At 65.0% G+C, this 57671-nt stretch carries 48 protein-coding genes (2 of these 48 running past the window's edge); 5 read left to right on the forward strand and 43 right to left on the reverse strand.

Annotation, left to right across the window (positions count from 1 at the left end; all coding sequences use genetic code 11):
• Positions 1–358: the end of a TRAP transporter large permease gene (locus tag V3328_RS11105; protein WP_340329725.1), read on the forward strand. It extends 965 nt beyond the left edge of the window; 358 of the gene's 1323 nt are visible here — the last part of the coding sequence; its start codon lies off the left edge, out of view; the stop codon is at positions 356–358.
• A gap of 28 nt (positions 359–386) precedes the next feature.
• Positions 387–938: an NADPH-dependent FMN reductase gene (locus V3328_RS11110; protein ID WP_340329726.1), complete on the forward strand. Its 552-nt coding sequence runs from the start codon at positions 387–389 to the stop codon at positions 936–938.
• 23 nt (positions 939–961) lie between these two features.
• On the opposite strand, the gene V3328_RS11115 is transcribed toward V3328_RS11110, so the two are convergent.
• The 4 genes from V3328_RS11115 to guaD form a co-directional block, all read right to left on the reverse strand.
• On the reverse strand, positions 962–1891 hold the full coding sequence (locus V3328_RS11115; protein WP_340329727.1) for a sugar kinase: 930 nt from the start codon (positions 1889–1891) through the stop codon (positions 962–964).
• Positions 1892–1904: 13 nt separating this feature from the next.
• Positions 1905–2546 carry a maleylacetoacetate isomerase gene (maiA, locus tag V3328_RS11120; RefSeq protein ID WP_340330051.1) on the reverse strand — a complete coding sequence of 214 codons (642 nt, stop codon included), beginning with the start codon at positions 2544–2546 and terminating at the stop codon, positions 1905–1907.
• Entirely contained in the window at positions 2546–3247 is a 702-nt protein-coding gene (locus tag V3328_RS11125; protein WP_340329728.1) for a fumarylacetoacetate hydrolase family protein, read from the reverse strand. Before V3328_RS11125 ends, maiA begins: the two co-directional genes overlap by 1 nt.
• 82 nt (positions 3248–3329) lie before the next feature.
• Positions 3330–4685 (reverse strand): guanine deaminase, encoded by a 1356-nt coding sequence (gene guaD / locus V3328_RS11130; protein WP_340329729.1) that lies wholly within the window; start codon positions 4683–4685, stop codon positions 3330–3332.
• 295 nt (positions 4686–4980) lie between these two features.
• On the opposite strand from guaD, the gene V3328_RS11135 reads away from it, so the two are divergent.
• Positions 4981–5544 carry an alpha/beta family hydrolase gene (locus V3328_RS11135; protein ID WP_340329730.1) on the forward strand — a complete coding sequence of 188 codons (564 nt, stop codon included), beginning with the start codon at positions 4981–4983 and terminating at the stop codon, positions 5542–5544.
• On the opposite strand, the gene V3328_RS11140 is transcribed toward V3328_RS11135, so the two are convergent.
• The 34 genes from V3328_RS11140 to V3328_RS11305 all read right to left on the reverse strand — a co-directional run bounded on the left by V3328_RS11140 (position 5529) and on the right by V3328_RS11305 (position 45952).
• Positions 5529–7031, reverse strand: coding sequence for an aldehyde dehydrogenase family protein (locus tag V3328_RS11140; RefSeq protein WP_378758953.1), 1503 nt, complete (start codon positions 7029–7031; stop codon positions 5529–5531). The genes V3328_RS11135 and V3328_RS11140 overlap by 16 nt on opposite strands.
• 463 nt (positions 7032–7494) lie before the next feature.
• A complete protein-coding gene (locus V3328_RS11145; protein WP_378758965.1) occupies positions 7495–7770 on the reverse strand; it encodes a cupin domain-containing protein in 276 nt (91 codons plus the stop codon).
• Between the two features lie 160 nt (positions 7771–7930).
• Entirely contained in the window at positions 7931–8299 is a 369-nt protein-coding gene (locus V3328_RS11150; protein WP_340329733.1) for a cupin domain-containing protein, read from the reverse strand.
• 13 nt (positions 8300–8312) lie between these two features.
• Positions 8313–9602 (reverse strand): nucleotide disphospho-sugar-binding domain-containing protein, encoded by a 1290-nt coding sequence (locus V3328_RS11155; RefSeq protein ID WP_340329734.1) that lies wholly within the window; start codon positions 9600–9602, stop codon positions 8313–8315.
• 12 nt (positions 9603–9614) lie between these two features.
• Positions 9615–10694 (reverse strand): ABC transporter ATP-binding protein, encoded by a 1080-nt coding sequence (locus tag V3328_RS11160; RefSeq protein WP_378758952.1) that lies wholly within the window; start codon positions 10692–10694, stop codon positions 9615–9617.
• Positions 10691–11482, reverse strand: coding sequence for an ABC transporter permease (locus V3328_RS11165; protein ID WP_340329736.1), 792 nt, complete (start codon positions 11480–11482; stop codon positions 10691–10693). The genes V3328_RS11160 and V3328_RS11165 overlap by 4 nt, the downstream gene beginning before the upstream one ends.
• Entirely contained in the window at positions 11482–12336 is an 855-nt protein-coding gene (locus V3328_RS11170; protein WP_340329737.1) for an ABC transporter permease, read from the reverse strand. Before V3328_RS11170 ends, V3328_RS11165 begins: the two co-directional genes overlap by 1 nt.
• 482 nt (positions 12337–12818) lie before the next feature.
• Positions 12819–13871: a polyamine ABC transporter substrate-binding protein gene (locus V3328_RS11175; RefSeq protein ID WP_340329738.1), complete on the reverse strand. Its 1053-nt coding sequence runs from the start codon at positions 13869–13871 to the stop codon at positions 12819–12821.
• A gap of 237 nt (positions 13872–14108) precedes the next feature.
• Positions 14109–15014 (reverse strand): FCD domain-containing protein, encoded by a 906-nt coding sequence (locus V3328_RS11180; RefSeq protein WP_340329739.1) that lies wholly within the window; start codon positions 15012–15014, stop codon positions 14109–14111.
• Between the two features lie 82 nt (positions 15015–15096).
• Complete coding sequence (locus V3328_RS11185) at positions 15097–15717, reverse strand: hypothetical protein (protein WP_340329740.1); 621 nt, start codon at positions 15715–15717, stop codon at positions 15097–15099.
• Between the two features lie 62 nt (positions 15718–15779).
• Positions 15780–16856, reverse strand: coding sequence for a cell division protein ZapB (locus V3328_RS11190; RefSeq protein WP_340329741.1), 1077 nt, complete (start codon positions 16854–16856; stop codon positions 15780–15782).
• 246 nt (positions 16857–17102) lie between these two features.
• Complete coding sequence (locus V3328_RS11195; protein WP_340329742.1) at positions 17103–17786, reverse strand: GntR family transcriptional regulator; 684 nt, start codon at positions 17784–17786, stop codon at positions 17103–17105.
• 54 nt (positions 17787–17840) lie between these two features.
• Positions 17841–18875: a TRAP transporter substrate-binding protein gene (locus V3328_RS11200; RefSeq protein ID WP_340329743.1), complete on the reverse strand. Its 1035-nt coding sequence runs from the start codon at positions 18873–18875 to the stop codon at positions 17841–17843.
• Between the two features lie 59 nt (positions 18876–18934).
• The gene (locus tag V3328_RS11205; protein ID WP_340329744.1) at positions 18935–20227 is read right to left on the reverse strand and encodes a TRAP transporter large permease; all 1293 of its coding nucleotides are present in this window, start codon (positions 20225–20227) and stop codon (positions 18935–18937) included.
• Positions 20224–20736 carry a TRAP transporter small permease gene (locus V3328_RS11210; RefSeq protein ID WP_340329745.1) on the reverse strand — a complete coding sequence of 171 codons (513 nt, stop codon included), beginning with the start codon at positions 20734–20736 and terminating at the stop codon, positions 20224–20226. Before V3328_RS11210 ends, V3328_RS11205 begins: the two co-directional genes overlap by 4 nt.
• Complete coding sequence (locus tag V3328_RS11215) at positions 20733–21611, reverse strand: NAD(P)-dependent oxidoreductase (RefSeq protein WP_340329746.1); 879 nt, start codon at positions 21609–21611, stop codon at positions 20733–20735. The genes V3328_RS11210 and V3328_RS11215 overlap by 4 nt, the downstream gene beginning before the upstream one ends.
• The gene (locus tag V3328_RS11220) at positions 21608–23338 is read right to left on the reverse strand and encodes a dihydroxy-acid dehydratase (RefSeq protein ID WP_340329747.1); all 1731 of its coding nucleotides are present in this window, start codon (positions 23336–23338) and stop codon (positions 21608–21610) included. Before V3328_RS11220 ends, V3328_RS11215 begins: the two co-directional genes overlap by 4 nt.
• A gap of 260 nt (positions 23339–23598) precedes the next feature.
• Positions 23599–24855, reverse strand: coding sequence for a glycosyltransferase (locus V3328_RS11225; RefSeq protein ID WP_340329748.1), 1257 nt, complete (start codon positions 24853–24855; stop codon positions 23599–23601).
• Positions 24856–24958: 103 nt separating this feature from the next.
• Complete coding sequence (locus V3328_RS11230) at positions 24959–25219, reverse strand: hypothetical protein (protein WP_340329749.1); 261 nt, start codon at positions 25217–25219, stop codon at positions 24959–24961.
• Between the two features lie 20 nt (positions 25220–25239).
• On the reverse strand, positions 25240–26604 hold the full coding sequence (locus tag V3328_RS11235) for an HlyD family type I secretion periplasmic adaptor subunit (protein ID WP_340329750.1): 1365 nt from the start codon (positions 26602–26604) through the stop codon (positions 25240–25242).
• On the reverse strand, positions 26594–28303 hold the full coding sequence (locus V3328_RS11240; protein ID WP_340329751.1) for a type I secretion system permease/ATPase: 1710 nt from the start codon (positions 28301–28303) through the stop codon (positions 26594–26596). Before V3328_RS11240 ends, V3328_RS11235 begins: the two co-directional genes overlap by 11 nt.
• Positions 28304–28847: 544 nt before the next feature.
• Positions 28848–29801 (reverse strand): calcium-binding protein, encoded by a 954-nt coding sequence (locus V3328_RS11245; protein WP_340329752.1) that lies wholly within the window; start codon positions 29799–29801, stop codon positions 28848–28850.
• Positions 29802–30017: 216 nt separating this feature from the next.
• On the reverse strand, positions 30018–31154 hold the full coding sequence (locus V3328_RS11250; RefSeq protein WP_340329753.1) for a helix-turn-helix transcriptional regulator: 1137 nt from the start codon (positions 31152–31154) through the stop codon (positions 30018–30020).
• 412 nt (positions 31155–31566) lie between these two features.
• Positions 31567–32523, reverse strand: a complete 957-nt coding sequence (locus tag V3328_RS11255) for a hypothetical protein (RefSeq protein ID WP_340329754.1) — start codon at positions 32521–32523, stop codon at positions 31567–31569.
• Positions 32498–33925, reverse strand: coding sequence for an MBOAT family O-acyltransferase (locus V3328_RS11260; RefSeq protein ID WP_340329755.1), 1428 nt, complete (start codon positions 33923–33925; stop codon positions 32498–32500). Before V3328_RS11260 ends, V3328_RS11255 begins: the two co-directional genes overlap by 26 nt.
• A gap of 215 nt (positions 33926–34140) precedes the next feature.
• Positions 34141–36882: a glycosyltransferase gene (locus tag V3328_RS11265; RefSeq protein ID WP_340329756.1), complete on the reverse strand. Its 2742-nt coding sequence runs from the start codon at positions 36880–36882 to the stop codon at positions 34141–34143.
• Positions 36883–36996: 114 nt separating this feature from the next.
• The gene (locus V3328_RS11270) at positions 36997–39261 is read right to left on the reverse strand and encodes a Stf0 family sulfotransferase (protein ID WP_340329757.1); all 2265 of its coding nucleotides are present in this window, start codon (positions 39259–39261) and stop codon (positions 36997–36999) included.
• A gap of 157 nt (positions 39262–39418) precedes the next feature.
• Positions 39419–39610, reverse strand: coding sequence for a hypothetical protein (locus V3328_RS11275; RefSeq protein ID WP_340329758.1), 192 nt, complete (start codon positions 39608–39610; stop codon positions 39419–39421).
• Between the two features lie 62 nt (positions 39611–39672).
• Positions 39673–40731 (reverse strand): dTDP-glucose 4,6-dehydratase, encoded by a 1059-nt coding sequence (gene rfbB, locus V3328_RS11280; protein ID WP_340329759.1) that lies wholly within the window; start codon positions 40729–40731, stop codon positions 39673–39675.
• 12 nt (positions 40732–40743) lie between these two features.
• Positions 40744–41301: a dTDP-4-dehydrorhamnose 3,5-epimerase gene (gene rfbC, locus V3328_RS11285; RefSeq protein WP_422732923.1), complete on the reverse strand. Its 558-nt coding sequence runs from the start codon at positions 41299–41301 to the stop codon at positions 40744–40746.
• A gap of 23 nt (positions 41302–41324) precedes the next feature.
• On the reverse strand, positions 41325–42752 hold the full coding sequence (locus tag V3328_RS11290) for a mannose-1-phosphate guanylyltransferase/mannose-6-phosphate isomerase (RefSeq protein WP_340329760.1): 1428 nt from the start codon (positions 42750–42752) through the stop codon (positions 41325–41327).
• 159 nt (positions 42753–42911) lie between these two features.
• A complete protein-coding gene (locus tag V3328_RS11295; RefSeq protein WP_340329761.1) occupies positions 42912–43601 on the reverse strand; it encodes a glycosyltransferase family 32 protein in 690 nt (229 codons plus the stop codon).
• Positions 43602–43640: 39 nt separating this feature from the next.
• Positions 43641–45032, reverse strand: a complete 1392-nt coding sequence (locus V3328_RS11300) for a hypothetical protein (RefSeq protein ID WP_340329762.1) — start codon at positions 45030–45032, stop codon at positions 43641–43643.
• Positions 45029–45952 (reverse strand): sulfotransferase family protein, encoded by a 924-nt coding sequence (locus V3328_RS11305; RefSeq protein WP_340329763.1) that lies wholly within the window; start codon positions 45950–45952, stop codon positions 45029–45031. Before V3328_RS11305 ends, V3328_RS11300 begins: the two co-directional genes overlap by 4 nt.
• Before the next feature lie 576 nt (positions 45953–46528).
• Between V3328_RS11305 and V3328_RS11310 the strand changes: the two genes are divergently transcribed.
• The gene (locus tag V3328_RS11310; protein ID WP_340329764.1) at positions 46529–47335 is read left to right on the forward strand and encodes an FkbM family methyltransferase; all 807 of its coding nucleotides are present in this window, start codon (positions 46529–46531) and stop codon (positions 47333–47335) included.
• A gap of 132 nt (positions 47336–47467) precedes the next feature.
• Here V3328_RS11310 and V3328_RS11315 read toward each other — a convergent pair whose 3' ends face one another.
• The 4 genes from V3328_RS11315 to V3328_RS11330 all read right to left on the reverse strand — a co-directional run bounded on the left by V3328_RS11315 (position 47468) and on the right by V3328_RS11330 (position 54985).
• A complete protein-coding gene (locus V3328_RS11315; RefSeq protein WP_340329765.1) occupies positions 47468–48229 on the reverse strand; it encodes a class I SAM-dependent methyltransferase in 762 nt (253 codons plus the stop codon).
• Between the two features lie 4 nt (positions 48230–48233).
• A complete protein-coding gene (locus V3328_RS11320; protein ID WP_340329766.1) occupies positions 48234–49889 on the reverse strand; it encodes a sulfotransferase family 2 domain-containing protein in 1656 nt (551 codons plus the stop codon).
• A gap of 109 nt (positions 49890–49998) precedes the next feature.
• Positions 49999–53268 carry a glycosyltransferase gene (locus tag V3328_RS11325; RefSeq protein WP_340329767.1) on the reverse strand — a complete coding sequence of 1090 codons (3270 nt, stop codon included), beginning with the start codon at positions 53266–53268 and terminating at the stop codon, positions 49999–50001.
• 217 nt (positions 53269–53485) lie between these two features.
• Positions 53486–54985: a phosphomannomutase/phosphoglucomutase gene (locus V3328_RS11330; RefSeq protein WP_340329768.1), complete on the reverse strand. Its 1500-nt coding sequence runs from the start codon at positions 54983–54985 to the stop codon at positions 53486–53488.
• Positions 54986–55294: 309 nt separating this feature from the next.
• Between V3328_RS11330 and V3328_RS11335 the strand changes: the two genes are divergently transcribed.
• Positions 55295–56632, forward strand: coding sequence for an MmgE/PrpD family protein (locus V3328_RS11335; protein WP_340329769.1), 1338 nt, complete (start codon positions 55295–55297; stop codon positions 56630–56632).
• Between the two features lie 115 nt (positions 56633–56747).
• Here the strand turns inward: V3328_RS11335 and V3328_RS11340 are convergent, their stop codons facing one another.
• On the reverse strand, positions 56748–57671 hold the 3' portion of the coding sequence (locus V3328_RS11340; protein WP_340329770.1) for a tripartite tricarboxylate transporter substrate binding protein. The gene runs 72 nt beyond the window's last position; the window shows 924 of its 996 coding nt (coding positions 73–996); the start codon falls outside the window, past its right edge — the gene reads right to left on this strand; the stop codon is at positions 56748–56750.

The following is a 57671-nucleotide window of genomic DNA, read 5'->3' on the forward strand; positions in this document are numbered from 1 at the left end:
CGGGCTCGGGCCGTACGGCTTCCTGATCATCTACATCGCGCTGCTGGTCGCCATGGGCTGCCTGATCGATTCCATCTCGATCATGCTGATCCTGCTGCCGATCGCCATCCCGGTCGCCGAGGCCGCGGGCTTCGACATGATCTGGTTCGGCGTCATCACGGTGGTCGGCGTCGAGATCGGCCTGCTGACACCGCCATTCGGCCTGTCGGTCTACACGATCAAGGCCGCGCTCGACGACCCCGACCTGTCGATCAAGGACATTTTCCTCGGCGCCGGCCCCTTCGTCCTCGCAATGCTTGTCGTGCTCGCTATCCTGGTCGCCTTTCCGGCGCTATCGACCTATCTAGCGTATCTCTGACCCCCAATTCCCCAGCAGGAGTGAAAACGTGCCCGAATCCGGTTCCCAGCCGAAGCTGCTCTGTATTTCCGGAAGCCTCCGCAGCGAGTCCTTCAACACCGCGGTGCTGGAGACGATCGTCGACAAGCTCGACGGCCGCGCCACCTGCGAACGCTTCGATATCGGCACCGTGCCGCACTACAATGCCGATCTCGACACGGATCCGGCGCTGCCGGAGGTGAAGGCGCTGAAGGACGCGATCGCGGCTGCGGACGGCGTCGTCATCGTGACGCCGGAATATAACTACTCGATACCCGGCGTCCTGAAGAACGCCCTCGACTGGGCCTCGCGGCCGGGCTACCAGTCCGTGCTCAAGGACAAGCCGGTGTTCATCGCCACCGTCTCCGGCGGAGGCACCGGCGGCGTCCGCTGTCAGGCCCATCTGAAGAACGTGCTGGCCGCCGTGCTCGCCCAGACGTTCGTCTGCCCAGAGGTCGCCGTGCCGACGGCCGGCCAGAAGATCGAGAACGGCCGTCTGACCGATGAGACCTCCATCAAGCTGGTGATGACCGCCGTCGACAGCTTCCTGCAGACGCTTTGACCGGTGCGCCGGGCGCGCTGCTCTCAAGCGCCCCGGCTCTCCCGCTCAGCCAGCAGCGCTTCCACCTCGTCGCGCCGCGGCATCGGCGCGACCGCCCCGTAGCCCTGCGTCGACAGGGCGGCGGCGGCGTTGGCGTAGCGGGCCGCGGCAAACGGGTCGCTGCCGCGCACGATCTCGGCGAGGAACGCCCCGTCGAACGTATCGCCGGCGGCCGTGGCGTCGACCGGCGTCACCCGCGGCGCCGGCACCTTGCGGCGCTCGCTGGGGGTCGCAACCAGCGTGCCGTCGGCACCGAGCGTCAGTGCCACGATGCCGGCGCCCAGACCGAGGTAGAAGTCGGCGATCGCGTCAGGATCCTCGAGGCCGGTGAGGTGGACGGCGTCGTCGCGGCCCGGCAGGGCGATGTCGCAGTCGCGCATCGCCGCATGGATCACCGCCCGCGCTCGCGCCAGCGGCCACAGCTTGAGGCGCAGGTTGGTGTCGTAGGAGACCTTCACCCCCGCGGCACGCGCCACCGCGATCGCCCGGAACACGGCATCTGCTGCCGTGTTGCTGATCCCCTGGCTGATTCCGGAGACATGCAGGACCCTGGCGCCGGAGATGTAGTCTGCGGGAACGTCGTCGGGCGTCATCCGGCTCGCCGCAGAGCCTTCGCGGAAATAGCTGAAGGCGTGGCCCTCGGCATCGTGGGTGACGAAATAGATGCCGGTATGCGCGTCCGCCAGCCGTCCCACCCGTGAGCAATCCACGCCCTCCTCTGCCCACAGCGCCATGAAGCTGTCGCCGAAGGCGTCGGTGCCGAGATTGGTGACGTAGCCGACCCTGGCCCCCTGGCGGGCGGCGGCGATGGCGCAGTTCGAGGTGTCGCCGCCGTGGCCGGGAAGATAGCGGCCGTCCGGCTGCTGGTTGAACTCCAGCATCGGCTCGCCGAGGCAGACGATGTCGGGCTGCATGTGCCGTGCCCCTTTAGAGGTCGTAGTCCGGCTGCCGGGCCGGATGGGCGTCGGCGAAGGCCGGCAGCTTGTCGCACGCCGCGCGGATCTCCCGCAGCCGGGGCATCGCCGACAGGTCCACCCCGAATCGCTCCCCGGAGAACATCTGCGGCACCAGGCAGATGTCGGCCAGGCCCGGTTCGTCGCCGAAGCAGAACCGGCCGCGATCCGGCTCGCGCTCGACGATCTCCTCGCAGGCCGCGAGGCCCTCGCCGATCCAGTGCCGGCACCAGGCGTCCGCGGCCGCCTGGTCGTGGCCCAGTTCCGTCTTCAGGTAGGTCAGCACGCGCAGGTTCTGCAGCGGATGGATGTCGCAGGCGATGACTTGGGCGAAGGCGCGCACCTGCGCGCGCAGGCCCGGGTCCGCGGGCAGCAGAGAGCGCCCGCCCTGCGTCTCGTCCAGCCACTCGATGATCGCCAGCGACTGCGTCAGCACGAGGTCGCCGCTGGTCACGGCCGGAACGAGGCCCTGCGGATTGAGCGCCTTGAAGTCCCGTTGCGTCTGCTCGCCGCGGCGCAGGTGCACCGGGGCGAATTCGGGGCTGACCCCCTTCAGGTTGAAGGCGATCCGGCAGCGATAGGCCGCCGAGGAGCGGAAGTAGCCGTAGCAGGTGATCATTCCGCCGGCCCGATGGTGAGCGACAGCGGCGCGCATCCATCGATTTCGCCAAGCATGACGTCCCCCGGCGTGACCGGCCCGACGCCCGCCGGCGTGCCGGTGTAGATCAGGTCGCCGGGCTGCAGGTGGTAGTAGCCCGACAGGTGGCTGATGATCTCCGGCACCTTCCAGATCATGTCGGAGAGCCTGGCGTCCTGCTTCACCTCGCCGTTGAGCGTCATCATGATCCGCTGCGGGCCGACCTCGCCGAAAACCGTGGCCGGGGTGATCGACGAGATGATGGCGGAATTCTCGAAGGCCTTGCCGAAGTCCCACGGCCGGCCCTTCTCCCGCGAGGCGATCTGCAGGTCGCGACGGGTCAGGTCGATGCCCGCGGCGTAGCCGTAGACGGCGCCGGCGGCTCCCTCGGTGCTCGCCTTGAACACCGGCTTGCCCATCGCCAGCACCAGTTCCATCTCGTGGTGGCAGTTCTCGGTCCCCGGCGGATAGGGAATCGTCGATCCGCTCGGCGTGATCGCGCTGGCCGGCTTGGTGAAATAGAACGGCGCCTCGCGGTCGACCTCGAAGCCCATCTCCGCGACGTGGGCGGCGTAGTTCCGGCCGACGCAGAAGATCCGGGTGACCGGGTATTTCCCTGTCTCGCCTTCGACCGGGACTGCCGGAACCGCCGGCACCTCAAACAGGTATTCGCCGCTCATATGGCGCGCTCCTCATCTTGTTGTCGGACTCTTGCCTGCCAGCCATTTGCACCGGCGTCAAATGCCTAATCGCGGTTCGGGGTCACCTGCCGATGCCGGGCCTCGCATGCAGCAGCGCGCCGCTGACATAGGTCGCCTCGACGCAGCGATCGTCGCCCAGCGACATCATGCCGAACGCGTCGTGCTGCATCCGGTCGAAGGCCTGCGCCTCTGGCGAAGCCTGCCCGTTCATCCTGGCGCTTTCGCTGCGGAGCCGCATGATCCGCGTGGCCCTCGGGTCCAGCACGACCAGGTCGGCGAACTTGCCGGGATCGAACGAGCCGATCTCGTGGTCGAGATGCAGCGCCCGCGCGCCGCCGAGCGTCGCCAGGTAGAGCCCCTTGAGTGCGGACAGCTTCTGCGCCTGCATCGCCGCCACCTCGTAGGCATCGTTCAGCGTCCGGAGCATCGAGAACGTGTTGCCGCCGCCGACGTCGGTACCGACACCGACCAGGACCGGCGTCTCGGCCGATTTCGCCTTGTGCAGCATGAACAGCCCCGACCCCAGGAACAGGTTCGATGCCGGGCAGAAGGAGATCGATGCGTTCGCCCGCGACATCCGCGCGAACATGTCGTTGCTCAGGTGGATCGAGTGGCCGGCGGTGAATTTCGGCCCGACGATTCCGGCACGTTCGTAGACGTTCAGGTAGTCGGAGGCCTCCGGAAAGTGCTGGGCCACCAGTGCGATCTCCTTGTCGTTTTCCGACATGTGGGTGTTGACCCAGGCATCGGGATGCTCGGCCTTGAGCCGGCCGCAGCAGTCGAGCTGTTCCCTCGTCGAGCCGAGCGCGAAGCGCGGCGTGATGGCGTAGCGGTTGCGGCCCTTGCGGTGCCACCGGGCGATCAGATCCTTGCTGCCGGCATAGAAGCTGTCGGCCGTGTCGAGATAGTCCGGCGGCGCCTGTCCGGGTCGGTCGATCCCCGTCAGGCCGGCGATCATGCAGATGTTGCGACCGGTGCAGGCCTCGAAGAAGGCATCGACCGATTGCGGGAACGTCGTCGTGAACACCTGGGCGGTCGTCGTGCCGTTGGCCAGCAGCAGGTCCAGGAACGTGTCGGCGATCCGCCTGGCGTAGGCCTTGTCGCGGAACTTCAGTTCCGTGGGAAAGGTATATTTCTCCAGCCACTCCAGTAGCTGCTCGCCGTAGGAGGCGATCATTTCGGTCTGCGGATAGTGGACATGCGTGTCGACGAAGCCTGGCAGGATCAGCCGGTCGGGGTAGTGATCGATCTCGAGCGCGGCATATTTCCCGCCCAGTTCGCCGAAGGTCCCGAAATCGGCGATCTTCTCGCCGTCAATGACCAGAAGCCCGTCGGAGATGAAGCGAACCGCTTCCTCTTCGTCCCGGTAGAACGGGTCGGCACTGAAGTCGAGAAATGGGCCTCTGATCGCCCTCATGGAGCCTTGTCCTCCGCCCGCGTCCGGTCGACCCTGGAGCCCAATCGGTAAAGGACTGAGCGGTATCAGCTGGTCTTGCCGATTTTCGTTTCCATTGAACGGAAATCCACTTAAGATTTTGGCGTCCTTCCGGAGCGGTTGGTGTATTCGTCGCAGCCGCGAAAGGCGATTGGTTTCGGCTGGGCAGTGTCGGAAACGTCGCAGCGACGTGCTTTCGGCATGACGGACAGAACAGTAAGATGCTGCCTGTGAAAACCTGGCATCAAGCGGCAATGCCGCACTGCTCCTGCTTCACATGAACCGTGCTTTTCTCTACCTCTCGGGAGATTCGTATCCCGACGACGACTATATTGAGCACAACCTCCGGGAGCGGCTGAATGCGGCCGGAATGCTATTCGTCGGCCAGACCGAGTTCTGCGGGACGGACATGGGGTTCCAGGCGCGGAAGTCGGCCCTTTGGAGCACGAGTTCGAACCACCCCGGGAACCGTGTCATCGCCATCGGCCGCTCGTCGGGCGGACGGATTGCGTCATTGGCCGCAGCCGAAGGCGCCCCGATCGCCGCTGTCATCGTTCTGGGTTATCCGTTTCGCGTACCAGGCGAGGACGAGGACCCGGCGCGGACCAGCCATCTGGCTACCATTGCCACCCCTACGCTGATCCTGCAGGGCACGGCCGACCCCTACGGGACGAAAGCCGTTGCGGAGAGGCGTTATCCACTTTCGCCTTTCGTTCGCATCGTCGAACTCGATGCCAGCCACGAATTCAATGTTTCCGCTGCCCGGTGGGACCAGGTCGTCGCGTTGATCCTTCAACACGTCGAAAGCTGCCGGACGCCTCTTGGTCAGCTGTTCCGGTAGAAGGCCGAGTCGGGATAGGGATACCACCAGTCGGCGATGGCCGGGTCATGGTCGATGACGACCATCTTGGACTGGCGGAACGCGTCGAGGCCCTGCCGGCCGAGTTCGCGACCGAGGCCTGAGTTCTTCCAGCCTCCGAACGGCAGGGCGTCGTTGTCGATGAGCGGGTTGTTGACCCAGACCATGCCCGACTGAAGCGCCTCGGCAGCCTGCATCGCCTCCTTGAGATCCGTGGTGAACACCGAGGCGCCGAGACCGAAGTCCGAGCGGTTGGCAAGCTCCAGCGCCTCCTCGAACGATCCGACCCGGCAGATCGCGGCCACCGGCCCGAACACCTCCTCGCGCATGATCTGCATGTCAGGCGTCACGCCCGTCAGGATGGTCGGTTCGTAGAACCAGCCGGTGTTCAGCGCTGGCGGCACCCGGCCGCCGCAGACGATCCTCGCCCCTTCGGCCACCGCGCCGTCGACGAGGCGGATCACCTTGTCCCGCGCGGCCTCGGACACCAGGGGGCCGATCTCCGAGACACCGAGCCCGTTACCGACGCGCAGCCTCTTCGCCATCGCCGCGAAGCGCTCGACGAACTCGTCGTGTACCGCTTCATGCACGTAGAACCGTTCCGAGGAGGTGCAGATCTGGCCGGACAGGTGGAAGGCGGCGGTAACCGACCCCGCGACAGCCACCTCCATCGGAGCATGCTCGGAGATGATCATCGGGTCGCTGCCGCCCGCCTCGATGATCGCCGGCTTCAGCCACTCGGCGCAGGCGACGTTGACCGCACGCGCGGCGGCCACTCCCCCGGTGAAGGCGACGACGTGGGTGTTCCTCGAGGCGATGAGCGCCTGCGCGGTCTCCGCGCCGCCGGTCAGGCAGGACACGAGCCCGACAGGCAGCACCGCCCCGAAATGCTCCATGAACTTCAGCGTCGACAGGCTGGTCGCCTCAGCCGGCTTGACGATGCAGGCATTGCCGGCCGCCAGCGACGCGGCGACCGTCCAAACCATCAGCAGGATCGGGAAGTTGAACGGCATGATGTGGACGGAGACGCCGTACGGTTCGTAGCGGGCGAACTGGAAGGAGCCGACTTGCGTCGTCCCTGCGATCCTGCCCGCCTCGTCGCGCGCCATCTCCGCGAAATACCGGAAGGCCGGCGCGACGTTGGCAAGTTCGCCGACGGCTTCCGGATACGGCTTGCCCATCTCCAGCGTCATCAGCTTCGCGACGTCGTGGAAGTCGGTCGCCTCGATCGCGTTAGCGACCCTGTGCAGCAACGCGGCGCGGGACTTGTAGTCGATTTTCGCCCACGCCTTCTGCGCGACAAGCGCCTCGGCGGCGACCTCCTCGACGAACGCCGCATCGCACAGGGCAATCCGCCCCTCGGTCGCCAGCGTCGCCGGGTTGACGATCTCGCGTACCGACGCCCCCGGGACGGCAACGAAGTCGTTGCCGCGGAAAACGAGGCCGGAATGCGGATCGAAGGGGCTCATGGCCATACTCTCTCTCGGCAAGACTTATCCCACGTCATCCCGACCAAGCGGAGCGCGAGCCGGATCGCCGCTCAAACGCATCGCTGCGGCCTGTGGCGATCCCGGATCGGCCTGCCGACCGTCCGGGATGACGTGGCAAATGAATCGCAAATTGGTCGCCACCTAGTTCCTGGATCAGGTCCGGGACGTAGGCTGCGGTTCGATCCCACCGCTCTACCACACGACCAGCCGACGCCCCGGGCTTGACCCGGGGCCCAGGGGCGGCAGCCGCCGAAACCGCGCGTGCCACAGTCGGCCTCACTGGATCATGGCCTTTCCCAACCCCTCCGACGTCATCCCGGCCAAGCGCAGCGCGAGCCGGGATCGCCGCGGATCCGCAGCGCTGCGGCCCCTGGCGATCCCGGACAGTCGCCCTGCGACTTCCGGAATGACGTGGGAGAAGGATCGGCACGCGACGGGTTCCTCACCGGATCATGTAGACCTTGCGCACCGTTTCATGCACGCGGCAGGTGCCCTTCCAGTCCTTGGGGAAGAACGCCGCGGTGTCCGGCTCGATTTCGATGACCTCGCCGGACTCGTGCGTGTAGGTGCAGCGGCCGTCCAGGAAATGGCAGAGTTCATCGCGGGTAACGTGACAGTCCCAGGTGCCGGGCGTGCAGATCCAGATGCCTGATTCCGGCGAGCCGTCCGGCCCCTTGTGCAGCAGCACGCCGGACGTCCGGCTCTCGCCCTCGATCATGGTCGGGATCACGCCCCAGTCGGCGGCGGCGGGAATCGTCTTCGGATCACGCAGCACCGGGGTCGGGTCGGGCTTCTTGGCGAGGTAAATGTTCATTGTCGTGGTTCCTGTTCTCCTGTGAGCCGCGACCCCTGGTCCGGGACGGCGATCTTTATTCGCCTCACCTCAGCATGTAGACGCTGCGGATCGTCTCGCGCACTTCGACGGTGCCGGTCCAGCCCTCGCGGAAATGCACGACCGTTCCGGCCATCACCTCGATCACCTCGCCGTCGTCTGCGGAGTAGGTCGCTCGCCCGGAGACGAAATGGACGAGTTCGTCGCGCGGCAGGACGAGCCTCCAGGTGCCCGGCGTCGATTCCCAGACGCCGGCCTCGGGCAGGCCGTCCGCGTCGCCCTTCCACAGGAGCCGCCCCCGGTTCGTGGAGCGCCCGTCGATCGGCTCGAGGTGGCCGCCCCAGTCGACCAGGTCGTCGTCCCAGGTGGAGGCGCCGGCAATGTGCGGGGCGCTCGAATTGAGGTTCGTGGGCATGTTGCGCGTTCCGTCAGCCGGCCAGCTTGTCGAGGATGCCGGCAGCCTTTGTCGGGCCATGCCGCGACTGCATGTGCTCCGACGTCGCCTTCAGCCGGGCCTGCATCTTCGCGTCGGACAGCATCGAGACGATCTTCGCGGCGAGGTCCTGCTCGGTCCACTCGTAGCGATCGAGCTTGTAGCCGTGGCCGGTCTCCTGGACCCGCGTTGCGTTGTCGTGACCGTCCCAGACATAGGGCATGATGATCGCCGGCTTGCCGAAGTAGAGGCACTCGGTGAACGAGTTGTTGCCGCCGTGATGGATCACCGCGTCGACCTGCGGAATCACCGAGGGCTGCGGAAACCAGCCACCGATGATGACGTTGCCGGGCAGGTCGGAATATCGGTCAGCATAGTCGCCGACGTTGACGAGCGCGCGCACCGGCATTTTTCCGACCGCGTCGATGATCCGCTTGAGGAGGTCGGAATCGCCTGCTCCCAGCGACCCGAAGCTGACATAGAGCAGCGGCCGGTCGTTGTTGGTCTCGAAATTCGGCACCTCGTAGGGCTCGTCCTGGCGGACGCAGCCTTCGAGGTACTGGAACTGGACCGGATTGAGCGGGATTGCGCGGTCGAACTTCACCGGTTCCGGGTAGAGCAGCAGGTTCATGTGCGGGGAGGCCTCGCAGAACGTGCCGAGCGGATATTCCGGCTCGCCGCATTCCTTGAGGAAAGCGTTGAAGTCGTCGTGGATCGGCTTGATCACCTCGTTGAACCGGTTGCGGAAGGCCTCGTGGCAGGCCGTATCCTTCTCTCCGCAGCCCGAAAGGTGCGGCGGAATCGCCTCGTCCTCGATCTCGTTTTCCGAACACGAGATGATGCGGACCCAGGCCTTTCCGTTCTCCTTGGCGTAGCGCTTGATTGCCGGGAACAGCACCACGTTGTCGACGCAGACCACGTCCGGCTTCAGCTTGGCGAGAATGCCCGGCAGGTCCTTTTCCGCCCACTTGGCAGAGTCGACGATCGCCTCCCAGCAATCCTTCACGTAGTTGTCGATCTGGTCGATCGGCGCCTTGCGGAAGTTCGGGATGTGGCCGTTGATGAAGTCCTGCCAGAACTTGGCCATCGCCTCCGGCTCCATCGGCTCCGACAGCGCCACGGGATGGGCTTCGAAGCCGTAGCCCTCGTAGATCCCCACGAAGCCCGGATCCGACAGGAACACCGCCTTGTGGCCGAGCTTCTCGACCGCCTGGGCGATGCCGACGGAATTGAGCGCCGGCCCGAAGGCCGCCTCCGGGAAGAATGCGATCGTCTTGCCTGCCATCAGTGGCCCTCCTCAATCCTTCAGCACACGGCCGTGCTCCGGCCGCCAGTTGCACCAGACCCGCTGGCCCGGCTGGAAATTTCCCTGTTCCTCTTCGGCCGCCGTCAGACGGACCATGACCGGCCGGTCGACCCCGTCGACGCGCACCAGCAGGTTCACGTCCTGGCCATGATAGGCAAGGTCGGCGATGTCTCCCGCCACCGCGTTGTGGCCGGCCAGGCCAGCCTCCCGCGACAGCGCGATGCGCTCCGGCCGCACCGCCAGGGCCACCCGCTCGCCGGCGGCGATGCCGGTCGCGCCGGTTCCCTGCAGCAGTCCGTGTCCGTCGACGATCACGCCCCCGTCGGCCGCGCGGCCTTCGAAGAAGTTGGTCACGCCTATGAATCCCGCAACGAAGCGCGAGGCCGGATTCTCGTAGAGTTCGCGCGGGCTGCCCGCCTGCGCGATCACCCCGTCCTTCATCAGCGCGATCCGGTCGGCCATCACCAGCGCCTCGTCCTGGTCGTGGGTGACGACCACGAAGGTGATGCCGAGTTCGTGCTGCAGCTTCTTCAGTTCGAGCTGCATCTGCTCGCGCAGCTTCTTGTCGAGGGCCCCGAGCGGTTCGTCTAGCAGCAATACGCGCGGTCGCTTGACCAATGCCCTTGCCAGCGCGACGCGCTGCCGCTGCCCGCCCGATAGCTTGTCGGGCTTGCGATCGGCGAGCGCCGTCAGTTCCGTCATCGCGAGGATGTCGGCGACCCGCGAGCGGATCTCGTCCTTCGGCCGCTTCTCCATCTCCAGCCCGTAGGCGATGTTCGCCCGCACCGTCATGTGCGGGAACAGCGCGTAGGACTGAAACATCAGGTTGACCGGCCGCCGGTTCGGGCGCAGCCGGGTGATATCGTTGCCGTCGAGCAGGATACGGCCAGCGTCCGGAATCTCGAACCCGGCAATCAGCCTGAGAAGAGTCGTCTTGCCGCATCCCGACGGTCCGAGCAGGGCAAAGAACTCCCCTTCCCCGAGTTCCAGCGAGACGCCGTCGACCGCCGTCAGCGAGCCGAAGCGCCTGGTGACACCGTCCACCTCGATGACACTGTCCTGACGCATCATTGGTGCACCGACGGCACACGGTTGGCACGCTGTGACAGGAACACCAGCACGAACGAGAACAGCATGACGATGGTGGCCATGGCATTGATTTCCGGCGTCACGCCGAACCGGATCATCGAGTAGATCCGCATCGGCAGGGTTGTCGAGCTCGACCCAGCACCGGAGGTGAAGTAGGCGATGATGAACTCGTCCACCGACAGCGTGAAGGCCAGCAGCGCGCCTGCCAGAACGCCGGGAAAGATGACCGGCAGTGTTATCCGCCGGAACGTCGTGAAGTCGCTCGCCCCGAGGTCACTCGAGGCCTCCACGATCGAATAGTCGAATTGTTTCAACCGCGTACGCACCACCGCGCAAACGAAGGCGATGTTGAAGACGACGTGGCTGAGGATGATCGAATAGAGCCCGAGCGTGAGCTCGAGCAGCGTGAAGAAGGACAGAAGCGCGATCGCAAGGACGATGTCGGGAATGATCATCGGTGCAAACAGCAGCGCGTCGAGCGCGCTCGACGTCCGCCGCTTCTCGACGCCGAGCGCCAGCAGCGTGCCAAGCGCCGTGGCGATCAGCGTCGAGCAGACCGCGACGATCAGCGTGTTCACCGTCGACGAGATGATGGCCGGGCTGTTGGCGAGCCTGACGTACCAGTCCAGCGAAAAGCCGGTCCAGGCGGTGGGCATCCCGGCGCGATTGAAGCTCAGCACCATCAGCACGGCCACCGGCCCGTAGAGAAATGCGTAGACCAGGCCGAGATGCAGGTTGAGCGCCACCGGGGCGGAGCGGGCGCGAGGCATCAGGCTGCCCTCCCCTGGTCCTGGGCCCGGTTGACCGCCACGGCCTGGGCAAACAGCAGCACCAGCATGACGAAGATCAGGATCATCGAAAGCGCTGCCCCGAACGGCCAGTCTCGGGCCGACAGGAACTGGTCGTAGATCAGGTTGCCGACCATCTGGATGCGCCCGCCGCCAAGCAGGTCCGGCGTGATGAAGTTGCCGATCGACAGGACGAAGACGAACACCGCACCGGCGGCGACGCCGGGAAGCGTCAGCGGCAGCGTGACACGCAGGAAGGTCTTCCAGGACGGCGCCCCGAGATCTTCCGAAGCTTCGCGGATCTCCGGATTGAGCCGCTGGATCGACGAGTAGATCGCCAGGATCACGAAGGGCAGGTAGTTGTAGACGAGCCCCGTCACGATGGCGAACTGGTTGTAGAGGATCGGCAGCGGCTCGTCGATCACGCCGACCGCTTCCAGTCCGTTGTTGATGATGCCTTCCCGGTTCAGGAGCACTATCCAGGCATAGGTCCGGATCAGGTAGTTCGACCAGAACGGCAACATCACCAGGAAGAGGTAGCGCGTCTGCTTGTGCGGCGGCTGCAGTGATATTGCGTAGGCCGCCGGATAGGCGATCAGGACGGACACCACGGTGGCGAGCCCGGCGATCTTCGCCGACATGAGGAAGATCGAGAAATAGACCGGCTCGAACGCCCGCGCGAAGTTCTGCAGGTTGTAGACGTAGTCGATGCCGCCATACACGCCCCTCTCCAGGAACGCGTAGAAGAAGACGATTCCGCAGGGAACCACCATGAATACGGTGAGCCAGCCGACACCGGGCAGTATGAGCAACAGGTCCTGAAACTTGCGGTTCATGCGTATTTGCCGGCGGGGCGAATCCGGTCCGAATAGATGGCGTCGGGGCTATCTCGTCCTTCGAGACGGGGCCAAGCCTCCTCCTCGGGATGAGGTAGATCAGAGTTGCGGAGCGGGAGCCGCAACTCGGGAGAACGAGCCGCCAAACCCTGAGCCTCATCCTGAGGAGCGCTCATCGGGCGCGTCTCGAAGGATGCCCGGCCGGATCGGCCGGGCGACCGCCCTCCCCGACCCTCCCCCACAAGGGGAGAGGGAGACCCAAGCGGCGCGACAAGCGGCCCTCTCCCCCCTTGTGGGGGAGAGATGGAGAGGGGGGTCGCGCGCGTCGGCGCGCCGGGAAGGCAGCTACCGTCTCTCATGCGCCAAGTCGGCTTGCCGCCATGCCATTCGTAATCAGGTCCCGCGCCGGAAACACGGCCGCGTGACGTCCCGAACGGCGATGGACCGCTCGGGATCAGCGCGGCCCGCGATCGGACAGACAATTACTGCGACGCCGTGATCTCGGAGACTGCCTTCGTGTAGTCCTTCTGCGCCGCGCCGAGGTCACGCAACTGCTCTTCCTTCAGGAGGTCGGCGGGGGCGATGGCGATGTTGGGATAGTCCGTCTTCATGGCGGGATCGATCGCGTCCATCGCGGCCTTGTTCGGCACCTTGTACATGATGTTCTCGACCACCCATTTGCCGGTATCGGCGCCTAGGATGTAGTTGATGAACTTGTGCGCGGCCTCCTTGTTCTCCGATGCCGCCGGGATCACCATCGTATCGACCCACAGGTCGGTGCCCTCTTTCGGGATCACGTACTTGATGTCGCCGTTCTCGGCGATGCCGTAGTTGCACCAGCCGTCCCAGGCGTGCACCAGCGAGGCTTCGCCCGACACGAGCTTCGAGTAGAAGGTCGTGTCGTCATAGGCGAGAAGGTTCTTCTTGGCGTCGATCAGCAGATCCTTCACCTCATCGATCTTCGCCGGATCGGTCTCGTTGACCGAGTAACCCTTGGCAAGCATTCCCGCCCCCATCAGCCAGCGATCGGTCGCAAGCATGGTGATCTTGCCCTTCAGGTCGTCGGAGGGCTGCAGAAGGTCGTTCCAGCTGTCCGGGGTACCCTCGACCATGTCGGAGCGATAGCAGAGCCCCGTCGTGCCCCAGGCGTAGGGCACCGAGAAGGTGTTGCCGGGATCGTAGGCGAGTTCGTTCGCCTCCGGGTAGAGATTGTCCAGGTTCGGGATCTGCGAGTGGTCTATCTCGGCCGTCAGGTCGAGCTTGCTCAGCGCCTCCGCAAATGGCGAGGAGACGAACAGCACGTCGTATCCCTTACCCTTGCCGGCGACGACCTTGCCCATGATCTCCTCGTTCGTCGCGTGCAGGGCGACCTCGACGTCGATGCCCGTGGCTTCCTTGAATTTCGCCGGAAGATCTTCCGGCATGTAGCCGTCCCAGTTGGAGATGACGATCGTCTCGGCCGATGCCGCGCCGGCGGTCAGGCCGATGCCGACGGCTGCCGCCGTCGACAGGGCGAGGTGCTTGAACGTGCGCATGTCAGAAGTCCCCTCTGTCGTGTCGTATCACGCCGTGTTCTTTGCCGGCGGGCGACAGCGCGCGCAGCCCGACCGGATCCGCTCGTTCAGTTTGTATAGTTTTTGAAAAAGATACAATCCCGACTTTGCGAGCCCGGGTTCAGCCGGTGCAGAACTCACCCGGGGCACACCTTCGGACGGTGCCCCGCCACGCGCCGGATGGCGACAGCGGCAATCAGCCGCAATCCTGCGGAAGGGTCACCGACGAGTCAGACGGCGGTGCGCCAGCGTTCTCACCTTTCGGAAGTCCGGCCGGGTATCGTTCGCCGCCCGGATGTGTCTGCGCATGCGTTCGGCAGCAAGGGGCATGTCGCCCGCCTCGATCGCATCGAGGATCGTCATGTGCTCGCCAAAGGACGAGCGGTGCCGCTCCCGAGAGGTGTATTTCTCGTACTCCGACAGCCGTCGAAGCCGAGTCTGCTGGCGGATCGCCTGCGCCAGGAACCGGTTTCCGCAGGCATCGGCCAGGGTCTCGTGGAACTCGGCGTCGATATCGAACAGGCTCGCCACCGTCTCGTCCTCGAGATCGCGGTCAAGCGCCGCCTCGTGCAGCCCGCGCAGCTTTGCGACCCGCCGCGGCGAGAGTTCGAACCTCTCCTCCAAAAGCGCCGCAGGCTCGATCAGCAGCCTGTATCGATAGCTGTCCTGGTACGCGGCTTCGTCGTTCAGGGCGGGGCCGAAGACCCAGCCGTGGCCGGGGGTCTTCTCGACCAGCCCGTCCTCCTGCATCCGGCCGAGCACCCGCACGATGACCGCCCGGTTCGCCTTGTAGCGGCGCACCAGATCGCCGACGGACACCTGGTCCCCGATGAGATCGGCAAACCGCTCGCTGGCGATGCGGCGATAAATCCGGTCGCTCTCGCCCTCCGGCAGTTCGATCTCGTCGAAGGCGACGCTGCCGGGGGCTGCTTGGAGGAAATAGCCCTGGTGGGGTTCGGAGCGAACGACCTTCAGCTGCTCGAGTTGCTTGAGCGCCGTGCGTACCGGCGACCGCGAGACGCCGAGCGCATCGGCCAGCCACTGTTCACGCAGGTGGAAGCCTGTTTCCGCCTGTTCGTCCCGCAGGATCGACAGGATCTTCCGCGCAAGCTCCGTCTTCGCCATTTCACGGTCGTAGAATTTGCGTCCTGCGGCAATTCTATACCCGCTTGCGCGGAACCTGAAATCACCGGTGGATGTGCAGAGTTCAGGCGGACGCCGCTGCGGAGGTCACTTGGGGATAGGACAGGCTGTTGTAGATCTCATACGCCCTGGCGATCTTCGGGTGCGCCATGTCGACTTGCTCCCTCAGCTCGGCATGGAACTGGGTCGGTGCCTCGGGCGACTCGTTGACGCGCTCGTCGGGCACCTTCTCACCGACCAGACGCTGCAGGTATTTGTGCAGCGAGGGCTCGCCGCTGTAGGGGAAGACCGTCAGATCCGCCGGGACGTTTCCATGCTCGTCGAGCAGGACGTCCACGGACGTCCCGACCCGCGCATAGTGCGGGGGCTTGTCCTGCGTCCACGACTCGAAGAACTCCGAGAAGGAGATTCCCTGGGTGCTGTTGTTCGGCCACTTGATGTTGTCGCGGGACCTGTAGCGGTACCAGGAGTGCAGCGTCTCCAGCGGATCCCGGACCGCGACGACCACTTCATAGGCCTCCATCTGGACCGGAAAGGTCTCCAGGGCCTCCCGATAGGACATGTGCTTGGCCGTCGGATTGGTGGACTTGAAATCCGCGTACTTCGTGAAGGCGCGCTCGATCGCGGTCGTGCCCGTCTTGGGGTTCGCGAGGTAGACGAACCTGAAGCGTTGCGAAATCAGCATATTGTACTCCAATCAAGCCAATCGATCTTGTTGTTTACCGGTCGAACGCGAACCAAGGGACGTCAGGTCGTCCCGGCTTCGCTGGCCTCTTCGTTGCCGCGTTTCGAATTGCCGCGCAGCTTCTGCAGCCGTTCGCGAACCTTCTTCTGCTTCTGGTTCAATTCCCGGTTCTTTTCCTTGAGTTGATCGATCTTTTCCTGAAGCTCGACAGTCCGCTTCGTCATTGCGGCGAAAATGCAGTCGAGCTGCGTGGTGGACAGGGTCACATTGTCACCCCGCTCCGTCTCGCGGACCTCGGCCGTCGGCTTCTGCGCGTAGTGTTCGCCGTCCGGCAGCGCCCGGTTCACGGTGTCGATGGCATCGCGGTTCACGTCATAGATATCGTCGATGCTCGCCTGCTCGACGTACAGCGTACCCGCGTCCAGTTCCGGCAGGTCGGCGCAAAGCTGGAGTCCGGCAAAGCGGGAATCCTTGCCGACATGCCGGTTGAGGATCTTCAGCGTCTCCAGTTCGTCCTCGCTGAGCGACCGGTTGACGACCTTCTGGGCCGGCGCGGCCAGGCTGTTGGCGGGAACGCCGAGCCATTCGGCGAACGCCTCGACGAGGCTCCGCTTGACCTTGGAATAGTTCCTCAGCGTCAGGTTTATGTCGGGATACTTTCCCGCGGCGTCTATCAGCCGCTTCACCAGTTTCGGCTTGGTGTAGTGGGTCGCATAGTCCTTGAGCGACTCGGTCGTCTCGCCGCTCTTCACCTTCTGCCTGTAGAGCGACACCATATCGTCGACCGGATCTCTGACGAACAGCAGCATTTCGGTCTTTTCGAAGCCGCTCGACCGCGCCCAGGCAACGAGCATGTCCATCTTCGATGCGTCGGTCAGTTCGAAGAACAGCCCCTCATTGCTGATCAGGCAGTCGCGGTCGCTGGGAAACGTCGGCGCGTCCAGCTTTCCGGTGAGATAGTTCCTGAGCACCACCCCGTTTCCGTGCGGAAACGACGCGAATATGCCGCTCGTCCGCGTGGTCGGATCGGGGTAGTGAATGCCCTTCTCCTCAAGGGCGTTACGCGACTCGAGGGCGCAGGCCTGGAGATAGGAGGAACCGGTCTTCGAATGACCTATGTGTAGGAAAAGCGTCGCCATTTCGTCTGCGTTCTCGTTTTCGTGCGGACCACCTCTACCGGCTCCCGGGTCAATTGTTAACCGGCGAGACCGGGTCGCCGCCTGCGTTACCGGAGGCCGGCATCCGTCGGAGTCGGTCGCACACGGTCGTGACATCCCCGGCGTAGACGCGTCCGCGTAAACGCAAGGGCATTGATCACAGTTCCCATGTGCGGACAAGCATGTTGTCGCCTGGCGGCACCGGGATGCCGGCCACCGAGCACTGTTCTAGCTGACTTGCTCGGACAACTCCGGCTCGCCGCGCCGGTTGGCGAGCATGAAGTCGAACAGGCGATCGCTGTCGATTTGCTCGTGTTCGCGCATCAAACGCGATGCCGAGGCCTCGTCGCCGGCACGAAAGGCCGCGATCAGGCCTGAATGTTCCTCGTAGGAGCGCGAAAGCCGGTTCACCTTCTGAAACAGCCACTCCCGATAGGGACCGACGCGGCTGCGCAGCCGGTTCGCCTCCGTGGCCAGCCACGCGTTGCGCGAAGCCGCGTAGATCGACCTGTGGAAAGCCAGGTTCATCTGCTGGAAGGAGCGGAAGTCGCGCGCGGCGACCAGTGATTCGGACTGCCTGTGCAGGCGCTCCAGCGCGTGCACCTCATTGTCGGAGATCCGCCTGGCCGCCAGTCCGGCGACCAGGCTCTCCAGCCCGATCAGGGCTTCGAAAAGTTCGAGGATGACGGAGGGATCAAGGGATTTGACCAGCGCGGTCTGGCGGGGGCGAATCTCGATCAGGTCCGTTGCGCCGAGTTGCTGTATCGCCTCGCGCACCGGCGTACGCGACATCCCGAGGCGGGCGGCGATGGCCCGCTCGTCGACGGCTTCGCCGGGCTTCATGCGTCCCGACAGAATGTCGTCCTCCAGCACCACGCGGGCGCGGGCGGACAGGCTGAGGCGCTCACTCACACTCCGGTCCCCGGCAGGTTGGCGGCGCCGGACGGAGCCGGCGCCGAAAACGGCTCAATTGGCCGCCTTGATCTGCTCCTTCAGATAGTCGAGCGCGGCCTTGCGGTCGACCTTGCCGTCGCCTGCCGCGATCCACTTGTCTTCCTCGACCGACAGCTTCGCCTTGATCTCCTCGAGCAGTTCGCCGTCGGCGGTCTTGAAGTTGGTGCCGCCCTTGATCAGTTCCTCCTTGCCGATCGCATCCTGCTCGTCCCACATCTTGGCGGCGAGTTCGGCCATGGCCAGGCCCGAAACGCCGCGGATGGCTTCCTGGTCCTCGGGCGACAGGGAATCCCACTTCGCCTTGTTCATCACGATTCCCTGGCTCGACCGGTAGAGGCCACCGGGCACCTCGAGCGCCTGGCCGATCGCCGGCCCGATCTTGAAGTTGTAGACGGACTCGGTGGGAAACATGATGCCGTCGGCCACGCCCTTCGAGATCACCTCGTAGCTCTGTGACGAAGGGGCGAAGAACGGCACCGTGCCGAGGTCTTCAGCGACATACTTGGCCATGCCGCCGCCGACCCGGATCTTAAGGTTCGACATGTCGTCGAGCGTGTTGATCTCCTTGTCGCGGGTGAAGAAGTGGGCCGGCCCGTGGACCCACAGCCCCATCAGTTCGACGCCGTCATACTCCCCGGCATCGGCGAAGAACTTCTCGTAGGTCTTCCAGTAGGCGATCGAGGCGGAACGGCTGTCATCGGCCAGGAACGGCAGTTCGGGACCTTCGGTCAGCTTGAACCGGTCCGGGGTGTAGCCGTGCACGATGAAGCCGGCGTCGGCGACGCCGTTCTGCACCAGATCGATGTGCGACGGCGGGTTTCCGAGTGGGCTGATCACCTCGATCTCGACCCGGCCCTCCGTCGCCTCCTTCACGTTCTCGGCCCACTTGCCGATCACGTCGGTGGAGACGGGATGGGTCGGAGGCACCCAGTTGGAGAAGCGGATCACGGTCTGGGCGCTGGCGGGCTCGTGGAACGCTGCCAGCCCGGACAGGGCCAGCGCACCGGCGGCAAGGCCGGTGAGCAGTGTGCGGCGGCTGAGTGTCATTGTTAGGCTCCTTTGGCTGAAACGGGCATTCGGTGGGACCGCATCGTTGCTGTGTCTCCTCAGCGCATGAGCGAGGGGAGGAAAAGGGTGACGCCGGGCAGCAGCACCAGGATCGCCAGCCGCACGATGTCGGCTGCGATGAAGGGGGCGACGCCGCGGAAGATCGTGCCGACCGGGATGTCCGGCACCGTGGCATTCAGCACGAACACGTTCAGGCCGATCGGTGGCGTGATGAGGCTGATCTCGATGACAACCACCACGATGATCCCGAACCACACCGGATCGAAGCCGAGCCCCTGCACGATCGGGAAGAAGATCGGCACCGTCAGCAGCAGCATCGACAGGCTCTCGAGCAGGCAGCCGAGCAGCACGTAGACGACCAGGATCATGGCCATGATCGCGAGCGGCGGCGCCTGCGTTGCCGTGATCCAGGCGGAGAGTTCGCGCGGCAGGCCGGCGACATTGATGAAGTTGGAGAACAGCACGGCGCCGATCAGCAGGACGAACATCATGGTCGAGGTCAGCGCCGTCTCGACAAGCACCGCGAACAGGCGCCTTGAGGTCAGTCCGCCCCGGTAGAGGGCGAACAGGAAGGCCCCGCCGGCGCCGATGCCCGCGGCTTCGGTCGGCGTGAAGACGCCCAGATAGATTCCACCCATCACCAGCGCGAACAGCGCCAGCACGCCCCAGATGTCGCGCAGCGTCTGGAGCCTCTGCGTCCAGGACGAGGGTTCGCCCGGACGTCCGTTGTCGGGATTGCGCGCCGTGGTGACGGCCACGGCGGCCATGTAGAGGAGCACGCCGAGGATCCCGGGAATGACACCGGCGATGAACAGCGCCCCGATGTCGGTCGACGTCAGGATGCCGTAGAGCACCAGGATCACCGAAGGCGGGATCAGAATGCCGAGCGTTCCCCCCGCAGCGATCGATCCGGCGGCGAGACTGTCGGCATAGCCGAACCGGCGCATCGACGGAATCGCGACCTTTGCCATGGTGGCCGACGTAGCCATCGACGAGCCCGACACCGCCGCGAAGCCGCCGCACGCCACCACCGTCGCCATCGCCAGCCCGCCCCGACGGGCGCCGAGGAAGGCGTAGGCGCAGTCGAACAGCGCCCGGCTGAGGCCGGCCCGTGTGATCAGGTTGCCCATCAGGATGAACAGCGGCAGCACGGACAGGGACGAACTCATCGTCGTCTCGAACGAAATCTGCCCGAGCATCGCCAGCGCCGGCTTCCAGCCGACCAGCAGGCCGAAGCCGCCGAAGCCGACGAGGCCCATGCCGAAGGCGACCGGCGTGCCGAGGAAAAGCAGCGCGAAGACCACCAGAAAACCGATCGCGGCCGTGATCACCCTCGCCTCCACACCAGCGAAACGAGCAGCGCGAGCGCCGCGAGCCCGCTCATCATGCTCATGAAATAGGCCATGGGGGCGAGCGGCAGGCCGAGATAGATCGAACTGTCGGAGTATCGCGACAGGCCAATGCCGCGCTCCCAGAGCTGCCAGGCCATCAGCGCGAGCGCGACCAGCGAGGTCAGCTGCATGACGGCGTTCTGGAGCCTCTGCCCCCTGCCGGCGAACAGCACCGTCATCAGTTCGATCGAGACGTGTTCCCTGCGCACGGTCACCAGCGGCAGGGCACCGAAGATCAGCAGGCCCATGCCGAACTCGGTCAGTTCCGGAGCGCCCGGAACCGGGGCGTTGAAGACGTAGCGGCCGACCACGTCGACACAGGTAAGCAGCATGAGCGCCAGGAGAATGACCGCGATGAACAGCTTCAGCGCGACGGCGATCCATCCGAGCCCGGGCTCGGGGCCGAGCAGGCGGATGTCGATGGCGTCGTCGCGGTCGGCAGCGCTCACGTCTTTGCTGCCCCCGCGAACATTTCGATGAGTGCTGAGATGTCGGAGTCCAGCAGATCGCGTGTCGCCGTCGACCGGTAGAGTTCCGCTGCCGCGGAGGCCATCGGCAGCATTGCGTCGATCGGCCTGGCCGCGTCGCGAACCGTGTCGAGGTCCTTCAGCATCAGCCTGCAGGTGCCGAGCGGCTTCTCGTAGTCGCGCGCGACCATGCGCGGCCCGAAGATCTGGAACGGTTTCGAATCGGCGAAGCCGCCGCCCAGCGCCTCGAACAGTTTCGCCGCATCGATGCCGGACCGTTCGGCGAAGTTCACCGCTTCGGCGACGATCGCGATCGTGCAGCCGGCGACGATCTGGTTGGCGAGCTTCGTGGTCTGTCCGGCGCCGACCGGACCCATGTGGGTGAAGCGCGAATAGAGGCTTGTCGTCAGCGACTTCGCCGCTTCGACGTCGCCCTCGTCGCCGCCGGCCATCACCACGAGTGTGCCCTGCTCGGCACCCGGGACACCGCCGGAGACCGGCGCGTCGATCCAGCCGGCGCCGGTCGCCTCTCCGAGCCGGGCTGCGATATCGCGCGCCGTTTCCGGGCGTATCGATGAAAAGTCGATGACGCAGCGCAGGTCCGCTGCCTCGACCAGCCCGTCCTTGCCGAACACCACCGCCTCCACGGCCTTCGCGTCGGTCAGGCAGAGGCAGACGAGGTCGGCCCCCTTTGCGGCGGCCGCGGGCGTGTCCGCGATCGCGGCAAGTCCTACGAAGGGCTCGGCTTTTTCGCGGCTGCGGTTCCACACGACGAGTTCGCATCCCGATTGCGCCAGTCGACGGGCCATCGGCGCGCCCATGAGCCCGAGGCCGAGAAAGGCGATACGCGCCGTCATTCGACAGGCTCCTCGTACGGCCACTCGGCCGCCCCGTCGTGGGTGACCGCACCGAGATGGGCCGAACCGACCTGCTCGGCGTATTTCTGCATCGCCCCGGCAAGCCGCGTCGGCCGCTGCAAGGGCTTCCAGACCGCCCGGCGCCGGGCGAATTCGTCGTCGTCGATCAAGAGATCGATGCGGCGGGCACGCGCATCGACGCGGACGCGGTCGCCGTCGCGGACCAGCGCCAGGGGGCCACCGGCCGCGGCTTCCGGACTCAGGTAGCCGATGCACATGCCCCGCGTCGCTCCGGAGAAGCGGCCATCGGTGATCAGGGCGACCTTCTCGCCCATGCCCTGCCCGTAGATAACCGCAGTGGGCCCAAGCATTTCGCGCATTCCGGGGCCGCCCTTCGGTCCCTCGTTGCGGATGATGATCACGTCGCCCTCCGAGTAGGCGCGCGCGCGGATCACCGCCATGCATGCCTCCTCGCTCTCGAAGACGCGGGCCGGGCCTTCGTGGACGAGCGACTTCAGGCCGGCGACCTTGATGAGCGCGCCGTCCGGGGCGAGGTTTCCGTTCAGCACCACGACGCCGCCGCTGGGGGAAATCGGGTCGTCGCAGCTGCGCACGACATCGCCATCGGGCTGTCGTGCGTGTGCCACCACGGTGCCAAGGCTCTGCCCTGAGACTGTTATCGTCGTGCCGTCCATGAAGCCGGCGCGGATCAGTTCCTTGACGATCACCGCGACGCCTCCGATCGCGTTGACGTGCTGGGCGTAGTAGCGTCCGCCCGGCTGCAGGTTGCCGATCAGGGGCGTGCGCTCGAACACCGCGGCGGCGTCGGCGAGCGTGAACCGGACGCCGGCCTCGTTGGCGATCGCCGGGATGTGCATCGCCGCGTTGGTCGAGCCTCCCGTCGCCGCGACGATCGCGCAGGCGTTTTCCAGGCTCGCCCTCGTGATCATGTCGCGCGGCAGGGGACCGCCGTTCCTGAGGATCTCCATGACCAGCCGGCCGGCGTCGCGGTTGAGCCCGCGGCGCTTCGCGTCGACGGCCGGCAGCATCGCCGAGCCCATGGGGGCGAGGCCCAGCACCTCGGAGACCATCGCCATCGTGTTGGCGGTGAACTGCCCCGGACAGGCGCCGATCGTGGGCAGCGCCGCCCGTTCCAGCCGGTCGACGGCGGCGCGGTCGATCGCGCCGGTCATGGCGCTGCCGGCGGCCTCGTAGGCCGTGAGGATAGAGACATCCCTGCCGTCGAGCTGTCCGACCAGCGCGGCGCCGCCGTAGACGAAGACGGACGGTACGTTGAGACGCACCATCGCCATCATCATCGCCGGCAGGTTCTTGTCGCAGCCGCCGAACGCGACCAGCCCGTCATAGGCATGGCCGCGCATCACCAGTTCCACCGAATCGGCAATCAGTTCCCGCGACATCAGCGAGCACTTCATGCCCTGGTGGTTCATGCTGACGCCGTCGGAGACCGAGATGGTGGTGAAGGCGCGCGGGGTGCCGCCGGCCTCGGAGACGCCGGCATGGGCATCGGCGGCCTGGACGTCGAGATTGCCGACGCACGGCGTCGTCTCGCCATAGGTCGAAACGATGCCGATGAAGGGCCTGGCGATTTCGGTGTCCGACAGTCCCATGCCCCGCATGAATGCGCGGTGCGGGGTCCGGTCGAGCCCGTCGGTGCTGATCCGCGAATGCAGCCGCACAGGCGCGCGGCCGTCGTCCTCCGACATGCAGTCCCCCAGAAACCGGACCCGTTCCACCCGGGTTCGTGCGCTCAGTCTATTGGCATACCAGATTCACGCAATGGCATAATTCGTGCGCCGACGTAGAATCCCGGCATCCTGGATGATGCGTAGACAGGGGTTGCTGGAGTGCCGGCGGTTGATCCGGCTTGGGACCCCGGCATGCCAGGAGGCGGGGCGGGCGGCTCTGCCGCCCCCCGTACACAGCTCCCGTACATCAGCGGGATGCAGATCCCGGAAAGGGGTTGCTAGGTCCAGGCGACCGTATCGGCGATGACGTCGCGCCAGGCCGGTTCGGAGATCGTCTTGCGATTGTAGCGGGTGACGATGGTCTCGCGGGCGGCCGACCGCAGCCCCGAGAACCGGGCCGGATTGCGGCAGGCCTCGACCAGCGTCTCCGCCAGCCGATCCTGATCGAAGAAATCGACGAGTATGCCGTTCTCGCCGTCGGTGACCGCGTCGCGTACGGGGGCGGTATCGGAACCGATCACCAGGCATTCCGACGCCATCGCCTCGAGAAGCGACCACGACATGACGAACGGATAGGTGAAATACACGTGCGCCCGCGACAGCGACAGGGCGGCCAGCATACGGTCGCGTGCAAGCCAGCCGGTGAAATGGACCCGCGACAGGTCGAGGCGATCGGCGACCTCCTCCAGGTAGATGTCCTTCCACGTCCTGCCGTTGGGCGGCGACATTCCGTAGCCGCGCTCGCCTGCCTCGCCTATCAACAACACATGAGCGTCCGGAACCTCCGCCAGAACGCGCGGCAGGGCCCGCATGAAGCGGTGATAGCCGCGCAACGGCTCGAAGCACCGGTTGATGAACGTTATCACCGGCGTCGTCTCGTCGAGCACCAGGTCGTCCGAGACCTTCAGCTTCGAACCGCGCCGCTTGTAGACGCGATCGACGTCCACGCCTTCGTGGATGATCGTCATCTTCGATCGGAAGGTCTCCGGGATCAGCGAGGCCTGAAACGGCGTCGGGGAGATGATCCTGTCGGCGTCGGCGTAGGCCAGGGAAAGCGTGGCGTTCTTTCCGGCGATCTTCAGCTTCTCCCCGAAGTCATCGTCGCCGAACTCCGGGTCGAAGCCTGAATCCGCGCCGTGCGAGTGGTAGTAGAACTCGCCGTAGGAAATCTGCCTGGCGTTCGGAAACACCTCCTTGAGAAACAGCGTTTCGCCCCAGCCGGGATGACCGACGATCAACAGCGGATCGAAGCCCTTTTTTTTGAGTTCCATCGCGCGCTCGGCCGCCGCGGCGCCCCGCAGCATGTCCGCTTCCGCCTTCGTCGCCGGTGTGTAGGTGCTCTTGCTGGTGCCGCGGGGCGCCCTCCACTTGAGTGCCGGCACGCCGAACAGCGTGGTGCCGCTCGGCGAGCAGATGGACGTGCACTTCACCCCCTCGCGCTGCAGAAGCTGCGCGACGAAGCCGAATTGCGCGGGAAAATTGCTGTGGACGAAAAGAACGCCCCGGCCGGCACGCTTCCTGACGGTCAGTTTCATTTTTGCGCGGCCGATGGTTTCAGATTCGTCTCGCTGCCCGGAACATCAGGCGCCGGACGTGCCGATCGCCAGCCAATGCCGGGCATGAAGCCTGCGGCGACTGCTATTTCGCCGCACGCCCCTTCGCCGCCCTGCCGGAGCCGCCATCGGCGTCACCCCCGCGCACGACGTCCAGGCACTCGCTGTAGGTCTCGAGAATCCACTTGCGATCGACCGCGGCGGTGGACTTGCCCTCGATGTGCGCGATCTGCCGCAGGAGGGCGAGGGCCACCAATTCCGGGCTGTCGCCAACCAGTTCGATCGCCCTGGAAACCGGCCCCGAATCCAGCTGCGAGGAGAGTGAGCCCAAACGTCCTGATGCCATTTAACGAACCTTCCCTGTGTTCAACTTTCACGAAACGCGAATTCATACATCCTGGTCAGCGGATCGAGAAGATACGCCATGATCGTCCGGTCGCCGGTGCGAATCATCGTCGTTACCGGCATGCCCGGAATCAGCTCCGCCCCGTTCCTGGCCACATCCTCGGGGTCGACCGTAACGGTGCCGCGGTAATATTTCCATTGCCGATCCGGATCTTCCATCTCATCGGAGGAGATCGATTTCAGGGTGCCGTAGATCTGGAACTGGTAGCGCTGCTGATAGGCCAGCAGGTGGACGATCACGGTCTGCCCCGGCCGCACGTCGTCGATGCTGTTGACCGGAATCTCCACCGACAGAACGAGATCGACGTCGCTGGGAACGATTTCCATCACAGTCTGCCCGGGAACGATTGCGGCGCCGGGGCCGAAGACCGTCAGGTTGTAGATATACCCGTCCACCGGAGCGACGAGCGTGCCCCTCGCCAGCCGCTCGCGGATCGCCTTCAGCTTGGGCTCCACGTCGGACAGCTGCGCCCTTGCCTCTCCCAGCTCCTTGTTCGTCGTCTCGAGCCGGTCCTTGTTCAGCTGGGCGATACTGATGGTCGCCTGGTCTATCATGCTCTTCTGTTCGGAGAGCGACGCGTTGACCTGCTCGATGGTCGATTCGAGTTCGGCCTCGGTCCGTGCCAGCGCCAGGATGCGCGGCCGGGTGATCAGACCCTTCTCGACGAGCGGCTGGATCTCGGTGATTTCGTCCTTGATCAGCTCGAGCTGTCGCTGGGTCGCATCCATGCTGCCGTTGAGGGCGGCAATCTGGCTCTTGGCGCCCTCGATCTGCTGCTGCAGAAGGGAGATCTTGCCCTCATGCGCGCCCAGCTTGGAGTGGAAGATATCCTTCTCCTGCTGCATCATCGCCGCGATCCGCGGATCATCGTCGACCGAATCGACCAACGCGGCAGGGAATTCCACCGTCTCCCGTTCGGCGGCCTCGGCTTCCAGCCGTGCCACGCGAGCCAGGTACTGGATCCTGAGGCCAGAATAGACGGACTCCTGGGCGCGTTCGTCGGAGAGGTCCAGGACAACCAGCGGCTGGCCCTTCGAGACCTTCTCGCCCTCGTGGACCAGGACCGATTCGACGGGCCCGCCATCGCGATGCTGGATGGCCTTGCGGCTACCCTCGACGGTGACCCTGCCGCTTGCAACGGACGCGCTGGCGACGTGCATGGTCGAGGCCCAGATGACGATGGCCATCAGAAACGACAGAGCCGTCAGGCCGCCGTAGAGCGCGATCCGTCCGACTCCGTCGTCGGATTTCGTCGTCTTCTCGACGCTGAGGTCGATAGTCGGCCTGTCGAGCGCGCGAGCGCGCTTCCTTCGCTTAACCTGCATCTTTCTTCTTCACGAGTACCGGACGCCCCAGCTGCGCGTATACTTCCTCTGTCTCGCCGAAGCCAACCATCTGGCCTTCCTTCAGCAGAACCGTCTTGTCGAGCTGGCGAATGAGGCTTGCCCTGTGCGAGACCATCACCACCGTGACGCCACTGGCCTTGAGCGATGCGACGCACCGCATCAGCGCATCCTCACCCGGTCCATCGAGGTTCGAGTTCGGCTCGTCCAGCACCACCATCGAGGGTGAGCCGACGACGGCCCGGGCGAGGCCGATCAGCTGGCGCTGCCCGCCGGACACCGGATGCCCGCCGGGCCCGATCAGCGTGTCGTAGCCCATCGGCAGCCGCAGGATCATCTCGTGGGCGCCCGCCATGCGGGCGGCATCGACAACGGCTTCCTCGTCGAACTCGCCGAAATGACTGATGTTGTCGGCCACCGACGCCGGCAGGATCTGCACGTTCTGCGGAAGATAGCCGATGTACCAACGCTCGCCCGATTGCGCCCACGACCACACGTCGTTGCCGTCGAGCCGCACCTGCCCCGCGGAGGGCTTCACGCACCCGGTGATGACCCGCACCAGCGTCGTCTTGCCGGATCCCGCCAGGCCGACGATGCCGACCGAGCGTCCGGCCTCGACGCCGAAGTTGATGTTGCGGAGGATCGGCTTCTGAGATCCCTTGGGAACGTAGATCAGCCCCTTCACCGTCAGGATGCCCGCCGGCTTGGGCACAGGCATCTTCTCCTGCATTGGCGGAACCGAGGCCAGCGTCTGCTCGATTCTGGCCAGGCCCTGACGAACCGGCACGTACTGGCTCCAGGCGCTGATAACCTTCTGGACCGGGCGCATGGCGAACCGGAACAGGATCATCGTGGCAAAGAGGATGGCCGGCGGCGCCTCGCCGTTGATGATCTCGGCCGCGGCTACGGCGATCACGATGCCCAGGAACAGGTACTGGATCACCCCCGCGCTGGTGCCGATCGTCTCGGCGCGTCCCGAGGCCTGCATCTGCGAGGACAGCGCGGCATCATGGATCTTCCGCCACCGTCCGATGATCCGGCGCAGCATTCCCTGGCCGACCACGGCTTCGGCGCTCTGCAGATACAGGTCGAGCGTCGAATAGGAGGCAAGCGAGGACCTGGTCGTCGAATCCGTGCTGCCGCGCACGGAGGCGACCTTGATGATCTCGATGACGACCATCACCAGGACCGAGAAGAAGGCCACGATGCCCACCAGCGGATTGAGAATGAACAGGACGCCGATAAACAGACCCGCCCACGGCGCCTCCAGGGTCGCCTTGATGGCGCTCTGGCTGACGAACTGGCGGTAGGCGTCGAGATCGCGGAGCGCCTGGGCGCCGCCGGGCGACCCCTCGCCCGAGGCCTTCTGGCGGAACAGCGCCTGCACGAGCCTTTCGCTCAGCCGCCCGTCGATTCGCCGACTGACGCGACGCATCAGGGCGTCTTCCAGCATTTCGAAGAAGCCGCGGAAGATAAAGACGATCGCAAAGCCCGCGAACAACACGATCAGCGTCTCGTTGCTGCGCGAATCGAGCACGCGCGTGAACACGTTGATCATGTACAGGGGAAAGGCGAGGAGCAGCAGATTGACGAGGGTGTTGAACACCGCCGCGTATCCGATATGGAAACGACAGCTTCGGATCGCCGCTTTGATGTCCGGATCGGAGCTGGAGAGAAACACGGTCGGTCGCCTACCTGACTGTTGGAAAGAGAACCCGCTCCCCGACGCCTCTCATACGATGTTTTCTTGTCTCGATCCTAGTGCGGTTCAGAGCAAGATGGAAATCATTCCATTTGCGATCGGCCCGTTTGCGATCGGCCCGTTCGCGATCGGCGAAGCGATCCGGAAACGGGATCGGCTCCGGCATCGGCCGAAACGCGACCGGCTTCGCCTGTCGCCGCCGGCAAACCGTTCCGGGGTGGGGGCTTACCGGCGAACGCCGGAACCCTCATCCGAACTCCCGCTCGCCTGCACCTGGCTCCAAATGCCGCCTCGGCTCGATCCGTTCTGCTCCGAACCGCTTTCAGCGAATCATATCGCGAGGGGCCGCTGTGGAACGCCCACAGCCCCAGGACATACGATTCCCCTTGAACGGTCGTCATTATTTCCGTGAATGCCCCAAACGGCAATATCCCCTGAGGGGCCATTCGCGGCGGGGCAGTTCACATATGCAACGGGCCGCATCGCTGCGGCCCGTAAACACAATCCCGAGATCGGATCAGTCTCAGAATTCGAAGATGTCTTCGAGCGTCACGCCCGGGGGCAGATCGTTGAGATCGACGTCGGCCATGACGAACTGCGTGCCGTCCGGAAGCGTCACGATCGTGCTGTCGCCGACGACCTGGTAGTTGATGTCGTCGATGCTCGTCACGCCAGTGCCGGAAACGTCGACCACGTCTTCGTTGGCGTCGAAGTCGGCGATCAGATCGATCGAGTCGTCCGGGCCGATGACGAAGGTGTCGGAGCCGCTGCCGCCGACGAGGGTGTCGGCACCCGTGCCGCCGAAGAGCGTGTCGTCGCCGCTGCCGCCGATGATCGAGTCGTTGCCGTCACCGCCGAACAGGTCGTCGTTGCCGTTGCCGCCGATCAGCGTGTCGTTGCCGGCGCCACCGTCGATCGTGTCGTTGCCGTTGCCGCCCTTGAGCAGGTCGTCGCCGCGAGCACCCGCCAGCGAATCGTCGCCTGCGGCACCGAGAATGGTGTCGTTGCCGTTGCCGCCGGCCACCGTGTCGTCGCCGAAGCCGGCCTTGATCTTGTCGTCGCCGGCACCCGCGTCGATGGAGTCGTTGCCGCCGCCGCCGAGAACGAAGTCGTTGCCGTCACCGGCGTCGATCTTGTCGTTGCCGTTGCCGCCGCTGATCCAGTCGTTGCCGTTGCCGCCCTCGATGGTGTCGGACCCGGCGCCGCCGTAGATGGTGTCGTTGCCGTCACCGCCTATGACGTGGTCACGACCGCCTGCGGCATCGATGTAGTCGTCGTACTTTGTGCCAATCAAATCTTCCTTGGCGTCAGTTCCAAGTATGGTAGCCACGGCGCGCTCCTTCGTCGAACTTGAGCAACAAATCAAACAATGAGCCTGCACCCTACTCGGTAGGCGCAGCAGCTTCATGTCCCAAATGGCACATGAGGTGCTTTTTTTTGGGATTTCCTTCGGCACCGCAATGCGGGCAATTCGCATGAGCGGGACGGCTGGAAGGACGGTCAGGCGACCGCGATCTGGAGGCGGATCAACCCGGCAAGGCCTTGCCGGAGAAGCGATTTTCCTGGCAGGCAGGCAGGCGCCCGCGGAGCGGAGGGGAAACGCCCGATGATCCCGATTTTGCGGCGCAGCACCGAGGCGGACGGTTCCGGGCAGCGGCGGCACGGCCTGCCGGAACCTCCGCGGGGCGCGGGCTCAGAACTCGGAGAACTTCTCGGCGATCAGGGCGACGAGCTCGTTCTGGCGATGAACGCCGACCTTGTTGAAGACGGACTTGAGCTGGTTGCGGGCGGTGCCGATGGCGATCTTGTATTCCGCGCTGGCCTCACGGAGGGCGCGGCCCGAGGCGATGTGGCCGGCGAGCCGCGCCTCGGCCGGCGTCAGCTTGTAGACCTTGGAAAGCTTCTCGATGTTGATGACGGTGCCGCGTTCGCGGCGCTCGTGGGAGACGAGGAGCAGCGGGGCGGCGCTGTCCAGCCACGCGGTATGGGCATGGCGCGCGCCGCAGAACGGCGTGAAGGTCCACACGTCGGCGGTGCCGTCGGGCCGCTTCACGGAGACCAGATTGTCGGTAACGGCAAGGCGGCGGCACCACTGCGCGCGCAGCGCCTGCAGGCGGGACTGCGGCTCCGGGTCGCTCAGAACCAGGCAGCCGCTGTCGTCGATCGAGACCAGCCGGCCACTGTCCAGCGCCAGTTCGGCGGCCCTGTTGCACAGCCAGACTGCCCCGTCCGCACCGATCACGAAGGTCGCCGCCCGGGTCGCGTCGATGATCGAGCGGAGGGCCTCGGAGGGCCGCCGGGAGATCCGCTGGTTCAGTTCGATGGCGTGCCGAAACAGCGGGGTCAGCTCCCGCAGCAGGATCGGCACCGCCTTGTTGTAGTTGTCGGCGGCCGAGCGGGGATAGTGGACATACAGCGCCGCGAACCTCGATTCGTCGTCGTACAGCTTTATCCAGGTGGCGCTTTCCACTCCCTCCTGCGCTGAAATGTATTCGGCGTAGAACTCGGTGTTGGCGAACGAGCTGGAGGGAAGCACATCGTCGGCGACGTGCGGGACATGGGCGGGAAGCCGTGCCGCCACCGGCACCCACGGGTTGATGCCGGACAGGCGGGCGGCGTACTTGGCGACGACGCTATCGCTGAGGCCGCAGTTCACGAAGGCCATGCCGGTCCGGCCCTGCACGTCCTCGGAGAACAGAACCACCTTCGAGCCGGGGAATTGCTGGGCCAGGGCGTTCACCACCCCTTGCCAGCAATCGACGCTCAGGCCCGCATCGTAGATCGCATCGACCAGTCCCCGATCTGCCGACGACTGAGACAACACGTTCATTGGCGACCCCCCGAACCGGCAAATGCTTGAGCGACGATACGTCCGAAGTCACAAACGCATTCCGGCGGATTTGGTCCCATCACAGGGAAACCGGATCCGCGCTCCTCGGGCGTGCCGAGGCTGAATCTTCCTTCAAGCGCAATACTATCGACCTGTATGCAGTCATTGAATTTTCGTGTCAAATGCGCCCGGGAGACCGGGATAGTCCGTTACCGGCAGCCGCACAGCGCGTCGTGTTTTCGATGCGATTCCAAACATCGCGCCCGGCCGCGCCGGGCCATGCCGTAAGGCGGCTTCGCACCCGGCGGCGCGGTTGCGGCACATCGCGCCGATCGGGCGGCGCATACAGAACACAACCATTTGATGCATATGTCAAACATCGCGCGACGGCGGCGCGGGCGGCACCGCGTGCTCACGACGAGGACCGGCGCCGCGATTTTCCGGGGAAGCATTCGCCGAGCACGTCCTGCCAGAACAGGTCCGCTCCCCTGGCGCCGAGATGGTCGTAGTCGCGAAACAGCTGGTCTGGATAGTCGGAGGCCAACTGGTCGGCGCGCACGAACCGGATGCCCCGGTCCGACGCCTCCTGAGCGAGCGCATCGAGAGCGGCAAAGTAGCGGACGCGGTTCAGGTCGCGGACCACGTCCAGGTACTTGCCGGTCACCGGCGTCTGGACGAGACAGACTTCGACGCCCGCCTCCCTCAGGCGTCCGATCATCGCCCAGTGCTGGCGCCAGGCGTATGAGGTCTCGTAGCGCGGCACCGGATTGTGCCGGAGCACGCGTTTTCTCGCCCCCTCCGTCTTCCGCCCCGCAGCGCGCCGCTGTCGCTGTCCGCCGGGGCCGGCATGCGCATCGGCGACCGCGCTGCCGACGAAGCCGGAAGCGGCTCTTGTCGACTGCGTCCAGATCGAGTTCAGGATCGCCGGTTCCAGTACCGCAACGGGGGCGGGAAAGATCTGCCGCACCAGCGACTCGGGAGGCAGGTTCCGGTACTCGAACTGGCGCTCGGCCATCAGGACCTGCGGACCGGATTCGATCAGGATGCGCGTGGTCTTGAAGAACTTCAGGCGGGCGGCGACGACGCGTCCGGCTTCGCCGGGAGCCATTCCGGCGCGCGCCAGGTTGAGCCATCCCTTGCGCCTGCCCAGCGGCAGGAAATGCGAATCGCCCAGGATGATCCGCCTGTTCGGCTTGAAGAGCACCTGCTTCACGTATCTGGCCGCCCCGTTCGACCTGATCACGTTGACCTCGCGGACCTCCACTTCCAGGGCCGCGAACAGGCCGGCCGCAATCGCGACGACGAGCGCCACGAAGACCGCCGCCCTGATGGCGCCGCCACGCTCAGAACTGGAAGTAGATGAATTCATACGGGCGGCCTTTCAGCACGACGAACAACGCGACGAACAGGAGCAGTCCGGTGAGCGCGGCGGCGGTCCGCGTCCGCTGCCACCGCAACCGCACCAGCGCCGTGCCGTCGGCCTTCTTCAGATCGAATATTTCGGCGACGTTCGGCATCAGCACGCAGATGCCCAGGCCCACGGCGACGATCAGGACGTCGTAGGCCGGGGGAATGGCTCCAACCGACGAGACGAGTGATGCGTAGTAGTCGAGGAAGCTCGTTCCCTCGAACGCCCGAAAGGGCACCCACGCCAAAATCACCGCCAGGAACGTAAGCGGCCAAGCGACAACCGACAGCACGCGCGCCGCGCCGGGAATCCGGCTCCAGGCGATGGCGCCGGCGACATGGTTCACCACCAGGTAGCAGCCGTGCAGCCCACCCCACAGCATGAACGACCAGCCCGCTCCGTGCCACAGGCCCCCCAGCAGCATCGTGATCATCAGGTTGACATACCGCTGGGCTGCGCCCTTCCGGTTGCCGCCCAGCGGGATGTACAGATAGTCGCGGAGAAACCGGGACAGCGTGATGTGCCATCGCCTCCAGAATTCCACGATCGATCGCGACTTGTAGGGACTGTCGAAATTGATCGGCAGGTGCAAGCCGAAGATCAGTCCGATCCCGATCGCCATGTCTGAATAGGCGGAAAAGTCGAAGTAGATCTGCAGGCTGTAGGCAAGCAGTCCGGTCCAGGCGACGGCCGAACCGATGTGATCGCCGGCCACGACCGTATCGAACGCCGGATCGGCGATTGCCGCGAACTCGTCGGCGAGGACGACCTTCTTCGCCAGCCCGGCAACGAAGATCGACAGGCCGGTGGCGAAATTGGAGGCGACGATCCGCAGCCGGCGGTCGCGGATATCGGGAACCACCTCCTGCTGACGGACGATCGGCCCTGCTATCAGCTGCGGAAAGAACGATACGAACAGCGCATAGTCCAGGAAGCTTCCGCGCTCGGTCGTCCGGTGGAAGGAGTCCACGACATAGGCAATCTGCTGGAAGGTGAAGAACGAAATCGCCAGCGGCAGCAGAATCTCCGGCAGCGGCCATTGCGCGCCCAGCGACCAGGCCAGCGTCCAGACCGCAAGCGAGCTGTACTTGTAGTAGACAAGCAGCGCCACGTTGGCGGCGACCGCAAGCGTCAGGACCGGTCGGCTCTTGTGCGCGCGCAGATACTCGCCGACAAGATAGTTTCCGACTATCGAAGACACCAGGATGAGAACGTAGTCTACACGGAAATATCCGTAAAAAAACAAGGATGCCAGGATGAGGAATAGAACGGAAATATAGTAGTGCAGCTTTCCTGCCAGCCAGAACCCCAGTATAACTAGCGGTAGAAACAGCAGCAGGAATTCGAAGGAACTAAATACCATTCCGACTCATCCAGAAGTCCAGGCCTTGCCGCTGCCGCGCATTTTCCGAACGAGCCTCCCCGCACCGCGCCCGTTGCCCGAACCTGCCGGCGATGCCGCGAAATGGCGAGAGGAGGGGCGCGCGGCGCATCGATCGGTTTCCTGAGGGAGCCACCGCGGAAGCGCGGACTGGAAACGCCCCGGACGTCGGTCTATGGCGAGGCGGCACGGCGATGTCAGGTCGCCTGCAGGCGATGCCGCTTGCGGACGCGCCTTGCCCCCCCGGCACCGTCCGGAGCGTCCGTATCGTCGTCCTGCAGTCCGTAATAGTCCGATATGGACACCGTGTCGCCGCGAGTTGCCGTTCCGGTCATCTTCGACCAGGTCTCGGCAATGTCGAGTTGCAGGATATGGTCGTTAATCTTCTGCGTGTCGACCGAATATTCATAGGGCAGGACGATTCCTGCGCCAATCGACGTCAGGCGTTGCGCGAGCGCGCCGATGTCGAACACGATCGGCGGCAGTCCGACCTGCAGGGCCAGGGACAGGGCATAGCCGTAGGTCTCCGGGCAGATCGAGGGCAGCAGTGCGAAATGCGGACGATATTCCATCAGTCGCAGGATCGCTCCGCCGTCGCTGCCGTATTCGCCGGTTTCAGCGACCGGTCCCTGACCGCGATAGTCGGTATAGCCGATGACCAGGTATTCGATGGGAAGGCTCCGCAACCGGGCGTCGCGGGCGAGCGCCATCAGCACGTCGGAGCCCTTGTGCGGGCCGATCGCGCCGACCGTGGCGATCCTGATCGGCGTGCGGTCATGCGGCGGTTCGGTGAAGCGCACCATCGCGCGGCCGGTCTCGGGATGCGGACGCACCCGCAATTGCCCGGTCCGCGGCAGCAACTCCGCCCTGGAGGCGACATCGGGGTTCGGCAAGATCTGGGTATGGACGGAGCCGAGAAACCTCTCGAACACCCGCCGCCAACGAGCGGGATCCCCGCCGGCCTCGCTTACCGCCGGCCGCTGCCTTATGCACGAGACACAGCGCTCGCCGACCTCCTCGTTGCAGTACTGTCCCTCGGCGTCGACGAAGCTGTTTCGAGGACAGAACGGCGTATAGTCGTGCCAAGTGTAGTACAGGTTGGCGCCGCAGTTGCGTAACACCGCGAACAACCTGTCGACCGCGCGGATGTGCATCCTGGCGACGGAATGCACGTGGACGAATTTCGGCTTCAGCGCCTTCAGGATATCGAGAATCTGCTGCTCGCCCTGAAGGACGCTCAGTTCGCCGATGTTCGGACAGAATATCTCGCGCGCGACGCTGTACTGCTCGAAGCGAACCGTCGCGATCGATTCCCTGACGATCCTCAGCGCCAGCACGTCGATTCCCTGACGCGACAGCGCATCAGCGAGATCCCGGGCATTCGTCTCGATCCCGCCGCCCATGTCGTGCAGCACGAAGACGGCGCATCGGCCGCGAAAGTGCCGGGCGAAACGGCTCCAGTCGAGCGCCTCGCGAGCTTCCCGGGAGGGATCGACATCGACGAAGCGGCGCACCCGGCCCTGGAACTCCGGATGCTTCAGGTCGACCGCCCGCTCACCGGCACGCCGGTTGGCTATGGCGGTCTTCTGGAACGACACCTCGCCGGTATGCTGCACAAAGACGTCCAGCGCCTGCAGATTGTGCAGCCCGGCCTTCACGCAGCGCATGCAGAAGTCGACTTCCTCGCCATACCCCCTGGCAAAGTTTTCCGTGTCGAAGAGCCCGACCCGATCGATGGCGTCCCGGTTGATCCACATGCAGAATCCGACGCCGACCGGGATCCGTATCGACTTGCCGCGGTTGGTCTGCTTGCACAGCTTGTCGAGTTCCGAACTGGCGATCTCCAGTCGGTAGCTGTTGTTGCTGTTGGCCAGCGGATAGCTGCAGATCGTCGCATTGTTGGAAAACGGGGTCACGGTCGCAACGGCGCGGCCGGACTTGGCGTGGTAGCGCAGACGATCGATCCAGTTGCCAGACACCACCGCGTCGGAGTTCAGGAGGACGATGTCGTTGTCCGGATTGGACAGCATGCCCTTGGTCACCGAGCGCACGAATCCCTCGTTCTGCTCGTTCTCGATCAGATCGAACAGGCCCCTGCCCGCCAGTTCCCGAAGCGCTTCCGCAAGCTCGGGTTCCGGGCTCGCGTCGTTGACGACGATGAGATTGAAGTCCGTGCGGTTGGCGGATGTCAGGACGCTGTAGATGCAGGCCAGCGTATCGCGATAGCCGCGATAGACGGGCACGACGACATCGAGCCGGTGGTGGGGTGCGTTTCGCCGGAAGATCCGCTCCCAGTCCTCCTTCGACGGCAGTTCGGGGGTCTGGATCGTTTCCGCCCCCAATGCATTGGTCCGCCGCCCCTCCCCCTGGCCGAAGACCGCGTAGTGCAGCAGCGGATTGACCTGGGCGTCGCGCACGTCGCGGTACGCCTGGCGGTAGAACCGCGTCGAGAACCAGGCGCTGGGGTCGCGCCCCTCACGCCATCCGATCCGCATGTAGTGCAGCAGCGGATCCATCCGTTGACCTACGACATCCCGGTAGCGGTCGCGGTAGTATTCCCGGTCGAAGAAGGGCCGCAGCAGCTTCCTGGCGTGCCGGTCGCTGGTGAACTTCAGGACCCTGGCTCTTTCGGAGGCATCGACGCGGGCCCGGATCGCAAACCTCAGGAGCGGAGGCGAGACGTTCGCGAGCGCACCGGCAAGGTCCGTCTCGTAGGCAACAGCGTTGAACCAGAGATTCGGCAGACAGCCTGTCGACCAGCCGGTGTCCAGATAGTGGCGTACCGCATCAGCAGTCTCCTCCAGACCGTTTTCCGACAGATAGACGTCCGGGCGGACATACTCGGACAGAAGCAACTCGCTCTCGTCCCGGGAGGGCAGCTCGCGGCCCGTCACTATCTCGGTCCGCAGCCCCCGGACCTCATTCGTGGGCAGGTCCACGTTCAACTCCACATCGGTCCTTCACAGCAGCCAGCCGCTCCGTTGTGCACCATCCAGTGCGACGTGCAAGCGCCTGCACGGCAAGATCCGGAACCTGACGCGCCGGCCGAGCGGTCAGGCCTTCTTCGCCACCGGCTCACGCAGCGTGGGCGCCGCCGCATCGGATGTCTCTCGCGGTCCCCCCTCGGCACGCGAGATCATCGCCAGAATGTCGTTCGCAAGGTCCGCCATCTTGACGACCTCTCCCTTCAGCCGGGACACCTCCTTGCGCTCGCCGGCCCGCAGCAGCGCGGCGACATACCGCTTCAGGACCAGCAGGCTCGTGCGGTCGAGGGCATAGGCCTGCTCGAACGCCACCGCGGACTGCCGCTGGTTGCCGGCAAGGAAATAATGCTCGCCCAGGAGCTGCCACGCGTCCCGCGACAGATCCGGGTGGTGCGCGCAGATCCGGTGCAGCATGAGGTTCGCCTCCTCGGACCTGCCCTGCCGCGTCAGCAACGACATGTGGTGGAAGATGCCGCGCTCGGTGGGGACCGGGCTGCGCTTGAGGCTTTCGCGTGAGGCGTTCAGGGCCTCGTCGAGCCTGCCAAGCTTTTCGAGGTGAAGGCTCTTGAAGAACAGCAAACGTGCCGAATAGGGATCATCACCAATTGGCAGTGACGAGACCCTCTCCAGCATCTGCTCGGCGCCGGCAAGGCTGGACATGTAGGCCCGGGTCGTGAAGCCGGCCAGTTCGTCGAAGGCGCTGCCGACGTCGATGGCGACGCCGCCGGCCTGCTTGAAGACCCCGCAATAGACCTTGCCGCAGAAGCCGGCCCCGACAAGCGCCAGGCAACCGGTCTGGTCCTCGCCGCGCAGTCTGGCGCAGACCTCCCGGAAGCGATCCGGATAGTGGCGATCGCTGGGGCTCAGGTGCTTGGCTTCGCCGGGGATGCGGATCAACTCCACGTCGACGCCGAACCGTTCCCTGAAATGACCGGCCACGGGATGCGGCGTGACAATGACCACGCGCCGCGCCGCGCGGATCAGATCCGCCAGCAGGCCGGATCCGAATATGTTCTGGTGGAAGCTGGAATGTGCCGACCGGCTCGTGTCGGATTTCAGACTCAGTTGCGTGAACACTCGGGCCGCTCGCGACCGCCGGTAGTTCGTTTGTTCTTCGAGCGCCGGCCCGCCGACAACGTCCGCATCCCGATAGGCGCTCTTCATCCGCTCGCCCAGATCCGAAATGGCATTCGCCGGAGCTTCGGTACCGAACAGGACCTTGAACGCTTCGTTGCGCGCGGAGGGCGGGAAGATCGATCCGTCGCCGCCCAGAAACATGCCTTCGCCGTCGCCGAAGCGGATTGCCGAAAACGGCTTGCCGGCGCGCAGGCGCTCGCCGGCAAGCTGCAGTATCTGCTTCTGCGACAGCGAGGGCGCCGGCTTCGGCGCCGGCGGGGCGTCCGCCCGTTTCGGGGCAGGCGGCGCGGCGGTTTGGGCCTTCGGGGCTTTGCGGACACCCGTCCGGACCGGCGGAGCGGAGCGGCGGGCGGCGCCGTTGGCGTAGAGCCGCGCGATCATCTCCCGGCGTTCGGATTCGACCCGTCCGACGGACTCGCCGTAGTCCGCCCGGAACCGCGCCTCCAACTCCAGATTGGAGGCGCTGGCGAGCTTGGCATGCGCAACGGCGCGGGTCTCGGCCTTCGGCACGGAGCCGGGCGGCAGGCCCAGGTGGCCGGCGATCAGCCCTACCGGGTCCGGATACATGCCGAACAGCCGTTCGTAGGATATCCGCAGCGGCTCAAGCTTCTCCACCGCAAACAGCGCCTCCAGCCCGACCTCCTGCTGGCGGATGTGCTGGACCCAGCCGAGGATCTTCTCACCGTCGTAGTCGGAGAAGCCGTGCGACACGGCGATCCTGTCGTCCGACGCCGCGGCCGTGTGGAAGACCTGCGTTTCCACCGCCTTGTAGAGCGAGATCGCCTGCAGGACGATGTTCTCGCGCATCAGAAAGACGCACGGCGAGGTCGGCGGGAAATACTTGAGGAACAGGCCCCTGTCCCCGAACTTGCGGAGATGGAAATAGGTCACTTCCACCGTGAACACGTCGTTGTCGGTCTTGCGCGACCGCAGCAGCGCGTCGAGGTAGGTGTCCGGCGTGTTCGCGTTCAGCGACCTGGCGATCGACTGGATGAAGCTCGGATTGAGGTATTCCCCGGCATAGCCGAGCAGCTTCGTCTCGGCCAGGGCGGTGGACAGCCAGGAACTTCCCGACCGCGGCGTGAAGTAGATGACATGGCGCCTGGCGGCGGGCGTCCTGCGGGCGACCAGCCTTTGCCGGGCGGTTTCGTCGACCGTGACGCCCCTGAGCGTATCGGCAGTTGTCTCAGCAGTCATTTCGGTCCGCGATTCGGTACGGCGCTCGGAGTGCAGGTGCGACAAGGCATTCAAAAGACTAACGTTCGCATGAAAACACCAATGGCAATCGTCGGCTTCCGGCAGCGCGCCGCCGGCAGCGCTGCCCGACGTGCGGCCTGCCCATCTGCCAGCCTGCCTACCTGATGGGGTAACGCAATCCCGTCCGGGGCGGCAGCGACAGCGCGTCGGGCCAATAGCCCAACCATTCTATAGCGAATATGGCAAGGGAAAACACGACGGCGGCGGCGATCACCGCCAGCATCCGCTTGGACGGCGGATGGTGCACCCAGTAGGCCATGCGAAGCAGCAACCTGAGGAAATGATCCATCTGAATGCCGTGCCGCAGTGGCTCCGCTCCGGCCCCCGTCGCGGCCGGGCCGCTGCCGGAGATCAGGCCCGCAGGCCCAGCCGCTCGCCGGAATAGCGGCCGCCGCGGATCGGCGCCCACCAGGCCTCGTTGTCGAGATACCAGTCGACCGTCTTGCGCAGGCCGCTCTCGAACGTCTCGACCGGCCGCCAGCCGAGTTCGCGCGCCACCTTCTCCGCATCGATCGCGTAGCGCATGTCGTGGCCGGGCCGGTCGGCGACGAAGGTCACCAGGTCGCGCCGCGACGAGCCGTTAGCGCGCGGATAGCGGGCGTCGAGGAGATCGCAGATCGCGTGGACCACGTCGAGATTGCTGCGTTCGGCGTTGCCGCCGATATTGTACGAACTGCCCGGCTGCCCCCTGGTCAGCACCGTGAACAGGGCGCGGGCGTGATCCTCGACGTAGAGCCAGTCGCGCACGTTGGCGCCGGTGCCGTAGACCGGCAGCTTCCTGTCCTCGAGCGCGTTGAGGATCATCAGCGGGATCAGCTTCTCGGGGAAATGGTAGGGCCCGTAATTGTTCGAGCAGTTCGACAGCACCACAGGCAGCCCGTAGGTGTGCCACCAGGCCATCGCCAGGTGGTCGGACGCCGCCTTCGAGGCCGAATAGGGCGACGAGGGCGCATAGGGCGTCTCTTCGGTGAAGATGCCGCCGTCGAGCGGCAGCGCGCCGTAGACCTCGTCGGTCGAGACGTGATGGAACCGGAAGGCGTGCTTGCGGTCGGCCGGCAGTTCCGACCAGTAGCGGCGCGCCGCCTCCAGCAGTTCGTAGGTGCCCACGACGTTGGTCTGGATGAAGGCGCCGGGCCCGTCGATCGACCGGTCGACGTGGCTCTCGGCGGCAAGGTGCATCACCGCATCGACCTGCTCCTCGACCATCAGGGCATGGACCTTGTCGCGGTCGCAGATGTCGAGGCGGGCGAAACGGTAGCGCGGGTCGCCGGCAATGGCATCGAGCGACGACAGGTTGGCCGCGTAGGTCAGCTTGTCGAGGTTGACCAGCGAATGCGGCGTCTCGCCGATCACGTGCCGGCAGACCGCCGACCCGATGAACCCCGCTCCGCCCGTAACCAGGATCTTCATCGCCGTGTCTCGTCAGTAGCTGAAATGGGCCGGAAGGTCCGACAGCGCCGGATGACGCCGGTCCTTGTCGGAGAGAATGGCATCTGCCGCGTCGACCGGCCAGTCGATGCCCAGCGCCGGGTCGTCGAAGGCGAGGCCGTGATCGTGGTCCGGCGCGTAGTACGCGGTGACCTTGTACTGCACCTCGGTGTCGGGAACGAGCGTGCAGAAGCCGTGCGCGAAGCCGGGCGGCACCCACAGCTGCAGCCAGTTCTCCGCCGACAGCTCGCGCGCCACGTGGCGCCCGTAGGTCGGCGACCCGGTGCGGATGTCGACCGCGACGTCGAGGATGGCGCCGCGCGAGACCCGGACCAGCTTGCCCTGCGCGTGCGGCGGCGCCTGGAAGTGGAGGCCGCGGATGACGCCGGCCTGGCCGGACAGGGAGTGATTGTCCTGCACGAACGGCTCGCCGACGCCGGCCGCCTCGGCGCGACCACCATCACCTCGGGTATCTCGCAGGCCTCGACGCTCAGCACGACGTGTGCGCTCCCGCGAGGTGCCGGTCCCGGGCAGCGGCGCGGGCGGATCCATCGGACAGGTTCATGAAAAGCTCCCTAGCGACGGCCATAGACGTCTTCGTAGCGGACGATGTCGTCCTCCTCGAGATAGCTGCCGGTCTGAACCTCGATGAGATGCATGGGAATGCGGCCGGGGTTCTCGAGACGGTGGCGCGCCTTGAGGGGCACGAATATCGACTCGTTCTCGGTCACGATGCGGACCTCGTCGTCGAGCGTGACGCGCGCCGTGCCCCGAACGACGACCCAGTGCTCGGCGCGGTGGTGATGCGACTGCAGCGACAGCTGGCCGCCGGGCTTGACGACGATCTCCTTGACCTGGAAGCGCTCGCCCAGGTCGAGCGTCTGGTACCACCCCCAGGGCCGATAGACCCGTTCGTGGGTCGCGGCCTGCCGGTAGTTGCGGCTCTCCAGCTCGGCCACCACCCGTTTCACCTCGCCGGTGTGCTCGGCGGAGGCGACATAGATGGCGTCGTGGTTGGCGACGATCACCACGTCCTTGAGGCCGTGGGCGACGACCAGCGGCCCGTCGCTGAAGGCCAGCGTGTTCTCGGTGTCGAACAGCATGGTCGGGCCTTCGGTGACGTTCTCGCCGCCGCCGTTGCCGCCGCGCGCCTCGTACAGCGCATGCCACGATCCGACATCCGACCAGCCCATCGAGACGGGCACGACGGCGACCTTGCCGTCGAGCTGTTCGGCGAAGGCGTAGTCGAAGGAGATGTCGTCGATCTGCGCGTAAGGCTCGGCGTCAAGCCGCAGGAAATCGAGATCCGGCTTCGCCCCGTCGCAAGCGGCACGGCAGGCCGCCAGCATGTCGGGGCACAGTCGCCCGGCTGCTTCAATAAGCGTCTGCGGGCTGAACAGGAATATCCCCGCGTTCCAGGCGAAGCCGCCCGAGGCCAGGAAGCCTTCCGCGGTCTCCCGGTCCGGTTTCTCGCGAAATCCCCTTGCAAGCGAGACGCCGGGCGCTTCGGCCAGCGCGTCGCCGAATTCGATATAGCCGTAGCCCGTCTCGGGCCGGTCGGGCGTGATGCCGAAGGTGACGACATAGCCTGCCTGCGCCGCCGGCGTGGCCTGCCCGATCGCCGCGCCATAGGCCTCGGCGTCGCCGATCACGTGGTCCGCCGGCGCCAGCAGGACGAGGCAGTCCGGCCCCTTGCGGGCCTCGGCGCGCAGTGCGGCGACGATGGCCACGGCCGCGGTGTTGCGCATCAGCGGCTCGAGGACGATTTCGGCGACGTCGCCACCCCGGCGCAACTGCTCGGCGATCAGGAAGCGGTGCTCCTCGTTGCCGATGACGATGGTTTCGGTGACACCGTGTCTGGCGCCCAGCCGCCCGACCGTCGCCTGCAGGAGCGAGCGGTCGCCGACCAGCGACAGGAATTGCTTGGGATAGGACCGGCGCGACCACGGCCAAAGGCGTGTCCCCGATCCGCCGCACATCACCGCGTGAACGATTTCCGTCATGGGCGAACGCACCTCCAGGCTGAACTCCGAGCGACCAAGCCAGTACGCAGATCAATCATCACACCAACCGCCCTCTGATCCGGCTCTCATCCGAACTTCAGGGCAGACAGCCCCGTCCCGGGACCCCCTCCCCTTCGCCCTGCCCCTGCGTCCTCCTGCCTAGTCCGTCTTGAAAATGCTGCGCTGCTCCGTCTGGTAGGCAACCCAGTGACTGGCATCCTGCTTGTACGGCAGGTCCCACTTGAAGCCCACGACCTTGCGAATTTCGGTGACCGGGAGGATGACATAATCCTCGAACAGGCGAACTTTTTCCGGGTCTTCCGAACGGTAAAGCGCAGTCAGAATGCCCGGGCCGGTAACTTCCCAAACATTATTCGACAGTTTCTGATTGATATTCTGGATCGCCTTGTCGATTGCATACTGCATCAGATACTCGTGCGGCCGGCATATGATCATGAAATCATTTGCCAACTTCGAGTTTCTTACGAAAAAAAGCCCTTTTGACGTCGGGTCATAGAGCGTCGAGAGTCCGCCGAGGTTCTGTGTGTCGGCGTCTATATACACACCGCCCTCTTCGTAGAGCGCGCAGTAGCGGAAGAAATCGGCCTTCATGGCCCCGACATTGCAGGCGCGGTACGCCATGCATGCATCCAGTCCAATGCGCTCGCGAATGTAGTCTTCGGCAGTTTCGTTGTTGAACAGGCGGTAGTTCACGCCCGGCTCTGCTTGCCACGTGCTCATCAGACTGACGACTTCTGCGGGTGGGTTGTGATCCCAGAACTGGAACATGTTTATGGGCGCGTCCTCGCGCCCGCTCGGCTTGTTCTCAGACAGGTCACTCAAGCTCATCACCGGTTCCCCGATAGCTCTCGACGGACAATTTCCCAGCTATACCCTCACCTGCATGGTGAGTTCTTTGATGCCGGCACTCAGCGCATCAGTATCGCAGATGCGATAAAGAGAATTTCGATCGTATTTCCCCGACTCGCTCTCGATGAGTTCAAAATGGTTTCCATCTACAATATCCGCCGCTCTGCCGGATTCATTAACGTGCAAATACCAGTCTCGAATTCTGTCGGCCTGAGCAGGGGCGAGAATGACCCCAGGAGTTTCCCAAAACCAACCGACAATGTGCTGCGCCGTTCCTGGCTGCGCGACATAATAACTTGCGCACTTTGCCAGATGTATGGTCTCTACTATGTCATACTCGCCGGCAATGAAAATATTATTACGGACCTCCGGACTCAGTTCGCTGACCACATCCTCAATATAATCTCGCATGCGCAGCATAGACTCTTTGACGCGAAGCGACCAATTTTTTTGTCGGGCGTGTGCCGAACCGTAATCCAGCGGGGGCGAGAACCCGTGCAGGACGATGAGGGTCTCGCCCGGCCGCTGCAGCAGGGCCATGACGAGCTTTCTGATGAAGTCCGCCTGATTCAGCGCGGTTCTGTTCTTCGTCCGCACCGTTATCCAGACCACGAATGCCTGACGGCGGCGGACCTCGGCGAGAAAGGCCCCTATTTTCGGGGAGGGCCTTCCGCCTTCAACGCGGCGTCGAATTCTCTGCTTGGCGGAATCGGTGAAAAGCGAGCCCGCGACCCGGAACATGAAGCGGTCGGGCCGGTTCAGATTTTGCCCTTCATCGACCGGCTCGACGGAAAAGTCCGCAAGTTCCGGGAAAAGTTCCTGCAATTGTCCGAGCGGCTGGTGTTCGACCCGAACCGAGGAGCAGGCCGCAGCCCTGTCGGCCTCCGTCAGCAGGTATTCGAGCGCCGGGATCTCGTTCCAGGCCAGGTGCGCGAAATTGACATGGCCGATTGCGAGTTCCGGGCTGAGAGCGGCCGACCAGTCGATCTCCGAGCCATGCCGGCATGCGATGAATCGCTGGAGCTTCGCCTTCAGCACCTCGGGCGACGCGGACTTGAAGTCCGTCAATCGCGTCAGTTCACCGGCGTTGCCCGCCTCGCTGAACCGCACGACGGCCAGGATCGGATAGGCTTCCGCGATCGCGCCGGTAAGAAGCCACCACTCCTCGCCCGTCTCGGCAGCGATGGCGCCGTACCAGAGCTCGTTGCGCGCCACCAGAATCGAGCGGACGAAGGTCAGGCGAACGGCGTCCGCCCCGTCCAGGATGAGTTCGAAACGGCCCTTTTCCCAGATGTCCCGCTGGTACCTGCGCACCTGCCGGCGTCCGAGGTATTCATTGAGCCGCACCGTCTGCGACGTCAGGCGCTCGACAATCGTTTCGTCCGTGTGATCCTGGGCAGCGAGTATCATCCAGGCGCCCCGTGCAGCAACTCGAGCTTTCGCTCCATGAGTCGCTCCAGTCCGGCGAGATCCAGATTCTGCTCCAGGTATTCCGTTTCTGCAGACGAAAACTCACGCGGCTTGCGAGCCACCGCGAGCGCGTTCTTCAGGACATTGTCGAGGCCTTCGACATCCAACTCCTCGCCCGACAGTCCCAATGCGGAGAACAGTCCGACGATGGTCTCCCTGCTCTGCCACAGCTCGTCGTAGTCCACGATCAGCACCTGATGCTGCGGATCCCTTTCGGACTCCAGCAGCGCGAGGGCCAGTAAGGTGTTCTTGTTTATCTCATCGGCCGCGACCTTGTGGTCCCGGCTTTCGGACCAGGTATTGTCGCGCGCGCGCTGCAAATAGGAATGCGCCACGGCATAGGGGTCCCGAACGATGTGGACGATGGACACCCGGTGGCCGGCAAATCGCTTCAGCGTAAGCTGCGCCGAGTACATGAAGTTCGGGCGCTTGTCGCCGACGATCCGGAAACCACCCATTTCGGCAAGTACGGATTCGTTCTTGTGCTTGTTCAGGGTGGGGAGCAGACCGCGGGCGTACAGTTCCGCGATGTATGCCGGCGAAAACATCTCCGGGCTGTATCCGAAGCGCTCCGAATAGAACTCGGTGAACATTCCTATGTCGGGGTGACTGTTGAGGAGCCGGCCAAGCGCCGTCGTGCCGGACCGCGGAGCGCCGCTCACGAACACGAATCCGGCGGGAGGCTGCGCATCCAGCGAAGGCGGCGCCGCGACCAGGGGGATGTCGTGCACGCTCGTCACATGGGCCCACGTCATGACGCCCGACAATTCGTCCATCACCGCGTCGGCAGCGGCCAGATCGTTGGCCACCAGCGCCCGCCGGAGCCTGGATTTAAGAACTTGAACCGTATTGTCTTTCATGCCTTGCGATATCCTAGCTGCAGGTCGGCGACAATTATGTCGAAACAGGGGATTCCGGCAATGTCAGTGCCTTGGAGCCAGGGCAACCAAAGGGGGGAATGGCGCTGAATACGCGCGGGCGGTTCACATTCTCCATATCACACTCGACCGCCGCCCGTGATATGAGCATAGTTCCCCCGGAAATGGGAGTCTGACCGGGCGCGCCATGGCACGGCCTCGACCGTTCCACCGGCACTCTTGCCGAGCCCATGCGCGGGCTCGGCGACGCCTCGCCGGGATCACTCCGGATCGACGATGTCGCGGTGCGGATGTACCTGCCAGAGGCGCTCGATGAGGCAACCGGGGCACGTGCGCCGGGGTCGGCTTCGGGCCGTTTTCGGGGAACCGAATTGTCAGCGCCCGTGCCCTCACCTATGAGTCTGCGCGAGCGCATGACGCAATCAATTCACATCTCGAGATGCAGTATCTCGGAAGTCTGACGCAAAAAGACAAAATCCCTCTGGAAGACGACACCCTGACTTGCACAGCCAAATGCAACATTCGCCGAATCCAGAAACCACAGAGAGGCAATCAGAGATGCACGCCGGGTCGAAGGACATCCAGGAAGGTGTCGCCGAACTGAACCGGATCTTTGACGATCCGGCCACGCGCGACAAGCCGCTGAAAGAGCGGGAGCCGATCACGAAGATTCTCGAGGAGACCCTGTACGAGATCATCGATATTGCCGATCCGGGCATCTTCGTCGAAGTCGGCGCCTTCGAGGGTAGCTTCTCCAAGCAGATGAAGGCCAAGTACCCCGACCGGCCGGTGATCGCGCTGGAGGCAAATCCTCGCGTGTACGCCCACTTTTTCGAAGACCTGAACGCCGCGGACGTCTCCTACCACAACCTCGCCGCGTCCTCCTCGAACGGTCCCATGAAGATGTACATACCGACGGTCATCGCCGGAAAGGAGATGCCGAAGATCGGCCGCATGGGATCGCTGCTGCAGGTCGGACTGCGCGACAGCGAAACGACCGAGGTGATGGTCTCCGCCGTGACGCTGGACCAGTTTCTGGCCGGCAAGGACCTGAAGGGGGGATGCTTCTGGATCGATGTGGAAGGCGCACTGGACCAGGTTCTGGCCGGAGCAAGGAACGCCCTGAAGGACGCGGCGATCGTTTATGCAGAAATCGAAATCGCTCCCGTCTGGAAGGAGCAGGCGCTGTCGCAAAGCGTAATCGACACCCTGGCCACCATCGGTCTCGAACTGGCTGCGAGAGACTGCCAGAAATGGTTCCAGTACAATGCCTTGTTCCTGAACAAGTCGCTGCAGGAAGATCCGCGCGTCCAGGATCTTCTGACGCGGTTTTACGAGAACGGCCTGTCGATCTTCAAGTCGTGAGCGGTTGATCGAATCCGGCCGTTCATGTCGTCCAGGGCAGGTTCCCGGCGCGACCGGGACGGCGTCCGGTCGGAACGGCGCCTGACCGGCGTGGCGCCCGGCCGGCGATACGGCCTGCCGGCGAAACCGCGCTCACAGGCGGACGCTGGGGCCGGTGTAGTCGGGCTTGACGTTCAGGCAGTCGTAGCCGAACCGCTTGACCACCTTCACCTGGCAGTTCGGAAAGCTCGCTCTCACGGTCTCGCGCAGGTGATCGAACATGTCCCTGGCATAGCTGATGTGGCAGGTGAAAAGCTTGTTGCAGGTATATGCGATCGGAACGAATCTCGGCGCATCGTTCAGGTAGAGGCGTGCCAGCCCTTCCTGAACGCCGGGCCAGTCCGGATTGAGGTAGTCGTCGACGTAGATGATGCCGCCGGGCTGCGTCAGCTCCATGGCGATGCGGAAGTCGTTGATGGTGTGCTCGACCATGTGACAGCCGTCGACGCTGAACATGGAGAACGCGCCGCGTTGCGCGCGGATCTCGGCGATGTCGCGTCTGGTCAGCGCCATGCTGTCGACGCGTCGGATCTCGGTTTCGTCCTCCGGCAGGTCGAACTGCCGGAGATTGGCCGTGAACGCCTCGAGATTGCCCTTGCCGGCGCCGTCCAGATTGAAGTGCTGAAGGTCGAACACGTCGAAGGCGGTGTGCTTTCCCTGTCCCTTCTTGGTCAGCGCGAGGCCGATGAAGAACTTGCCGTGGAACACGCCGATCTCGGCGATCGGGCCGGTGATTCCGGCGTTCTCCTGGTATTCGTGCAGCGGCTGGATGACGTTCCAGAGCTGCGGGATGCACCACCCCTGGACCTTCTTGATCCCTCCGTCGAGATAGGGGGCGACGTGTTCGATGCTCATGGGGCTATTCCGCCAGGGCTTTGCCGGCCACAGGGCTCCGCGTGCCCCATTGCGCCTCGGTCAACTGGTATATCTCGATATCGGTGGCATTGGCGGCGAGCAGCTTGTCGAACAGCTCCTCGCCCAGTTCCTCGGCCAGCCGGGCGATCTTGTCCTGAGGACTGGCGTTGGACAGATCCGTCACGTTCCTGTGGGCCTCGTACGCCCTGAAGTCGGGAAAATGCGGCTTGAGATAGGCCTCCAGCCGTTTCGCGGACCCCTCGAAGTCCTCCACAAGTCCGACGAACGGCAGAGCTTCCAGGGCGCGCATGGCGGTCGACCACAGGTCCGTGGTGATCCTGCTCTGGAACGCCGCCAGCCGGCGCGCCTGGAAGTCGCGGAAGGCGAAGTCGTTCGGCCGGTCGAGCCGGGCCCGCACGTAGCCGGGAAAGTCGTGTTCCTTGGCAAGCCTGGCGCCGAGCGTATCGGCCTGCTGCTTCCTCTCGAACGAATAGGCCGACCGGATGCGCAGCAGCGGATGGCGCAGGAACAGGATCGGCAGGACGGTGAGGTCCTGGTCGTCGTGTCCGAACCACCAGTCCCCCGTATGGGTGGACACGGCATCGTAGTGGTCGTGCGTCCGCAGGAAGCCGTTCGTCAGATCGGCGTTCGACATCCTCGGCCGGGTCTGGAATTCCTTCTCCGTCCAGCGGGCGCCGAAATTCTCCTTGAGGACCACGTCGACCGACGATCCCGCATTCTTGAAGATGTGGCAGTGCAGGACGACCTTGCGGCGGCGCCGGGCGGGGATGGTGAAGGACTTCACCGGCTCGCTCGGCGGGAGCAGGTAGACCTGACCGCAGAAGCGCTTGTGTTCGTCGCGACCCCGCTCGAACGGGGTCAGGAACGGCATCGTCTCCCTGAGCAGGCACGCCCCGTCGGCGCTTGCCAGAACGTCGTTCAGGACCGCCAGGGAGTGCGGCAGTATCGGCTTGGGAAAGACGCCGGCGGCTGAATTGGTATCGTCGTTGCGGACGAACCCGAGGAGATCCCGCCGGGCGGCCTCCGAAGCCGGCGCAAAGCCGACGCGCCCGAGGGCGTGTTCCGGGGCCGCAACCAGCGACTCGTAGCGCACCACGCGCGCGGACCTCGGCGCATTCGCCAGAATGTTCGACCAGTAGTCCATGACGAGGTCGAGGGCGGCAGCGAAGTCGTGTCCGTTGCGCCTGGTCAGGGATGCGGCAATCCTGTCGGGGGCCCGGTGCGAGATCAGCACGTCCGGGTCGTACCCCTTGTCCTCGGCGGTCTGCAGCCAGAGAGGCAGCGTCAGGGACAGTCGCGGATCCTTGCAGACGATGTCGCCCTCGACGCCGCCGAAGGCATCGTCCCACGCCGCCGAGGCGGGCTCGGCGAAGCCGTTAGCGCACCAGTCTCCGATCCTGCGGCGGGACAGCGACGAAAAGTCGAGCCATAGCGGTATGCGATCCCAGCTCGCCCCGGCAATCTCGAGGAGGCGCTGGTTCAGCCGGACGATGGGAAGCGGTTCCCAGAAACCGACGGGGTTGTCGGCTGCGGCCGGCATCAGCTGCGGACTGTGCTGATACCCGCAGAATCCGAGAGCGCCGGCCAGCGCCGAGGTTCCGGACCTGTGGGCGCCCACGACGAATACGACCTTTGGCATCTTCCTCCCGGATGGAACGGCGTTGTCTCTCTGCTGACGGCACTGGATAGTTCAAATACCCGTCCAAGGCCAGAGGACGAGCCCGGGTGCGGGGCACCCGGTGCGCCGATCAGTACAGGTCCACCGCCTCGAATGCCCGCCGCATCGCCTTCACGCCGACGTCGAAGGAATAACTGTCGTCGATCAGCGACTGGCCCCCCTTCGAGATCTTCTGCCAGAGCGCCTTGTCCGTATACAGGCGGGCGATGGCCTCGATCCATTCCTCCGGGGATTCGGCGACCAGGCAGTCATGGCCCGAGCGGGCGCCGGTTCCTTCGACCGCGATCGGCGACAGCACCGTCGGCACGCCGTGGGCGAAGGCGGAGAGGACCTTGCCCTTGATGCCGGCCCCCGACAGCAACGGCGCGACGAACACACGGCAGTTGTTGTAGACGTCGCCCACGTCGTCGACATAGCCGTGGACCTTCACGTATTCGGATTCGAGCTTGCGGACCGAGTCGGGGGTCCGGCTTCCGTAGATGTGGAAGACGATCTTGTTCTTCTCCTTCGAAAGCGCCGGCATGATCGATCGCACGAAGAACTCCACGGCCTCGACGTTCGGCGGATGGCCGTAGCCTCCCAGGAACGCGATCCCCGACCGGTTGGAGAAGGGGGGCACGCTGGTCTTGCGCGTCTCCACCCACGGACACTTCAGGACCCTGCCGGAATCGAGGATGTGGCTGGTGATCACCGCGTGCTCGATCTCGTTGTAGGACAGCGTCAGGTCGACTTTCCGCATCACCGCGAATTCCGCGTCGCGCACACCCACGACGCGGCCGATGTCCTCCCGGCTCTTGCTTCTCAGAACCGCGCGCAGCTCCCGCAGGAAGTGGAGATCGGCGTTGTTGAACAGGATCTTCGCCTGCGGCGCATGCTTCCTGATTGCTTCCAGATAGCGGTCGGCGACCTCGTAGCGGGTGACGTAGATGACGTCGAACTCACTTCCCCGCTTCTCCAGGAACTCGTGCACCGACAGGTAGAACGGCGCATAGATGGTCTCCACGCCGGTGCGCTGGAGCCGGACGGTGTCGCTGCCGAAATAGGCCATGTTCTCGGGGAGGAAGGTCACCTTGTAGCCGAGCGCCCTGACCAGGTTCATCTCCTGGACCGCCGCGTAGCCGCCGGCGTCCATGTTGGGCTGCGGCGTCGTGTAGTCGAGAAACAGAACGCGGCCCTTGATCCCGCGGTCTTTCTCCAGATCGACGTTCACGCCCTCCTTGCCGTTGCCGGCATAGGCCTCCGCCCAGGCCCGCTTGAACTTGGGACGGTTCACTTCCTGGAAGCGCTTGATGCCGGTGTTCGTGTCGGTCCCGTTCGATACCCCCTCGAAATGGAACACGACCGAATGCGGCACATACAGCGTCTTGTAGCCCTCGCTGCGCACCTTGAAGGCGAGATCGGTGTCTTCGAAATATGCCGGAGCGTAGCTGTCGGTGAATCCGCCGACAGTCTCCCAGAGGGTCCGCGGCAGCAGGATCGCGGCGCCCGAGAGATAGTCCGCCTGCCGCAGGTAGGAGTAGCGCGGGTCGTGGGCATTCGCCAGATGCCCGTAGTTCCAGGGGTTCCCGCTGTCCCAGACGATCCCGCCCGCTTCCTGCTGGCGGCCGTCGGGGTAGAGCAGGCGCGAACCCGCCATGCCGACGCCATCGATGGTGTCGAAGGCGGCCAGGAGTTCGTCCAGCCATCCGGCCGTCGGCTCGGTGTCGTTGTTCAGGAAGGCAACGTACTTTCCCCGCGCCTGCGCCGCGCCCATGTTGCACGACCGGACGAAGCCCTGTGACACCTCGTTGCGGAGATAGGTGATGCCTTCGAACTCGGCGAAGCCCCGGGTCTCGTCGGATGACCCGTCGTCCACCAGGATCACCTCGAAGGTGGCATCATTGTGCGCCAGCAGAAGGGCGCAGAAGCAGAAGTACGTGACGTTCGCCTTGTTCCTGGCGGGGATGACGATAGAGACGTCCGGCCGATCATGCTGCCGAAACCGCAGCGGCGCGAAGTCGCGGATCTTTTCGAAGCCCGCCTCCACGACGGAATGAAGCCGTGTCAGGCTTCCGTAGAGCCAGATATCGAAGTCGTCGGGCTTCCTGGGAAAGCGCCGAAGATGGCTCTGCAGGGCCCGGTACCGGTGCACCGCCGCCGGCGCGAGATAGCTGGGAAGCGGCGGCAGGGTTTCCTTCTGCAGGACGTTCCACGGGGTCAGCGCCGCCGGCAACAGGCAGTAGTCGCGCGCGACGATGAAGAGTCCGGTGGCGTCTCGGACTTCGACCAGATGGACGTCACCGTCGCATACGCTGTCGTCCAGCGTGAAGTCGAAGGCGTTCGACGAATGGTCCCGCTGTCCGCGTCCGTAGTAGCGGTTGTCGATGCGCAGTCGCACCGCGCCGCCGAAATCCGTTCGCAAGGTGACCACCTTGCCGTTGATCTCGATACGGCTCGACGGCAGGTCCATGTCGGGAAACACGTACAGCGTCTCCGCCGACAGGTCATCGCAGACGATCTCGATGTCCTTCATCGATTGATTGATGAAGGGGACATCCAGGGGCACCAGGTAGCTGTAGAGCCCCTTGTGCGCGAAGCGCTGCTCGCTTTCCGACTGGTACAGCACTTCCTGGAAAGACAGGTCGACGCTGTCGGGAAGCAAGGAAAGGCCGGCGGTGAAGAGGTAGCCCATCGCCCCCTCCGCCGGTTCGTGCGGCTCCTGGTAGACGATCGATAGCCGTGCGTATGCTGCTTCGGCGGGTGCCGCGATCCTGATCTGCACGTGCTGGTAGTTCGACAGCTGGCGACCGCCCAGCCGGGTCGGATCCAGCTCCTCCGACTGCGTGGCCAGAATCGTTCCGTTTCGGTCACAGATGCGGATGGCGATCTTCGCGCGCACGCGGTGCGAGGCGAAATATCCCTCGAACCGGTAGACGGTACCGCCGGCGATCCGGATCTCCGGACCGTGGGCTTCGGTGTAGTGGTATTCGATCGGCGGCTCGTTCGGGGGGATCTCCAGGTAGGTGGTGTTTCCGTCCGCGAGTTGCCAATCGGGAATGTTCCAGCCGAAGCGCGCTCCGCTGTTTGGCGCGGTCGCCGAAAAGACGCATGACCCGGGCCCGGCAAAGGCCATCCGATTGAGCGGAAGCTCCCCCGACTCTATGAACCGGGGCGGCTCCGGGACAAACCGGGCCTTTCCGGAGCGGATCCTGTAGAGTTCGTGGACATCGGGCTGGGTGGCGAGGATCAGCAGCCCGTCCTCCGTGGAGAGGATCGCGACGATGTCGTTGCGGATCGAGGCAACGACGTCGCGACGTCTTGCCCTGTCCACTGCGATTTCGGTCGCCTGAGGTTCAATCACCTGCAATTCGCCGGAGTTTCTCCCGCGCATTGAAGCCCCCTGCTTTTTTCGAACATGAACCACGACGCAGCTTCCTTCTGACCGTTAATCATTCCGGAGACATCAAAATTGTCTCCACCAGTATCAATTTCGCTCGAAATCCAATAATCGGCACTATATATGGCAATTCACTTCATATTTGCTTCCCTCCCGAAACAAAAAGAAACAGTATTCTCATTCATATCTTCTGATTATACGCCCCCACTTCCGGCTGTCCGGCGAGGAACGCGTCTATCTCCTTGAATATCGCCCTCATGTTGCCCTCCGAAGACGGGCTCTCCACCACGACGACGAGTTCGGGCTTGTTGGAGGAGGCCCTGACGAGCCCCCAGGTACCGTCTTCCAGCACGATCCTGATGCCGTTGATCGTATTGATCTCCCGCACGGCCTGGTTCGCCACCTTCTGCCGTGCGTCGGCGCGCGCGGCAAAATGCGCCGTCACGCGGTCGACCACGTCGTACTTGTCCTCGTCGGCACAATGCGGCGACATGGTCGGCGACTGCCAGCTGACCGGAAGCGCGGCGCGCAGCCCGGACAGGGCCTGCCCCGGATTGCGATCCAACATCTCGCACACGGCGATGGCGGCGATAAGTCCGTCGTCATACCCCCTGCCGATCGGCGCATTGAAGAAGAAGTGGCCCGATTTCTCGAAGCCGGCCCGGGCGCCCGCCTCCCTGACGCGCCGCTTGATGTAGGAGTGACCCGTCTTCCAGTAGTCGACGGTGGCGCCATGGCGCTTGAGCTCCGGATCCGTCGCAAACAGCCCGGTCGACTTGACGTCTACGACGAAGTGCGAGCCCGGATGGAGGGCGGCCAGGTCGCGGGCAAGAAGGAGTCCCACCTTGTCCGCGAAGATCTCCTCGCCGCTGTCGTCGATCACCCCGCAGCGGTCGCCGTCGCCGTCGAAGGCCAGTCCGACGTCGGCGCCGTGCCGCCTCACGGCGTCGGCCACGGCGTGCAGCATGGCCATGTCTTCCGGGTTGGGATTGTAGTTGGGAAAGGTGTGGTCCAGCTCGCAATCGAGCTCGATCACCTCGCATCCGATGGCGCGAAGCACGCCGGGCGCGATCATGCCCGCGGTGCCGTTGCCGCACGCGACCACGGCCTTCAGCGGATGCCGGAGCGCCTTGCCCGCGACGAGGTCGGCGGCATAGCGCGCGGCGAAGCCGGCGACGTAGCGGTACTGGCCGCCCACCCGCCCGATGCCGGCGCCGGAGAGCACGATTTCCTTCAGCCGGCCCATCTCGTCGGGCCCGAAGGTGACCGGCCGGTCGGCGCCCATCTTGACGCCCGTCCAGCCGTTGTCGTTGTGGCTCGCCGTCACCATGGCGACCGCCGGCAGGTCGAGTTCGAACTGGGCGAAATAGGCCATCGGCGACACCGCAAGCCCGATATCGTGAACGCGGCACCCCGCCGCCATCAGGCCCGTCGCCATCGCCATCTTGATCGACGCCGAGTACGACCGATAGTCGTGGGCGATCACGATGTCGGGCGGCACCTGCAGGTCATGCAGCAGCGTGCCGAGCCCCAGGCCGAGCGCCTGCGCTCCCATCAGGTTGAGCTCGCTGCCGAACAGCCAGCGCGCGTCGTATTCCCGGAACCCGGTCGGCCGGACCAGCGGCGTCGTCTCGTATGCCGCAGTATTGGCCACGATCGAACTTTCCGGTTTCGGGAACATTGCTCGCCTGTCTACTTTTGCAGCACGCACAAATTAGCACACTTTTGCGAAAATGATGCAACGCAGCAATTGTGGCTTTTTCGGTGACGCCCGAGGGCGGGGTCTTTATCGCGCCCCGCTCCGCGAGTCGAGGCGGCGGATTCCGTTATTATCGTAATACAATATGCTTGACGCTTCGGCGCTGCCTGACTACTCAGGTCTTCAACAGAGTCCCTGCCCGCGCGACCGACCGGCGCGCACCGGCCGCCGCTCCGACGGCGCGGCGAGCCTTCGGTGGAGGGCCCATACCGGAACCAGGGGAGGACGGGAATGACAGTCACGCGGGAACTGGCGGAGTATCTTGTCGAAAGCCGCAGCGCCGATCTTCCCGACGACGTGCGGCGGGAGGCCCGGCGGGCGCTGGTCAACATCGTCGGCTGCGCGCTCGGCGGGGCGCCGGAGGAGGCCACGGAGATCGCGATCCGCACCTTCACGCCCTTCTCGGGCCCGAAGGACGGGCTGATCGTCGGCCGTCGCGAAAAGCTCGACCCGCTGCGCGCCGCGCTGGTCAACGGCATCTCCACGCACGTGCACGACTACGACGACACGCTGCCGAAGAACTACATCCATGCCAGTTCGCCGGTCGCTTCCGCGCTGCTCGCCTACGCCAGCTGCAACGACGTCAGCGGAGAGGATTTCCTGCATGCCTTCGTGCTGGGGTTCGAGACGACCTCGCGGGTCGGCAATGCGACCTATCCCTCGCACTACGATGTCGGCTGGCACAGCACCGGCACCTGCGGCGTGCTCGGGGCGGCGGCCGCCATCGGCAAGCTGACGGGACTGGGCGTCCAGGACATGGTCTGGACCATCGGCCTTGCGGCGACGCAGTCGGCGGGAATCCGCGAGATGTTCGGGTCGATGGGCAAGCCCTTCCACCCGGGCCGGGCCGCCCAGAACGGCTACGAGGCCGCGCTGCTGGCGCGCAACGGCTTCACCAGCGGCGAATACGGCCTTGAGGGGCCGCGCGGCTTTGCCCACGTGCTTGCCGCCGACCGCGACCTGGCGAAGGTGACGGACGGGCTGGGCAGAGACTTCGACCTGCGGGTGAACACCTACAAGCCGTTCCCGTGCGGCATCGTCAACCATCCGGCGATCGACGCCTGCATCCAGCTGAAGGAAGAGCACCGGCTCGACGCCGCCGCGATCAGGGCGGTGCGCCTGCGGGTCGCGCCGCTGGTCATGGACCTGTGCGGCAAGCGCGACATCTCGACCGGACTGCAGGGCAAGTTCTCCGTGGTGCACGGCGCAGCCGTCGGCCTCGTGCGCGGCCGCGCCGGGCTCGACGAGTACACCGACGCGGCGGTCAACGACCCCGAGGTCAAGCGGGTCCGCGACGCGGCGGTGCCGGAAGGCGATCCGGCGATCACCGAGGACGGCGTGCATGTCGAGGTGGAGCTTGCCGACGGCAGCGTCCTCGCCAAGACGCTCGAGCACTCGCTCGGCAATCTGGAACGGCCGATGAGCGACGACCAGCTGTCGGCCAAGTTCCGCGACCAGGCCGTTCGCGCCCTGCCGGCCGAGCAGGTGGAGACGGTCCTGCAGGCATGCTGGACCATCGACGCGCTGCCGGCGGTCGGCGATCTCGTCGCCGGGACCGTCCCGCGCTGAGCTTTGCGACCAGACCGCGCAGCGCGGCCTGCGGGATCTGACTAAAATGGGGGCGAGGCGGTTGTCCGCCTCGCCCCCGGCATTTCGAAGACCGAACCCGGCCTTGAAGCCCGCCTTACTGGGCCTTGTTGGCCTCGTCGCCCACCGCCTCGAGAATGCTCTCGTAGGTGGCGCGCTGGTCCTGCATGACCTTGTCGGCACCCTCGTGGTCATGGAACGTCATGTCCATGTTCCGGTTGTCGCCGACGTTCTGCGCCATCTGGCCGTTGACCGCCGGCTCGAAGGCCGCCGAGAGCTTCGCGATGACCTCCGGCGGGGTGCCGGCCGGCGCATGCAGCGAGATGTGCGAGCTGACGCCGAAGGGAAAGCCGAGGTCCTTCATGGAGACGAGGTCCGGCGCCCGCTTCAGCCGCTCGTGCGAGGCGGCGAACAGCGCCTTGGCGTCGCCCGCCTCGACGATCGGCGCCCAGGAGCCGCCGGAGAACGACAGGTCGACGTCGCCGGCCAGCACCGCCTGGACGGCGCCGCTGCCGCCGCTGACGGGCAGCGGCCGCAGCTCGAAGCCGCGTTCCTTGGCGATGTACTGCATCAGCAGGCGGTCGATCGCCAGCTGGCTGGCGAAGCTGATCGGCCGGCCTTCCTCCTTCGCCGTGGCGACGAGTTCGTCGAGCGTGTTGAACGGCTTGTCCTTGTTGGCGAACATGGCGTTCTGGAATTCGCCCAGGATGGCGACGTTCTCGAAGTCGTCGATGTCGTAGAGCATCTTCTGGACGAGCGGCGCCAGCGTGATCGAGGTGGAGTTGGTGGCAAGCAGCGTGTAGCCGTCGGGATCGGCCTTGGCGACCTGCGCGGCGGCGACGCCGCCGCCGGCGCCGCCGACGTTCTGCACCAGCACCGGCTGGCCGAGCTTCTCGCTGACGATGTCGGTCATGGCGCGGATGGCGCTGTCGGTGCCGCCGCCGGCCGGATAGGCCACCACCACCGTCACCGGCTTGGTCGGCCACTCCTGCGCCAGCGACGGGCCCGCGACGGCGACGCC

It is taken from the genome of Microbaculum marinum, from assembly GCF_037855135.1.
GTDB lineage: Bacteria > Pseudomonadota > Alphaproteobacteria > Rhizobiales > Tepidamorphaceae > Microbaculum > Microbaculum marinum.

Coding starts and splice junctions, on each gene's coding strand:
- V3328_RS11160 (WP_378758952.1), bottom strand. CDS start 10,694: ATGATGCGTCAGGACAGTGTCATCGAGGTGGACGGTGTCACCAGGCGC.
- V3328_RS11175 (WP_340329738.1), bottom strand. CDS start 13,871: ATGCGCACGTTCAAGCACCTCGCCCTGTCGACGGCGGCAGCCGTCGGC.
- V3328_RS11190 (WP_340329741.1), bottom strand. CDS start 16,856: ATGGCGACGCTTTTCCTACACATAGGTCATTCGAAGACCGGTTCCTCC.
- V3328_RS11140 (WP_378758953.1), bottom strand. CDS start 7,031: ATGAGCCCCTTCGATCCGCATTCCGGCCTCGTTTTCCGCGGCAACGAC.
- V3328_RS11275 (WP_340329758.1), bottom strand. CDS start 39,610: ATGGATCATTTCCTCAGGTTGCTGCTTCGCATGGCCTACTGGGTGCAC.
- V3328_RS11145 (WP_378758965.1), bottom strand. CDS start 7,770: ATGATCGAGGGCGAGAGCCGGACGTCCGGCGTGCTGCTGCACAAGGGG.
- V3328_RS11230 (WP_340329749.1), bottom strand. CDS start 25,219: ATGGCATCAGGACGTTTGGGCTCACTCTCCTCGCAGCTGGATTCGGGG.
- V3328_RS11330 (WP_340329768.1), bottom strand. CDS start 54,985: ATGTTCCCGAAACCGGAAAGTTCGATCGTGGCCAATACTGCGGCATAC.
- V3328_RS11155 (WP_340329734.1), bottom strand. CDS start 9,602: ATGGCAGGCAAGACGATCGCATTCTTCCCGGAGGCGGCCTTCGGGCCG.
- V3328_RS11335 (WP_340329769.1), top strand. CDS start 55,295: ATGACAGTCACGCGGGAACTGGCGGAGTATCTTGTCGAAAGCCGCAGC.
- V3328_RS11185 (WP_340329740.1), bottom strand. CDS start 15,717: ATGCTGATTTCGCAACGCTTCAGGTTCGTCTACCTCGCGAACCCCAAG.
- V3328_RS11310 (WP_340329764.1), top strand. CDS start 46,529: ATGCACGCCGGGTCGAAGGACATCCAGGAAGGTGTCGCCGAACTGAAC.
- V3328_RS11220 (WP_340329747.1), bottom strand. CDS start 23,338: ATGTCGGAGGACGACGGCCGCGCGCCTGTGCGGCTGCATTCGCGGATC.
- V3328_RS11215 (WP_340329746.1), bottom strand. CDS start 21,611: ATGACGGCGCGTATCGCCTTTCTCGGCCTCGGGCTCATGGGCGCGCCG.
- V3328_RS11225 (WP_340329748.1), bottom strand. CDS start 24,855: ATGAAACTGACCGTCAGGAAGCGTGCCGGCCGGGGCGTTCTTTTCGTC.
- V3328_RS11135 (WP_340329730.1), top strand. CDS start 4,981: ATGAACCGTGCTTTTCTCTACCTCTCGGGAGATTCGTATCCCGACGAC.
- V3328_RS11295 (WP_340329761.1), bottom strand. CDS start 43,601: ATGAGCTTGAGTGACCTGTCTGAGAACAAGCCGAGCGGGCGCGAGGAC.
- V3328_RS11245 (WP_340329752.1), bottom strand. CDS start 29,801: ATGCGAATTGCCCGCATTGCGGTGCCGAAGGAAATCCCAAAAAAAAGC.
- V3328_RS11200 (WP_340329743.1), bottom strand. CDS start 18,875: ATGACACTCAGCCGCCGCACACTGCTCACCGGCCTTGCCGCCGGTGCG.
- V3328_RS11180 (WP_340329739.1), bottom strand. CDS start 15,014: ATGGCGAAGACGGAGCTTGCGCGGAAGATCCTGTCGATCCTGCGGGAC.
- V3328_RS11170 (WP_340329737.1), bottom strand. CDS start 12,336: ATGAACCGCAAGTTTCAGGACCTGTTGCTCATACTGCCCGGTGTCGGC.
- V3328_RS11260 (WP_340329755.1), bottom strand. CDS start 33,925: ATGGTATTTAGTTCCTTCGAATTCCTGCTGCTGTTTCTACCGCTAGTT.
- V3328_RS11165 (WP_340329736.1), bottom strand. CDS start 11,482: ATGCCTCGCGCCCGCTCCGCCCCGGTGGCGCTCAACCTGCATCTCGGC.
- V3328_RS11150 (WP_340329733.1), bottom strand. CDS start 8,299: ATGCCCACGAACCTCAATTCGAGCGCCCCGCACATTGCCGGCGCCTCC.
- V3328_RS11290 (WP_340329760.1), bottom strand. CDS start 42,752: ATGACGGAAATCGTTCACGCGGTGATGTGCGGCGGATCGGGGACACGC.
- rfbC (WP_422732923.1), bottom strand. CDS start 41,301: ATGGATCCGCCCGCGCCGCTGCCCGGGACCGGCACCTCGCGGGAGCGC.
- V3328_RS11255 (WP_340329754.1), bottom strand. CDS start 32,523: ATGAATTCATCTACTTCCAGTTCTGAGCGTGGCGGCGCCATCAGGGCG.
- V3328_RS11125 (WP_340329728.1), bottom strand. CDS start 3,247: ATGAGCGGCGAATACCTGTTTGAGGTGCCGGCGGTTCCGGCAGTCCCG.
- guaD (WP_340329729.1), bottom strand. CDS start 4,685: ATGAGGGCGATCAGAGGCCCATTTCTCGACTTCAGTGCCGACCCGTTC.
- V3328_RS11250 (WP_340329753.1), bottom strand. CDS start 31,154: ATGAACGTGTTGTCTCAGTCGTCGGCAGATCGGGGACTGGTCGATGCG.
- V3328_RS11115 (WP_340329727.1), bottom strand. CDS start 1,891: ATGCAGCCCGACATCGTCTGCCTCGGCGAGCCGATGCTGGAGTTCAAC.
- V3328_RS11300 (WP_340329762.1), bottom strand. CDS start 45,032: ATGATACTCGCTGCCCAGGATCACACGGACGAAACGATTGTCGAGCGC.
- V3328_RS11235 (WP_340329750.1), bottom strand. CDS start 26,604: ATGCAGGTTAAGCGAAGGAAGCGCGCTCGCGCGCTCGACAGGCCGACT.
- V3328_RS11315 (WP_340329765.1), bottom strand. CDS start 48,229: ATGAGCATCGAACACGTCGCCCCCTATCTCGACGGAGGGATCAAGAAG.
- rfbB (WP_340329759.1), bottom strand. CDS start 40,731: ATGAAGATCCTGGTTACGGGCGGAGCGGGGTTCATCGGGTCGGCGGTC.
- V3328_RS11305 (WP_340329763.1), bottom strand. CDS start 45,952: ATGAAAGACAATACGGTTCAAGTTCTTAAATCCAGGCTCCGGCGGGCG.
- V3328_RS11270 (WP_340329757.1), bottom strand. CDS start 39,261: ATGACTGCTGAGACAACTGCCGATACGCTCAGGGGCGTCACGGTCGAC.
- V3328_RS11320 (WP_340329766.1), bottom strand. CDS start 49,889: ATGCCAAAGGTCGTATTCGTCGTGGGCGCCCACAGGTCCGGAACCTCG.